51 protein-coding genes (2 of these 51 running past the window's edge) are annotated in these 56,987 nt (G+C 71.0%); 14 read left to right on the forward strand and 37 right to left on the reverse strand.

Annotated elements, in window-relative coordinates; translation table 11 throughout:
- The 4 genes from EV139_RS05015 to kduI all read left to right on the forward strand — a co-directional run.
- A protein-coding gene (locus EV139_RS05015) for an ABC transporter ATP-binding protein (RefSeq protein ID WP_157992998.1) crosses the window boundary here: on the forward strand, positions 1–133 show its 3' end. Its footprint begins 986 nt before the window's first position; only the last 133 of its 1,119 coding nucleotides appear in the window; its start codon lies beyond the left edge, outside the window; its stop codon occupies positions 131–133.
- Positions 134–157: 24 nt separating this feature from the next.
- Entirely contained in the window at positions 158–1,261 is a 1,104-nt protein-coding gene (locus tag EV139_RS05020) for an extracellular solute-binding protein (protein WP_130453219.1), read from the forward strand.
- 80 nt (positions 1,262–1,341) lie between these two features.
- The gene (locus tag EV139_RS05025; RefSeq protein WP_157992999.1) at positions 1,342–2,313 is read left to right on the forward strand and encodes a 2-hydroxyacid dehydrogenase; all 972 of its coding nucleotides are present in this window, start codon (positions 1,342–1,344) and stop codon (positions 2,311–2,313) included.
- 27 nt (positions 2,314–2,340) lie between these two features.
- Positions 2,341–3,165: a 5-dehydro-4-deoxy-D-glucuronate isomerase gene (gene kduI, locus EV139_RS05030; protein WP_130453221.1), complete on the forward strand. Its 825-nt coding sequence runs from the start codon at positions 2,341–2,343 to the stop codon at positions 3,163–3,165.
- A 79-nt stretch (positions 3,166–3,244) separates the two neighbouring features.
- Here kduI and EV139_RS05035 read toward each other — a convergent pair whose 3' ends face one another.
- Positions 3,245–5,419, reverse strand: a complete 2,175-nt coding sequence (locus tag EV139_RS05035) for a YhgE/Pip domain-containing protein (RefSeq protein ID WP_130453222.1) — start codon at positions 5,417–5,419, stop codon at positions 3,245–3,247.
- Complete coding sequence (locus EV139_RS05040) at positions 5,416–8,286, reverse strand: MMPL family transporter (protein WP_130453223.1); 2,871 nt, start codon at positions 8,284–8,286, stop codon at positions 5,416–5,418. Before EV139_RS05040 ends, EV139_RS05035 begins: the two co-directional genes overlap by 4 nt.
- 188 nt (positions 8,287–8,474) lie before the next feature.
- On the opposite strand from EV139_RS05040, the gene EV139_RS05045 reads away from it, so the two are divergent.
- A complete protein-coding gene (locus EV139_RS05045) occupies positions 8,475–9,125 on the forward strand; it encodes a TetR/AcrR family transcriptional regulator (RefSeq protein WP_130453224.1) in 651 nt (216 codons plus the stop codon).
- 42 nt (positions 9,126–9,167) lie between these two features.
- Entirely contained in the window at positions 9,168–9,773 is a 606-nt protein-coding gene (gene dcd, locus EV139_RS05050; protein WP_130453225.1) for a dCTP deaminase, read from the forward strand.
- Between the two features lie 52 nt (positions 9,774–9,825).
- On the opposite strand, the gene EV139_RS05055 is transcribed toward dcd, so the two are convergent.
- From EV139_RS05055 to rpmB, 5 genes are all read right to left on the reverse strand, one after another.
- On the reverse strand, positions 9,826–11,820 hold the full coding sequence (locus tag EV139_RS05055; protein ID WP_130453226.1) for a bifunctional copper resistance protein CopD/cytochrome c oxidase assembly protein: 1,995 nt from the start codon (positions 11,818–11,820) through the stop codon (positions 9,826–9,828).
- A gap of 105 nt (positions 11,821–11,925) precedes the next feature.
- Entirely contained in the window at positions 11,926–12,204 is a 279-nt protein-coding gene (locus EV139_RS05060) for an HU family DNA-binding protein (protein WP_130453227.1), read from the reverse strand.
- Positions 12,205–12,454: 250 nt separating this feature from the next.
- Positions 12,455–12,760, reverse strand: a complete 306-nt coding sequence (gene rpsN / locus EV139_RS05065; RefSeq protein WP_130453228.1) for a 30S ribosomal protein S14 — start codon at positions 12,758–12,760, stop codon at positions 12,455–12,457.
- A gap of 2 nt (positions 12,761–12,762) precedes the next feature.
- Positions 12,763–12,930 carry a 50S ribosomal protein L33 gene (rpmG, locus tag EV139_RS05070; RefSeq protein WP_087012838.1) on the reverse strand — a complete coding sequence of 56 codons (168 nt, stop codon included), beginning with the start codon at positions 12,928–12,930 and terminating at the stop codon, positions 12,763–12,765.
- A complete protein-coding gene (rpmB, locus tag EV139_RS05075; RefSeq protein WP_130453229.1) occupies positions 12,930–13,166 on the reverse strand; it encodes a 50S ribosomal protein L28 in 237 nt (78 codons plus the stop codon). Before rpmB ends, rpmG begins: the two co-directional genes overlap by 1 nt.
- A 305-nt stretch (positions 13,167–13,471) precedes the next feature.
- On the opposite strand from rpmB, the gene EV139_RS05080 reads away from it, so the two are divergent.
- Both EV139_RS05080 and EV139_RS05085 read left to right on the forward strand, forming a co-directional pair.
- Entirely contained in the window at positions 13,472–14,257 is a 786-nt protein-coding gene (locus EV139_RS05080; protein WP_241988967.1) for an SGNH/GDSL hydrolase family protein, read from the forward strand.
- 254 nt (positions 14,258–14,511) lie between these two features.
- Complete coding sequence (locus tag EV139_RS05085) at positions 14,512–18,354, forward strand: efflux RND transporter permease subunit (RefSeq protein ID WP_130453230.1); 3,843 nt, start codon at positions 14,512–14,514, stop codon at positions 18,352–18,354.
- Between the two features lie 87 nt (positions 18,355–18,441).
- Here EV139_RS05085 and EV139_RS05090 read toward each other — a convergent pair whose 3' ends face one another.
- From EV139_RS05090 to EV139_RS05110, 5 genes are read right to left on the reverse strand one after another with little or no spacing between them, the layout of a single operon-like run.
- Positions 18,442–18,843 carry a Fur family transcriptional regulator gene (locus EV139_RS05090; RefSeq protein ID WP_130453231.1) on the reverse strand — a complete coding sequence of 134 codons (402 nt, stop codon included), beginning with the start codon at positions 18,841–18,843 and terminating at the stop codon, positions 18,442–18,444.
- Position 18,844: 1 nt separating this feature from the next.
- Positions 18,845–19,693: a metal ABC transporter permease gene (locus tag EV139_RS05095; RefSeq protein ID WP_130453232.1), complete on the reverse strand. Its 849-nt coding sequence runs from the start codon at positions 19,691–19,693 to the stop codon at positions 18,845–18,847.
- Complete coding sequence (locus tag EV139_RS05100) at positions 19,690–20,568, reverse strand: metal ABC transporter permease (protein ID WP_241988968.1); 879 nt, start codon at positions 20,566–20,568, stop codon at positions 19,690–19,692. The genes EV139_RS05095 and EV139_RS05100 overlap by 4 nt, the downstream gene beginning before the upstream one ends.
- Entirely contained in the window at positions 20,565–21,350 is a 786-nt protein-coding gene (locus EV139_RS05105) for a metal ABC transporter ATP-binding protein (RefSeq protein WP_130453233.1), read from the reverse strand. The genes EV139_RS05100 and EV139_RS05105 overlap by 4 nt, the downstream gene beginning before the upstream one ends.
- Positions 21,350–22,492, reverse strand: a complete 1,143-nt coding sequence (locus EV139_RS05110) for a metal ABC transporter substrate-binding protein (protein WP_130453234.1) — start codon at positions 22,490–22,492, stop codon at positions 21,350–21,352. Before EV139_RS05110 ends, EV139_RS05105 begins: the two co-directional genes overlap by 1 nt.
- Positions 22,493–22,798: 306 nt before the next feature.
- Between EV139_RS05110 and EV139_RS05115 the strand changes: the two genes are divergently transcribed.
- From EV139_RS05115 to EV139_RS05125, 3 genes are all read left to right on the forward strand, one after another.
- Positions 22,799–23,272, forward strand: a complete 474-nt coding sequence (locus tag EV139_RS05115) for a hypothetical protein (protein WP_130453235.1) — start codon at positions 22,799–22,801, stop codon at positions 23,270–23,272.
- Between the two features lie 93 nt (positions 23,273–23,365).
- A complete protein-coding gene (locus tag EV139_RS05120; RefSeq protein ID WP_130453236.1) occupies positions 23,366–23,857 on the forward strand; it encodes a hypothetical protein in 492 nt (163 codons plus the stop codon).
- A gap of 48 nt (positions 23,858–23,905) precedes the next feature.
- Entirely contained in the window at positions 23,906–25,318 is a 1,413-nt protein-coding gene (locus tag EV139_RS05125) for an amidase (protein WP_130453237.1), read from the forward strand.
- On the opposite strand, the gene EV139_RS05130 is transcribed toward EV139_RS05125, so the two are convergent.
- The 18 genes from EV139_RS05130 to EV139_RS05215 all read right to left on the reverse strand — a co-directional run bounded on the left by EV139_RS05130 (position 25,305) and on the right by EV139_RS05215 (position 45,581).
- Positions 25,305–26,396 (reverse strand): Gfo/Idh/MocA family protein, encoded by a 1,092-nt coding sequence (locus EV139_RS05130; protein WP_130453238.1) that lies wholly within the window; start codon positions 26,394–26,396, stop codon positions 25,305–25,307. The two genes, EV139_RS05125 and EV139_RS05130, sit on opposite strands and share 14 nt — an antisense overlap.
- The gene (locus EV139_RS05135) at positions 26,393–27,391 is read right to left on the reverse strand and encodes a Gfo/Idh/MocA family protein (RefSeq protein WP_130453239.1); all 999 of its coding nucleotides are present in this window, start codon (positions 27,389–27,391) and stop codon (positions 26,393–26,395) included. The genes EV139_RS05130 and EV139_RS05135 overlap by 4 nt, the downstream gene beginning before the upstream one ends.
- Positions 27,392–27,478: 87 nt before the next feature.
- The gene (locus tag EV139_RS05140) at positions 27,479–28,279 is read right to left on the reverse strand and encodes an SDR family oxidoreductase (RefSeq protein ID WP_130453240.1); all 801 of its coding nucleotides are present in this window, start codon (positions 28,277–28,279) and stop codon (positions 27,479–27,481) included.
- 63 nt (positions 28,280–28,342) lie between these two features.
- The gene (locus tag EV139_RS05145) at positions 28,343–29,344 is read right to left on the reverse strand and encodes a Gfo/Idh/MocA family protein (protein ID WP_130453241.1); all 1,002 of its coding nucleotides are present in this window, start codon (positions 29,342–29,344) and stop codon (positions 28,343–28,345) included.
- On the reverse strand, positions 29,341–30,210 hold the full coding sequence (locus tag EV139_RS05150; RefSeq protein ID WP_130453242.1) for a sugar phosphate isomerase/epimerase family protein: 870 nt from the start codon (positions 30,208–30,210) through the stop codon (positions 29,341–29,343). The genes EV139_RS05145 and EV139_RS05150 overlap by 4 nt, the downstream gene beginning before the upstream one ends.
- Before the next feature lie 71 nt (positions 30,211–30,281).
- Positions 30,282–31,505 carry a Gfo/Idh/MocA family protein gene (locus EV139_RS05155; RefSeq protein ID WP_130453243.1) on the reverse strand — a complete coding sequence of 408 codons (1,224 nt, stop codon included), beginning with the start codon at positions 31,503–31,505 and terminating at the stop codon, positions 30,282–30,284.
- Between the two features lie 134 nt (positions 31,506–31,639).
- Positions 31,640–32,902, reverse strand: a complete 1,263-nt coding sequence (locus EV139_RS05160) for an MFS transporter (RefSeq protein ID WP_241988969.1) — start codon at positions 32,900–32,902, stop codon at positions 31,640–31,642.
- Between the two features lie 100 nt (positions 32,903–33,002).
- On the reverse strand, positions 33,003–33,914 hold the full coding sequence (locus EV139_RS05165; protein WP_130453244.1) for an ATP-binding cassette domain-containing protein: 912 nt from the start codon (positions 33,912–33,914) through the stop codon (positions 33,003–33,005).
- Positions 33,911–34,957, reverse strand: a complete 1,047-nt coding sequence (locus tag EV139_RS05170) for an ABC transporter permease (protein WP_130453245.1) — start codon at positions 34,955–34,957, stop codon at positions 33,911–33,913. The genes EV139_RS05165 and EV139_RS05170 overlap by 4 nt, the downstream gene beginning before the upstream one ends.
- 22 nt (positions 34,958–34,979) lie before the next feature.
- On the reverse strand, positions 34,980–35,975 hold the full coding sequence (locus EV139_RS05175; protein ID WP_130453246.1) for a sugar ABC transporter substrate-binding protein: 996 nt from the start codon (positions 35,973–35,975) through the stop codon (positions 34,980–34,982).
- A 79-nt stretch (positions 35,976–36,054) separates the two neighbouring features.
- Positions 36,055–36,996, reverse strand: a complete 942-nt coding sequence (locus EV139_RS05180; protein ID WP_130453247.1) for an NAD(P)-dependent oxidoreductase — start codon at positions 36,994–36,996, stop codon at positions 36,055–36,057.
- Positions 36,993–37,802, reverse strand: a complete 810-nt coding sequence (locus tag EV139_RS05185; RefSeq protein ID WP_130453248.1) for an HpcH/HpaI aldolase family protein — start codon at positions 37,800–37,802, stop codon at positions 36,993–36,995. Before EV139_RS05185 ends, EV139_RS05180 begins: the two co-directional genes overlap by 4 nt.
- Positions 37,799–39,754, reverse strand: coding sequence for a 3D-(3,5/4)-trihydroxycyclohexane-1,2-dione acylhydrolase (decyclizing) (gene iolD / locus EV139_RS05190; protein WP_130453249.1), 1,956 nt, complete (start codon positions 39,752–39,754; stop codon positions 37,799–37,801). The genes EV139_RS05185 and iolD (EV139_RS05190) overlap by 4 nt, the downstream gene beginning before the upstream one ends.
- 60 nt (positions 39,755–39,814) lie before the next feature.
- The gene (locus EV139_RS05195) at positions 39,815–41,245 is read right to left on the reverse strand and encodes an aldehyde dehydrogenase family protein (RefSeq protein WP_130453250.1); all 1,431 of its coding nucleotides are present in this window, start codon (positions 41,243–41,245) and stop codon (positions 39,815–39,817) included.
- Between the two features lie 181 nt (positions 41,246–41,426).
- A complete protein-coding gene (locus EV139_RS05200; RefSeq protein ID WP_130453251.1) occupies positions 41,427–42,467 on the reverse strand; it encodes a LacI family DNA-binding transcriptional regulator in 1,041 nt (346 codons plus the stop codon).
- Positions 42,468–42,509: 42 nt separating this feature from the next.
- Complete coding sequence (locus tag EV139_RS05205; RefSeq protein ID WP_130453252.1) at positions 42,510–43,286, reverse strand: TIM barrel protein; 777 nt, start codon at positions 43,284–43,286, stop codon at positions 42,510–42,512.
- 13 nt (positions 43,287–43,299) lie between these two features.
- Complete coding sequence (gene iolG / locus EV139_RS05210) at positions 43,300–44,307, reverse strand: inositol 2-dehydrogenase (RefSeq protein ID WP_130453253.1); 1,008 nt, start codon at positions 44,305–44,307, stop codon at positions 43,300–43,302.
- Between the two features lie 257 nt (positions 44,308–44,564).
- On the reverse strand, positions 44,565–45,581 hold the full coding sequence (locus EV139_RS05215; protein WP_241988970.1) for a LacI family DNA-binding transcriptional regulator: 1,017 nt from the start codon (positions 45,579–45,581) through the stop codon (positions 44,565–44,567).
- A gap of 100 nt (positions 45,582–45,681) precedes the next feature.
- On the opposite strand from EV139_RS05215, the gene EV139_RS05220 reads away from it, so the two are divergent.
- Both EV139_RS05220 and EV139_RS05225 read left to right on the forward strand, forming a co-directional pair.
- Entirely contained in the window at positions 45,682–46,884 is a 1,203-nt protein-coding gene (locus EV139_RS05220) for a Gfo/Idh/MocA family protein (protein ID WP_130453254.1), read from the forward strand.
- A gap of 3 nt (positions 46,885–46,887) precedes the next feature.
- Complete coding sequence (locus EV139_RS05225) at positions 46,888–47,895, forward strand: sugar phosphate isomerase/epimerase family protein (RefSeq protein WP_130453255.1); 1,008 nt, start codon at positions 46,888–46,890, stop codon at positions 47,893–47,895.
- Positions 47,896–48,028: 133 nt separating this feature from the next.
- On the opposite strand, the gene EV139_RS05230 is transcribed toward EV139_RS05225, so the two are convergent.
- Positions 48,029–49,462 (reverse strand): sugar porter family MFS transporter, encoded by a 1,434-nt coding sequence (locus EV139_RS05230; protein WP_130453256.1) that lies wholly within the window; start codon positions 49,460–49,462, stop codon positions 48,029–48,031.
- 102 nt (positions 49,463–49,564) lie between these two features.
- On the opposite strand from EV139_RS05230, the gene EV139_RS05235 reads away from it, so the two are divergent.
- Positions 49,565–50,350 (forward strand): sulfite exporter TauE/SafE family protein, encoded by a 786-nt coding sequence (locus tag EV139_RS05235; protein WP_130453257.1) that lies wholly within the window; start codon positions 49,565–49,567, stop codon positions 50,348–50,350.
- A gap of 85 nt (positions 50,351–50,435) precedes the next feature.
- Here the strand turns inward: EV139_RS05235 and EV139_RS05240 are convergent, their stop codons facing one another.
- From EV139_RS05240 to EV139_RS05265, 6 genes are all read right to left on the reverse strand, one after another.
- Positions 50,436–51,305 carry a sugar phosphate isomerase/epimerase family protein gene (locus EV139_RS05240; protein WP_130453258.1) on the reverse strand — a complete coding sequence of 290 codons (870 nt, stop codon included), beginning with the start codon at positions 51,303–51,305 and terminating at the stop codon, positions 50,436–50,438.
- A gap of 136 nt (positions 51,306–51,441) precedes the next feature.
- Positions 51,442–52,458 carry a Gfo/Idh/MocA family protein gene (locus EV139_RS05245; protein WP_130453259.1) on the reverse strand — a complete coding sequence of 339 codons (1,017 nt, stop codon included), beginning with the start codon at positions 52,456–52,458 and terminating at the stop codon, positions 51,442–51,444.
- 110 nt (positions 52,459–52,568) lie between these two features.
- Positions 52,569–53,495, reverse strand: coding sequence for a sugar phosphate isomerase/epimerase family protein (locus tag EV139_RS05250; RefSeq protein ID WP_130453260.1), 927 nt, complete (start codon positions 53,493–53,495; stop codon positions 52,569–52,571).
- 153 nt (positions 53,496–53,648) lie between these two features.
- Positions 53,649–55,574 carry a 3D-(3,5/4)-trihydroxycyclohexane-1,2-dione acylhydrolase (decyclizing) gene (gene iolD / locus EV139_RS05255; protein ID WP_130453261.1) on the reverse strand — a complete coding sequence of 642 codons (1,926 nt, stop codon included), beginning with the start codon at positions 55,572–55,574 and terminating at the stop codon, positions 53,649–53,651.
- A complete protein-coding gene (gene iolB / locus EV139_RS05260; protein WP_130453262.1) occupies positions 55,571–56,536 on the reverse strand; it encodes a 5-deoxy-glucuronate isomerase in 966 nt (321 codons plus the stop codon). Before iolB ends, iolD (EV139_RS05255) begins: the two co-directional genes overlap by 4 nt.
- Before the next feature lie 29 nt (positions 56,537–56,565).
- Positions 56,566–56,987 carry the 3' portion of a CoA-acylating methylmalonate-semialdehyde dehydrogenase gene (locus EV139_RS05265; protein WP_130453263.1) on the reverse strand. Its footprint extends 1,093 nt past the window's final position, so 422 of the gene's 1,515 nt are visible here — the last part of the coding sequence; its start codon lies off the right edge, out of view — the gene reads right to left on this strand; its stop codon occupies positions 56,566–56,568.

Here is a 56,987-nt window from a genome sequence, read left to right on the forward strand (position 1 = left end):
GGTGCGCCTCGCCGACGCCCGCGGCTCGTACCTCGTTGACCTCGACTCGTCGGAACCGATCCCCGAGCCCGGATCCCCCGCCGTGATGAGCATTCGCTCCCACAGCGCCGTCATCTTGCCCACCAGTAACTAGTTGCATCCAAGGAAGGACACGCACATGAAAATTCCCCAGGCACGCGCCGTCTCGTTCGGCGCGCTCACTCTCGCCGGAGCGCTGGCGCTCACCGGCTGCAGCGCCGCCGCCTCCGACTCCGGGTCGGACAGCGGGAGCGACTCCGCCGTCTCCGGCGAGGTGCTGTTCTACGACACGAGCGGCGGCGACGTGTGGGAGGGGCTGAACGACACCCTCTTCGCCGACTTCACCGAGGAGACCGGCGTCAAGGTGGTCGACGACTACAACGAGGCGTCCACGAAGTTCTTCGCCGCCGCGCAGAACGGCGCCGTCGACTGGAGCCTCGTGTTCCTCCCCTCGCTCAGCGATGCGCAGCAGGCGGCCGACAACGGCTACCTGGCCAAGATCGACACGAGCGTGGTGCCCGTCGACCAGCTCGCGGACGGCACCTACTCCGACACCGGCATCGAGGTCGGCACCTTCGGCATGGTCCTCGCGTGGAACTCAGACACGTACCCGGCCGACGCCGCCCCCAAGACCTGGGCCGACCTCTACGACACCGAGAAGTTCCCCGGCCAGCGCTGCTTCTTCAACAACCCGCAGTACGGCTGGACGCTCGAGTCGGCGCTGCTCGCCGACGGTGTCGCCGCCGACGACCTCTACCCGCTCGACACCGAGCGCGCGTTCGCCAAGCTCGACACCGTCAAGGACAGCGTCACGTGGTGGTCGAGCGGCGCGCAGTCGATCGAGAGCTTCGAAAACGGCTCCTGCGATCTCGGCATCGTGTGGGCAAACCGCGCGTTCACCGCGAGCCAGAACGGCTTCCCCCTCTCCGTGGGCTGGGACCAGGCCGGCTACGCGAACAGCGTCTGGGCGATCCCCGCTGACGCACCCAACCCGGCAGCGGCGCAGGCGCTGCTGAAGAGCGTCATCGAGAACACCGCCGGACAGATCGAGTTCGCTTCGCGCGTGCCCACGCCGATCCCCGCGGCGAGCACCGGCATCAGCGTGGGCGACTTCCCCGAGGACATTCAGCCGTTCCTCCCCGTGGGCGACAACATCGAGAACGCCATCGTGCTCGACGCCGCCTACTACAAGGAGAACAACGCTGAGCTGACCGACCAGTTCAACCGCTGGGTCGCGAAGTAACGAACCGCGGGAGTGAGGGGCGAACCGTCCAGCGCCCCTCACCCCCGCACCTGCACACCACACACCGAAAGGGACACCCCGTGAGAATTGTTTGCATCGATGGCGAGCCGCAGTACGCCGACATCGTTCGACGCGACGTCATCGAACCGCTGCGCGCGGCCGGCCACGAACTCGACTGGTTCGAGGAGCGCTTCGCCGATGAGGAGGCGACGATCGCGCGCGCGCAGGGCTACGACGCCGTGTACATCATCGCCGACCAGGGCCCGCTTCCCCAGGACTTCCTCGCGGGCGTCCCCGGCCTCAAGCTCGTCAGCTTCGTCGGCACGGGAGCGCACCGCTTCGTCGACGTCGCGGAGGCCGAGCGCCTCGGCATCACCGTGACGAACGTCCCCGACTTCGCGAGCCGCAGCGTCGCAGAACACGCGATCGCGCTCATGTTCGCCGCCGCGCGCAGGATCCCCGAGGGCGACCGGATCGTCCGCGCGGGCGAGTGGGCGAAGCACCAGGGCCTCAAGCTGCGCGGCCGCACGCTCGGCGTGGTGGGCACCGGGGCGATCGGCCGCGAGGTGATCGAGATGGGGCACGCCCTCGGCATGAACGTCGTGTTCTGGAACCGCACGGAGCGGCCCGAGGTCGAGGCTGCCCTGCCCGGCCGACGCGTCACCCTCGAGGAGCTGTTCACCGAGAGCGACGTCGTGTCGCTCCACCTCACCCACACCCCCGAGACCGAGGGCCTCGTATCCGCGGAGCTCCTCGGCCGACTCAAGTCCTCCGCGGTGCTCGTCAACACCGCCCGCGACGAGATCCTCGACCGTGCCGCGCTCTTCGCGCTCCTCGCCGAAAACCGCATTTTCGGCGCCGCGCTCGACGTCTTCGAGAGCGAGCCGCCCGAGCTGAGCAGCCTGCCGCTCGACCAGGAAAACCTGATCCTCACCCCGCACATCGGCTTCCACACGGACGAGGCAGACGAGGTTTTCGCGATCGCGGGCCGCAACATCATCGCGTTCGCGAACGGCACCCCCACCAACGTCGTGCGCAGCGCAGACCACTAAGCAGAAAGAACACCGTTGAAGAATTCTATGGAAGTCCGCCACGCCACGAACCCGGACGAGCTCCGGCACATGAGCGACGAAGAGATCCGAGCGCGGTTCGTGATCAGCGATCTCTTCACGCCCGGCCAGGTGGCCGCGGTCTACAGCCACGAGGACCGCATGGTGCTCGGCGGCGCCCAGCCCACCCCGGGCACCCCCCTCACGCTTGAGAACTACCCGGAGCTCCGCGCCGAGTTCTTCTGCCAGCGCCGCGAGCTGGCCGTGACCGCCCTCAACGGCACCGGCACGGTCGTGGTCGACGGCACCAGCTTCCAGCTGTCCGATAAGGACGCGCTCTACATTGGGCGCGGCGCGCGCGAAATCTCGTTCGAGGCGAGCATCGATGGGACCCGCTTCTTCCTGTCGTCGGCCGTGTCGGATCGCGACTACCCCACCACGCTGATCCCCGCGGCTGAGGCGCTGACCACCGAGACCGGCGAGCAGGAACACGCGAACCGCCGCATCGTGCGCAAGCACATCCACGAGGACGGCGTGGCGAGCAGCCAGCTCGTGCTGGGGATCACCGCCCCCGAGCCCGGCAACGTGTGGAACAGTATGCCGCCGCACACGCACGATCGTCGCACCGAGGTGTACGTGTACTTCGACATCGACGAGCAGGAGCGCGTGTTCCACTTCATGGGGCTGCCCGGGCACACCCGCCACGTGGCGCTCAAGAACGGCGACGTGGTGATCTCCCCGGCCTGGTCGATGCACTTCGGCGTGGGCACCACGAACTACTCGTTCCTGTGGGTCATGGCGGGCGAGAACCAGTCGTTCGCCGACATGGACCACATCGCGGTGCCGCAGATCTAAGCACCGAGACGACAGCGGGGGCGCGCCACACTCGTGGCGCGCCCCCGCTGTCGTCTGTGCCGCGGACAGGCCCGGGGGCCTAGCGCTGGGCCGCCCGCTCCTTGCGCACCGCCAGCGCGGTGAGCACCAGGCCGGCCAGGCCCCAGAGCGTGAGCAGCACCGCGGCCCCGCCGGCGCCGGCCGCGCCGGTGGCGATCGCCTGGAAGCCGCCGAGGGCGGCACCGACCGGGCTGAGCTCGCCCACCGCGGCGAGCGGGCCGGGCACCGTCGACACGATCCCCACCGCGAACGCGACCACGAGAAGCACGAACGCGATGAAGCGACCAAACCCGCCGAGCAGCGCGGAGAGCCCCTGCACGAGCAGCGTGAACGCGATGCCGGCGAGCAGCGCGAGCCCGAAGAAGCCGGCGCCCTGCGCGAAGTCGTAGCCGAGCGCGATGGGGAGCACGACGCCGGCGATCGCGCCCTGCGCGGCGCCGAGCCCGAGCGCCGGCAGCGCGCTGCGCAGCGTGATCTCGCCGACGCCGCGGGCGGCCTCGCGGGTGCGCCGCCACAGCGGGGCGAGCACGAGGAACGCGGCGAGCGCGCCGGCCCACAGCGCGATCCCGGCAAACAGCGGCACGCCGGACGCGTTGAACAGCTCGTCGCTGCCGCCCTCGGCCTTGACCGGAGTCACGGCGGTCTCGGCGAGCTTGTCGCGCTCCGCCTCCGTATAGTTCGGGATCCCGCTCACGGCCTCGCCGAGGCCCTTCGCGAGCTCGGCCGCGCCCGCGGCCGACTGCTCCACCCCGTCCGCGAGCTGCGCGGCGCCGTCGGCAAGCTCCGGCGTGTTCGCCGCGAGCTCTGAGGTACCCGTGGCGAGGCCGGAGGCGCCTGTGGCAAGACCGGAGGCTCCCCCCGCCAATTCCGAAGCTCCGCCGGCAAGCCCGGCGGCACCGCCTGAGAGTTGCGCAGCCCCAACGGCGAGCCCTTCCGCACCCGCGGCGAGCTGAGTTCCAGCCCCGGCGAGCTGCTCGGCGGCGCCGGCAGCTTGTTCGGCGCCTGTCGCGGCGCTGCGCACCCCGCCGGCGAGCGCGACTCCGCTCAGCTTCAACTGTTCAATCTGGGAGCTCGGGTCCGAACTGGCTGCGCCTTGGAGTGTTCCAATGAGGAGGTCAAGGCCGGCAATGGCCTCCTGGGGATTCTCGACGGGGATCAGCTCCGCCTCGATCGCGCCACGCAGTTGCGTGAGCGGGTCGATCGCCGCGCCCGCTCCGCTCTGCAGGCCGGCGAGCGCCTCGTTCACGCCGCCCGTGTACGCTTCAACGCCCGTGGCGAGGCCCGCGAGGCCCGGATTCTCCGCTGTGCCGTTGCCCGTTGCGAGAGTTCGTGCGCCAATCGCGTACTCACTCAGCCCCGCCGAAAAGCCGGCGATGCCGGGGTTTTCCGCGGTGCCGTCTCCGGAAGCGAACAGTCGCGTTCCGTCGGCGAGTGCCCCGGCTCCGCCCGCGAGGTCGCCGGCGCCAGACGCCAGGGTTCCCGCCCCCGCGGCGAGCGACCCCGCGCCCGCGGCAAGCTCGCCAGCACCGCTCGACAGCTGCTGCGTGCCGTCGGCAAGCTGCTGCGTGCCGTCAGCGAGCTGCGTCGCGCCCTCACCCAGCTGCGTGCCGCCGTCGGCGAGCTGCGTCGCGCCGTCCGCGGCAGATCCGATCCCCTTCGAGAGCTCGGTCATGCCCACGAACACGCCGCCAACGAACTGCTCACCCAGCTGCTGGTTGAGCAGCTGGGTGGCGGTCTGGGTCACGATGCCGGAGAGGGCGGTGTCGATGAGCCGGCCGCGGTCGCTCTCGGCGATGTCGATCGTCGCCTGCGTGGCGTCCTTCGGCTCGCCCGAGAGCGAGGTCGCGGCGGCCGAGAAGTCCTCTGGGATGGTCACGACGGTGGCGTAGCGGCCGTCGTCGAGTCCGGCGGCCGCGTCTTCCTCGTCGGTGAGCACCCACGTGAAGTTTGTCTCGGCGTCCGGGTCGTCTTTCGCCCCGGCCTCGCCGATGAGCTCACCCGCGAGCAGCCGGCCCAGCGGCACGAGCTGGCCGTCGACCTCAACCGCCTCGTCGTTGTTTACGACGGCGGCGGTGACGGTGTCGAGGCGCTCAGTCGGGTTCCAGAGGCCCCACAGGAGCACCCCGGCCACCGTGAGCGGCACGAGAATAAGCCCCAGAAGGGTGGTCCAGCGCACGGGCTTGCGGCCCGAGAGGCGGGTCAGTGCGGCGCTCATCGGGCGCCTCCTTCGACGATCGGTGCGGCACCGAAGAGTTCCGGCGCGGGTGATGGATCCGGATCGTGGCCGCCAGCCGGTGCGGCGGTCGCGGTGTCCGGGGTGACAAAACGGGTGTCTGCTGGGAGCAGTCGAGCCGCGAGCTCGCGGTCCCCGAGCACGACGAGCGTGAGGCGCGGGGCGGCGCCGCGTTCGCCGTCGACCGCGCTGGCGGCGAGGCCGGAGCGCATTGCGTCGACCAGGGCGAGCGGGAGCGGGCGCTCGGCCGCGGCACGCAGATCGACGAGGAGCACCTCGGGCCGATCCTGCAGCGCCTCGCGCAGCGACTCGGGCTCGGCCCAGCCGGCGCGCGAGCGGAGCGACGCGGCCCGCTCGGGGAGCAGCAACCCAGCGATCTTGGCGGTGCCGAGCATGATGGGGGCGCGGCCAACGACCGCCTCCGCGAGCGGCAGGCTCAGCGGGTCGCGGGGGTCGAGCAGCAGCACTTCACCGGGTGAGACGCGGAGGTCGGGCAGCGTGATCCCACCGGCGAGACGGGCCCGCTCGGACGCGATCACCGCGTCGGGCCGGTCGCTAGGCCAGTCCCGGTGCGCGATCTCGCGGGCGAGGCCCTCGCCCTCCACGTCGAACGACGGCAGGATGCGGCTGAGCCAGCGCGGCATCCACCAGGCCCGGTCGCCGAGCAGCGCGAGGATGGCGGGCACGAGCGTCATGCGCACGATGAAGGCGTCGACGAACACGCCCACGGCGAGCCCGAGCGCGATCACCTTGATGCTCGGGTCACCCTCCGGCACGAACGCCGCGAACACGGCAAACATGATGAGCGCGGCGGCGGTGACCACCTTCGCGCTGCCAACAAAGCCGCGTCTGATCGCCTGCTGCGCGTTCGCGCCGTGCACATATTCCTCCCTGATGCGCGCGACCAGGAACACCTCGTAGTCCATCGCGAGGCCGAACAAGACGCCCATCAGGATGATCGGCATGAAGCTGAGCACGGGACCCGCGTGGTGCACGTTGAGCAGGTCGCCCAGCCAGCCCCACTGGAACACGGCAACGACCGCGCCGAACGCGGCCCCCACCGAGAGCAGGTAGCCGAGCGTCGCCTTGATGGGCACCCACACCGAGCGGAACACCATCGCGAGCAGGATCAGGGAGAGCCCCACCACGAGCACGCCGAACGGCAGCAGCGCCTCGCCGAGCAGGTGGGAGACGTCGATGCCAACGGCGGTGAAGCCGGTCACCGCGAGGCTCACGCCGTACTTCTCTTGCCACTCGTCGTGGTGCGCGCGGAGCTCGGCCACGAGCTGCTCGGTACTCTCGGACTGCGGCCCCTCCTCGGGGACCACCTGAATAATGCCGGTGTCGGCGTTCTGGTTGGGGGTGGCGAGCGGCACGTCGGCGACGCCGGGAAGCGCGCGCACCTCGTCGGCGAGATCCTCCATGAGCCCCAGCGGGTCGGTGCTCGTGATGATCGAGCCGGTGAGGATCAGCGGGCCGTTGGCGCCCTCACCGAAGTGCTCGCCCGTGAGCTCGTAGGTCACGCGGGCGGGATCGGTCTCCTCGAGCGTCTCGGCGCCCGGCAGCGCGAGGCGCAGGTCGAGGGCGGGGAGCGCCGCGGCGCCGAGCCCCACGAGCACCACGAGGATCGTGATGATCGGCTTTGCGACCGCCACGCGCACCCAGCCGCTGAAGAAGCGGTCGGCGCGGCTCTGCCCATTCGCGGCAGGACGCGACGGTGCCGGCTGCCCCGGCGCTGCGGGGTCGGCCGCGCTGTGCTCGCCATCCGCGGTGGTTGCTCCCGCTGCGCCGCCCGTCGACTGCGCGGCAAGCGCGGCGCGCTGCTTCTTCGGCAGGATCTTGAGGCCCGCCATCGCGAGCACGGCGGGGGTCAGCGTAACGCCGATGAGCACCGCGACCGCGACCCCCGCGGCGGCGGCGACGCCGAGCGCGGTGAGGAACGGGATCCCCGCCACCGCGAGGCCGAGCAGCGCAATGATGACGGTGAGGCCGGCGAACACCACGGCCGAACCGCTCGTCGCGGTGGCCCGTGCGATCGATTCAGTGACGCCGAGCCCGGAGCGCAGTTGCTCCTGGTGCCGGCTTACGATGAAGAGCGTGTAGTCAATACCGACGGCGAGCCCGAGCATGAGGGCGAGCATCGGGGTGGTGGAGGTCATCTCGGCGAACGCGGTGGTGACAAAGAGCCCGGCGATCGTCACGCCCACGCCGAGGATCGCGATCAGCAGCGGCATTCCGGCCGCGACCAGCGAGCCGAGCGTGAACAGCAGCACAATGAACGCGATCGCGACGCCGAGCGCCTCGGTGATCGTGAAGCCAGGGATCGCCACGGAGAAGAGGTCGCCGCCGTAGGACACCTCGGAGCCCGCCGGAAGCGCTTCCCGGAGCTCGGAGGTGGCGGCAACGATGCCGTCGCTCGTCGCCTCCGGTGCGTCGCTCTGGGTGGCGTCGATCTGCACCGTGATGAGCGCGGCTCGCCCGTCGTCGCTCAGGCCGCTGGCTCCGAGTTCGGCGAACGGGTGTGAGACCGCGTTGACCTGCGGCAGGTCCGCGAGCTCGTCGGCGACCGCCACGATCTCGCTCTTGAACTGGCCGTCCTCGACGCTCTCACCCTCGGGCGCAACCACCACGATGGTGGCGCTCGTGCCGCTCACCTCCGGGAAAGTGCGGCCGAGCGTGTCGATCGCCGCCTGCGACTCAGTGCCGGGGATCGTGATCGGCGCGTTCGCGCCCTGCGAGAACAGCCCGGCGCCCACGCCGAGGAGCGCGAGCAGTGCGATCCACAGGATGAGGACGAGCGACTTCGCGCGCGTGGCCCACAGGCCAAGCGAGTACAAAAGTGACGACATGCGGGGCGGGCCTTCCGGTCGCGAACGGGTCTCTGAGCGAGCGGGACGGCAACACGCAGACACGGATCGCCGAGCCCCCGCGCACAGTGTCGATACACTAGTGTATCCGATTCGATACACTAGTGTATTCAGCGGATGCTCAGTGAACGCGCACGCCGCACCACATCACGCGCGACGGGAGGCCACGTATGACACTCGCACCAGATCCGACCCCGAGTGCGCGCCGCCAGGAGACGCGCACTCGCCTGATGGACGCCGCCGTCGAGGTCTTCGCGGAGGACGGACTGCAGGGCGCAGCGGTCGAGACGATCAGCGCGCGCGCCGGCTTCACCCGCGGCGCCTTCTACTCGAACTTCGAGAGCAAGGAACAGCTCTTCCTGGAGCTGCTCACCCGGGAGTTCGAGCGCCGGGCGGCCGACCTCGACGAGAAGGCCCGGATGCTCGAGCCCACGCTCCGCGAGCGCGCCGGCTGCGTCGACCCCGCGGAGGCCGCCGACTACATCGTGCAGTTCTTCACCCCGTCGCAAGACGCGACCGCCTGGTTCGTGCTGGAGGCGGAGTTCCTGCTGCTCGCCATGCGCGACCCGTCGCTCGCGCCGGGGCACCACGACTTCATGGACAACTTCTACGCGAGCATCTCCGGTGTGGTCGAGCGCGTGCTCCAGGCGGCAGGCCGCCGCTTCGTGATCCCCGTGGAACGAGCGATCCTCGTGCTCAGCGGGGTGTACGAGCACGCGCTACGCACGGCGGCGCTCGCCGGGACCGACCCGTCTGGCGCGTTCACCGAGCTGGGCGACCGCCTCGCCGAGCTCCTCTTCGCCCTCACCGAGGAGGAGTAGGGGACGCGCGTGAATGCGCATCCGCTCGCCTAGGATAGAACCGTGCTGCTTTCAGACCGCGATATCAACGCCGAACTCGAATCGGGCCGGATCCAGCTGTCCCCCAGCGACGCTTCGATGGTGCAACCGTCGAGTGTCGATGTGCGGCTCGACCGCTACTTCCGCCTGTTCGACAACCACAAGTACGCGGTGATCGACCCGGCCGAGGAGCAGCCGGAGCTCACCCGCCTCATCGAGGTGGATCCCGCCGAGGGGTTCATCCTCCACCCCGGCGAGTTCGTACTCGGTTCAACGTTCGAGCAGGTGGGGCTCCCCGACGACATCGCGGCGCGCTTGGAGGGCAAGAGCTCGCTGGGCCGGCTCGGCCTGCTCACGCACTCGACCGCGGGGTTCATCGACCCCGGTTTCGAGGGCCACGTCACGCTGGAGCTGTCGAACGTCGCCACGCTCCCCATCCGTCTCTGGCCGGGAATGAAGATCGGGCAGCTCTGCTTCTTCCGGCTCACGTCGCCGTCTGATCGCCCCTACGGCTCGGGCGCCACGTACTCGCGCTACCTGGGGCAGCGCGGGCCCACTGCCTCGCGCTCGCACCTCAACTTCCACCGCGCCGACGTGACCGGCACGGACGCGGGCGCACCGGGCGCGTAGTGCGTCCGGGCGACCCGGCCCCGGCTCGCCGCCCGGCCGCCCTCGAACACCCTCAGCTTCGCGTGGTGCGCGCGTCGCGCTTCGCCTGCGCGGCGAGCATCTCGTTGTACGCGTGCAGCTCCGCCTCGCCCGAGCGATCGGCAAAGCGGTCCTTGCGCTTCTGCTCCTTCGTGTCGCTGCGCGACCACTGCACGGCGACCACGAGCGCGAGCGCGAGCGTGGGCAGCTCGCCGATTCCCCACGCGATCCCGCCGCCGGTCGATTGGTCCTCGAGCGGGGTTGCGCCCCAGGTGCGCCCCATCGCCCCGTACCAGTCCGCGAGCATGAGCCCGTTGCCGGTCATGATGGTCACGCCGAAGAACGCGTGCGAGGCCATCGTTGCGAACAGGGTGACGAGCCGCAGCGGGTACGGGAAGCGGTAGGGCACCGGGTCGATGCCGATCATTGACAGGCTGAACAGGTAGCCGGCGATGAGGAAGTGGATGATCATCCACTGGTGGCCGAGGTGCTCGGACGCCGCCCAGCGCGCGATCGGCGTGAAGTAGAAGATCCAGAGCGAACCGGCAAACACCACGGCGGTGACGGCCGGGTGCGTGATGAACTTCGAGTACGGGGTTTGCACGGCCCACATGATCCACTCGCGGCCGCCCCAGGAGCCGTCGGTGCGCTTCTCGACGGCACGCAGCGTGAGCGTCACCGGCGCGCCAAGCACGAGCAGCAGCGGGATCAGCATGGTGAGCATCATGTGCGCGAGCATGTGCACGCTGAAGAGGTACTGCTCGTACGCGTTGAGTGCACCGTTGGTCGTGTAGAACAGCCCCGCGATACCGAGCGCCCAGGGGATCGTGCGCCCGATCGGCCAGCGGTCGCCGCGGCGGCGCAGGCGGATCACGGCGGCGAAGTAGAACAGGAGGCCGAAGACGCACACGAGCGCCCAGGCGAGATCGAACTTCCACTCCGTGAAATAGCTCGACGGCGTGAGCTCAGGCGGGAGCGGATCGCCCGTGAGCCACTCGGCCGGGCTGATCTTGCCGCCCTGGTCGCGGGCCGGCTCAAGCGCAACGGGGGTGGCCGTGCGGCCGAGCGCGCCCGCCACACCGCTCGCGATCCCCATGACGGCGAGCTCGGCGGTGATGAACCAGATGAACGCGCGCTGGCCGCGCACGCTGTCCGCGATGCGCGGGATCAGCCAGGTGCGCTGCACCGCACCGAACGTGCCGAGTGCGAGGAGCGCGACGGTCTTGAGCACCACGAGGATGCCGTACCCGGTGCCGAACAGGGCGTCGATGGAGCCGACGCGCAGCCACGCGCTCACGACACCCGACGCTGCCACGCCGATGAACGCGAGCAGCGCGAGGCTTGAGTAGCGGCCCGAAAGCACCGCGAGCCGCTTGCGGTCGACGGTGAACGCCACAAACACCAGCGTCAGCAGCCCCCCAAGCCACACTGCGGCGCCGATCAGGTGCACCAGGAGGGAGTTGACCGCCTGGCTGTGCCCGGAGGCTCCTGCGGCGTGCCCCTGCTGCGCGAGCGGCAGCGTCGTGGCGAGCGCCGCGATCAGCACGAGAAGCGTGAGCCGGCGCTCGCGCACCGCAAACGCGAGCACCGTGGTGGTCGCCGCCAACAGCAGCTCGATGAACCAGAGCTGGCCGAGCTCGATCTCGGTGACGAACTGGGCGAGGCCGGCGCCGAAGCTTGCGTCGCCGGAGAACGGGAGGCCCGAGACGTCGACGTAGGTGAAGATCAGGGTTGCCGCGCTTGCGACGGTGAGCACGGCGGCGGAGCCGGCGGCCACATCGAGCGCGACGCGCATCTCGGGCCGATCGCTCGCGAGCGCCCAGACCGCCATGACGACGGATCCGATCAGGCCGGCCATTGCCACGTTGACGATGGTGCGGGCGATGGGCACGCCGTAGCGCACAATCGTGCCCGGGTCCGCGAGGGTCCGCTCGGCTGCTGCGCCGCCGATGCTGAGCCCGACCACCAGGAATGCGAGCGTCGCCGCGAGCAGCAGGGCGGGAGCGAGAACACGCAGAGAACGAGGCACACACCTAGCCTACGGCCTGCCCGATGTGCGAAGGATCAGTCCGGTCCCGGAAAACACGACACCCCCCGAGCGAATCGCCCGAGGGGTGGAGTGCGGTGGGTGAAGTTACTTCACGGCAGCCTTGAGCTTCGAGCCGACCGACACCTTGACGCGCTTGCCAGCGGGGATGTTGATGGTCTCGCCCGTGCGGGGGTTGCGGCCGGTGCGAGCGGCCGTGGTTGCGGTCTCGAACGAGATCCAGCCCGGGATCGAAACCTTCTCGCCCGCGGCGACGGTCTCGGAGACAGCGGCGAACAGCCCGTCGATCACGTTGGAAACGGCGGCCTGGCTCTGGCCGGTCTCAGCGGCGATCTTAGCGACAAGCTCGGTCTTGTTGAGTGCCATGTTGTGTCCTTCCAGGGCGACGACATGCAATGGCCGAGCCCCTGATCTGGTTCAGGTGTCCCCACCGGTATGGAGGGTCCGATCGGTTGATCGCTACGAATCTACCTCAGTTTGGCGGTTTTCCGCGGATCCACCTGCGATAATTCCGCGCGGCGTGTCGCGGGGACACGAAAAAACGGGCGCGAACCCCGAAGGGTTCGCGCCCGTTTTCAGAAGTCGAACGACTCCCGGATCCGCGAGTGCGGAGCTGTTACCAGCTCGACTTGGTGATGCCGGGGAGCTCGCCGCGGTGAGCCATGTCGCGGAAGCGCACACGGGACACGCCGAACTTCGTCAGCACGCCACGGGGGCGGCCGTCGATGACGTCGCGGCTGCGCACGCGCACCGGCGAAGCGTTGCGGGGCAGCTTCTGCAGGCCGATACGAGCGGCCTCGCGGCTCTCGTCGGTCCCGTTGGGGTCAACGAGGGCCTTCTTCAGCTCGAGGCGCTTCGCGGCGTAACGCTCAACGATGGCCTGACGCTGCTTGTTCTTTGCAATCATGCTCTTCTTAGCCATGTTTAGCGCTCCTCTCGGAAATCAACGTGCTTGCGGACCACCGGGTCGTACTTCTTGAGCACGAGGCGGTCGGGGGTGTTGCGACGGTTCTTCTTGGTCACGTAGGTGTAACCGGTTCCGGCCGTCGAGCGGAGCTTGATGATCGGACGTACGTCCTTATCCTTAGCCATTAGAGCTTCACCCCACGCTTCTGCAGATCAGCAACAACTGACTCGATGCCACGAGCATCGATCACCTTGATGCCCTTAGCCGACAGGGTGAGCGTCACCTTGCGGCCGAGTGAGGGCACGAAGTAGGTCTTCTTCTGGATGTTCGGATCGAACCGACGCTTGGTGCGACGGTGCGAGTGCGAAATGTTGTGACCAAAGCCGGGAACGGCGCCGGTCACCTGGCACACTGCTGCCATGGTGTTTCCTCTCATACCGTGAGACCGGACGGCCTCACCCAAGATTTCTTGTCTGCGCTGACTCACGCGCTTCCGGAGGGTTCCGGCGACGCGGGACGAGCCCTCGCGGTCTGCGCACTGGGACGGCGCACAGCCAAGGAGCAAGCTTACGCGGCCAGGGCACGGCGCGCAAGCCGGGCGTGTCGCCCGCGCCGGGGCAGGCCCCGAGCCGCCGGGGGCCGCGGCCCCCGGGGCGTGGCCGGGCGATGTTACGCGCCTGGCCCCGGCCGCCACCGTTCGTCGGCACTGAGGCGTAGTGTGGGAGGGTGACTCAGGATCATGGACCCGCGCTCATCCGGTACGTCGCCATCGGCGACAGCTTCACGGAGGGGGTTGGCGATGAGCAGCCCGACGGGTCGGTGCGCGGCTGGGCCGACCTCGTGGCACAGGGCCTGGCCGACGCGCACGGGGCGCCGATCCAGTACGCGAACCTCGCGATCCGGGGCCGGCTCCTCGCCCCGATCATCGCTGAGCAGCTTGAGCCTGCGCTCGCGCTCGCGCCCACGCTCGTGAGCTTCAACGGCGGCGGAAACGACATGCTCCGCCCCGGGACCGATCTCGCCTGGATCGCTGCGGAGACCGAGACCGCGCTGCGCCGCATTCAGGCGGCCGGGGCCGAACCGCTCCTGCTGGCCGGGGCAAACCCGACGGGCGGCTTGCCGGGCGGCGGCCGGGTGCGGGCAAAGGGTGACGAGCTCACCCGAGTCGCCGGCGGGATCGCCGCCCGACTCGGCGTCCGCTTTGCCGATAACTGGAGCGACGCCGAGCTGACCGGCCGCCAGTACTGGTCGCACGACCGCCTGCACCTGGCCCCGGTGGGCCACCACCGGGTCGCCGCGAACGTGCTGCGCGCGCTCGACGTCGCGCCGCCCGCGGACTGGGTGCTCGATGCACCGCCGGCCCCCGCGCCGAGCGCGCGCGAGCAGCTCCGGTACACCCGCGAGCACGTGGTGCCCTGGGTGCAGCGCCGGCTCACGGGACGGTCGAGCGGTGATGGCCGCACCGCGAAGTACGGCGAGTGGACCTGGGTGACGCCGCGCACCGCAGCGTAACGCACACGCAGGCACGGGTCCGGGCACACACCGGCGCACGGAAACCGGCGCGCACGGACAGTCTGACGCGGCGCGGGCGCACATCTCATCCCCTGGGATGAGGAAGGTCGTACCTGGGGACGATGCGGGAGCGGCGCGCATCGGCGAGGCTGAAAACCTCGTCCGTGCTGCCCCGCACGGAGAGCCACGGCTGAGCTGCGTTTGCGGCGCGATCAGTCGCGCCACCCGCCGGGGTCGTCCCACCGAAAGGCACCATGTCCTTCCTTACCCGCACCAGCCTCACGAATCGGCTCATCGTCGGGCTCATCACGCTCACGGTTGCCGCACTCGGCCTGTTCTCGATGAGTTCGCTCAAACAGGAGCTGATGCCCTCGCTGCAGGTGCCGATGGCCTACGTCTCGGTGCAGTCGCCGGGCCTCGCCCCAGAAGAGCTCTCGACGGCCGTGACCGAGCCCGCTGAGCAGGCGCTCAGCGCGGTGCCGGGGATCACGCGGGTCACCTCGACGACCTCGAGCGGCTCGGCCGACATCATGGTGGAGTGGCCGTTCGACGGCGACGAAGACACGCTCTCGAAGATCCGGGCGGCGGCCGAGTCGCTCAAGCCGGTGTTCCCGCAGGGCTCCGAGGTCACCGTCTTTTCCGGCGGGGCGGAAGATATGCCCGCGATGATGCTGAGCGCGGGATCGAGCGACGACTCCGCGGCGTTCGGCGACGCGCTCGCGCAGACCGTCGTGCCCGCCCTGCAGGGTGTCAGCGGCGTGCAGAAGGTCACGCTCTCGGGGCGCGAGGAACAGCGGATCTTGATCGATCTGCGCCCAGCCGACGTGACCCGCCTCAAGGTTGACCCCGCGCAGATCGAGGGCGTGCTGCGTGCACACGGGGCCGCGATTCCGGCCGGTCAGGCGGAGTCGGACGAGGGGCCGCTCGCGGTGACCGTCGGCGGCGCGCTCACCTCGGTGAAGGCCGTCGCAGCGCTCCCGATCGCCGTCGAGTCGGGCGTCACGAAGATCTCCGACTTCGCGGACGTGCACTCGGAGGTGGTGCCCGCCGACTCGATCTCGCGGGTCAACGGCAAGCCCGCGCTGACGCTCCAGGTGATGCCGGGGCAGGGCGCGAACGTGGTCGACATCTCGCACGGCGTGAACGCCGAGCTCGACCGCCTCGCTCCCGGCCTCAAAGCCGACTTCGTCACGATCTTCGACCAGGCCCCGTACATCGAGCAGTCGATCCACGATCTCTCCGTCGAGGGCGGCCTCGGCCTCCTGTTCGCGGTGCTCGTGATCCTCGCGTTCCTCGGTTCGTGGCGCTCGACCATCATCGCGGCGGTGTCGATCCCGCTGTCGCTGCTCATCACGCTCATCGGCCTCTGGTGGAGCGGCAACACGCTCAACATCCTGACCCTCGGCGCGCTCACCATCGCAATCGGCCGCGTGGTCGACGACTCGATCGTGGTCATCGAGAACATCTCGCGGCGCCGCGGCACCGGGCATCTCACGGTCGCCGGAATCGTCGCGTCGGTGAAGCAGGTCGCCGGCGCCATCACCGCGTCGACGCTCACCACCGTCGCAGTGTTCCTGCCGATCGCGTTCGTGTCCGGCATGGCCGGGCAGCTGTTCAGGCCGTTCGCAATCACGGTCACGATCGCACTGCTCGCCTCGCTCGTCGTGGCGCTCACCATCGTGCCGGTGCTTGCCTACTGGTTTATTCGCGGCACGGAGCGCCGTACCGCGGCGAGCGGTGCGGCCACCGCCGCCGACGCAGACGGCGAGGGCGAGGGCGACGACCGCGACGGGGGTGACGGGGGTGACGAAATCGGCGCCGCGGCCGCGGCCGACGACACGATCGAACTTGCGCGTCCGGTATCCGTGGGCCACGCCGTGACCGGCGGCGCGACCACCGAGACCGGGGCCCAGCCCGCCGCCGTCATCGAGGCTGGCGGCGCCCACTCGGATCTCGATGAGATCCACACGGCCCCGGACCGTCTGCAGCGCGCAATCATGCCCGCGCTCAACGCAACGCGCAGGCACCCCGTCATCACCCTGGTGTCGTCGGTACTGATCCTCGTCGGCACCCTGGCCATGAGCACACTGATCCCGACCGACTTCCTCGGCTCCTCCGGGAACGAAAGCCTGCAGCTCAGTCAGACCCCGCCCGAGGGCAGCGACTCCGATCTGGTCGCGGTCGCCGAGCCCGTCGAAGCCGCGCTCGGCGAGATCTCCGGCGTGCGCGACGTGATCACCAACATCCCCGTGAGCGTCGCCGGCGCCCCCACCGCAATCTCCTACGACGTCCAGTTGCAGGACGACGCGGACACCGAGGCAGTCAGCGACCGCGTGCAGCGCGCGATCGACGGTCTCGACGATGCGGGCGAGATCGAGCTGCTCACGCAGGACGCGTTCGTGGGCGGCGACTCGGGGATCGCGCTGCAGATCCGCGGCAACGACCCTGCCGCGCTCCGCGAGGCGAGCGACCTGCTCGAAGAGCAGCTCGCAGACCAGCCCGGCGTGCAGTCGGTGCGCAGTGAGCTCGCCGGGGAGCAGCCCGTGGTGCGGGTGAAGCTCAACAACGTCCAGGCCACGAACATTGGCTTCGACCCGACCACCGTGGCGCTCGCCGTGCAGGAGGCGCTGGAGGGCAAGCAGGTGGGCTCGATCATGCTTGAGGGGCGCGACCGCGATATCGTCGTGCGCACCCCGGGCACCGAGCGCACCGCCGAGGCCCTCGGCGAGATCATGCTGCCGGTCACCCCGGTGCAGACCTCGCAGGCGCAGAAGATCGCCGCTGACGCGCTCAAGGAGAAGGCCGACGCCGAGGCGGAGGATGCCAGGGCGAAGAGCGCCAACGAGCTGTCGAACCAGATCAGCGAAGCCTCCGGGCAGCGCAGCGAACTGGTGGCCCAGCTCGGCGGGCTCAACGCGCAGCTCGCGCAGCTGAGCGCCGCCCCCGTGGTGCCGGGCGCCCCGCGCACGCCCGAGGAGGACGCGATGCAGCGCGCGATGGAGGAGCGCGCCGAGCAGCTCGGGGCTCTCCAGGGCGCGATCGGCGCCGCGCAGGGCGGCATCGAGGGCATCGACGAACAGCTCACCATGCTGCGCGAGAGCCAGGAGCAGGCGGCGACGCAGCAGGCTGAGATGGAGGCCGCCGAGGTCACCGGCACCGCGATCCCGCTCAGCGCGATCGCCGAGGTGACGGAGGAGCTCACCGCGCCCGTCATCACCCGCGCCGACGGCGAGCGCCAGGTCGCGCTCTCCGTGACCCCCAAGAAGGGGCAGCTCGACCTGGCGAACGCGGCGATCACCACCGCGATCGACACCGCAGAGCTTCCCGCCGGCGTGAGCTTTGAGCTCGGTGGGGTGAGCGCCGAGCAGGACGACGCGTTCGCGCAGCTCGGGCTCGCGATGCTCGGGGCGATCATGCTCGTGATGCTCGTGATGGTGGCGACGTTCCGCAGCTTCCGCGGCCCGTTCGTACTGCTCGTGTCGATCCCGTTCGCCGCGACCGGTGCCATCCTCGGGCTCTTCATCACGAACACCCCGCTCGGCCTGCCGGCGCTGATCGGCCTGCTCATGCTCATCGGCATCGTCGTGACCAACGCGATCGTGCTGATGGACCTCGTGAACCGGCTCCGCGCCGCGGGTGCCGACCTCGACGAGGCGGTCGAGCACGGCACGCGCCTCCGGCTCCGCCCGATCCTCATGACCGCGGCGGCGACGATCTTCGCGCTCGTCCCGATGTCCCTCGGGCTCACCGGCGGCGGCGTCTTTATCTCGAAGCCGCTCGCGATCGTGGTGATCGGCGGGCTCATCTCCTCCACGCTGCTCACGCTCGTGCTCGTCCCGCTCCTCTACACGCTCGTTGAGCGCCGGCGCGACAAGAAGCTCGCAAAGCGCGAGCTGCGCCGCGAGCATCGGGCAGAACGGCAAGCCGAGCGTCAGGCCGAGCGCGCGGAGACGCGAGAGACGCAGCGGCAGTTGGCGGGGCGGGGCACGGCGCGTGCGGCGAAGCCCAAGCGCGAGCGGAAGCCCAAGCGTGGCCGCAAGAAGCGGGGCGGCGCCGAGGACCCCGAGGAGCCGACCGAGTTCACGGAGCTCGCGTAGCGAGACGGCGCTGGCGCTGCTCCCACACAGTGTGGGGGCAGCGCCAGCGCCGTTCCGTGCGAGCTAGGCGCGCGGCCGCGCCGCCGGTCACTCGCGCCCGGCGGCGCGGCAGCGCTCGCAGAGCCCGAAGAGGTCGACGACGTGCTCGATCTCGGTAAACCCGTACTCGGCTCCCACGCGCTGCGTCCACTCCTCGACGACCGTCGCCGAGAGCTCCTTCGTGTCCCCGCAGCTGCGGCAGATCAGGTGGTGGTGGTGCCCCTGCGTGGCGCACGACCGGAACAGGTTCTCCCCCTCGGGGGACTGCAGCGAGTCTGCCTCACCCGTGTCGGCGAGGCTGGCGAGGTTGCGGTACACGGTGGCGAGGCCGATCGTGGATCCGGAGTCGCGGAGCACCTGGTGCAGCTGCTGGGCGCTCACGAACCCGTGCGCCTCTGCCAGCGAGGCGCGTACGGCCTCCCGCTGCCAGGTATTGCGTTTCGGCTGCATGTCAGCCCTCCCGTGCCGGTGTCTTGCCCCCCACCGTAGCGAACTCGCCGCTGCGATGCCCAACCCGATCCGCGATGGCCCGCGCCACGACGGCAAGGATGAAGAGGCCCGCGATGACCAGACCGACGGCGCCGCCCGCCGCAATCGCAAACTCCCGGGAGACCCAGAGGCCGACGAGCCCGCCGAGCACACCGATTCCAGCGGCGAGCGGGGGAATGAGTGCGAGGCGCGAGGTGAGCACGCGGGCGGTCGCGGCGGGGCCGATGATCACGGCGACGCCGAGGATCGCGCCCACCGCGGGCATCGCGACTACCACCGCGGCCGCGATGACCCCCGTCACGATGAGCTCGACCGGCCAGCTCTTGAACCCCGCGGCGGCAAAGCCGACCGGGTCGAAGGTGTGGAACAGAATGCGTCGCCGGGTGAGCGCAAGCACCCCGAGCGCGAGCACGAGCACGGCACCGGTCGCGGCGACATCGCCCCCGGAGACGCTGAGTGGCGACCCGACCAGCAGCGCCTCGACGGGGATCCCGAGCCCCGGGTTGAGGCTCGCGAGCAGGGTGCCGAGCGCGAATCCAAACGAGAGCACCACGCCGCTGGTGACCTGACGGCCTTGGCCGGGAACCTTGCCCAGCAGGGTCATGAGCAGCACGAGCACGAGCGCGAACAGCGCCTGCCCCAGCAGCAGGTTGAGGCCGGCGATCGCGAACACGACTCCGCCCGGGAACGTAGCGTGGCTGAGCGCCACCGCGAAGAACGAGCGGCGCCGCAGCACGATCAGCGTGCCGGCCAGCCCAGCAAGGAGCCCCAGCAGGGAAAGCTCGATTGCGGCGAGGGTGAAGTAGCTCATGCGCGCGCCGCCCGTCGCCGAGGGATCCGCGTCAGCGCCGCGACCGCGTAGCCAGCGACGAGCAGCAACACGACAACCGCGCCGGGCGAGACCGTGGCGCCGGCACCAACCGACCACTCGAACGAGAGCCACAGGCCCGCAACCCCCGCCGCGAGCGGCAACAGGATCGCGATCGGGATCAGCAGCGCAAAGCGCCGCGAAATGAGCCGCGCCGCAGCCATCGGCACCGTGAGGAGCGCGAGCACCATGAGCACGCCGAGCGCCTGCACGCCGGCGACCACGAGCAGCGCGACCGAGATGCCGAGGGCCAGGTCCGCGGCGAGCGGCCGGAACCCGGCGGCCTCCGCGCCGGCGGCGTCGAACGCGCGAAACAGCTGCGCCCGCCAGCTCAGAGCCACCACGAGGATCGCGGCGACCGCCACCACGAGGATCTGCCACAGCTGCGCGTCCGTCACCGTGAGGAGCCGCCCGAACAGCAGCTCCTGCAGCTGAGAGACGTACCCCTCCTGCCGGGACACCAGCACGATCCCGAGGCTGAAGAGGCCCGTCAGCACCACGGCGATGGCCGCGTCGGCACCGACCCCGCCCCGATGCTCGAGCACCGTGAACAGGATCGCAGCGGCGATCGCCGCGACGACCGCGCCGGGAAGCACCCCGGCGGTCCCGCCGAGCGCCGCCCCGATCACGAGGCCGGGAAACACCGCGTGGACGAGCCCGTCGCTCACAAACTCGAGCTCCCGGAAGCTGATGAAGAGCCCCACGACACCGGCGGCGACCGCGAGGATCACCACCGTGAGGAGGGCGCGCCACATAAACGGCAGTGCGAAGACCTCGGCCGGACCGTGCGCGAGCAGCGCGGTGGCGAGCTCGGTCACGCCTCGGTCTCCCGCGTCGTCGTGACCGTGTGGTGGTCGAGTTCGACGGTCGCCTCGTGGAACGCGTGCTGCACGGCGTCGAGCGTGAGCGCCTCGCTGAGCGGCCCGAAGCCAGCAGGGTGCCCGGGCTGATTCGGCTCGTGCCCGCTCGCGAGCAGCAGTACGTGACTGCACGCCTCACGAGCGATCTCCAGGTCGTGCGTGGACACCACGATCGAGCGCCCCTCCGCGCGCAGCTCGGCGACGAGGGCAAGGAGCACCTCGCGGTTCTCGCGGTCGAGCCCGTTGAACGGCTCGTCGAGGAGCAGGAGCTTCGGATCCGACACGAGCGCGCGGGCGAGGATGCCGCGCTGCTGCTGCCCGCCGGACAGCTCGCCGAAGCGCCGCCCAGCAAAGCCTGCGAGGCCCACACGGTCGAGCGCGGACGCCACCGCCGCGCGCCCGGCGCTTCCGATCGGCCGCAGCGCGCCGCGCGAGCGGTACAGTCCCATGGTCACGACCTGGCGCAGCGTCACCGGGAGGCTCGCGTCCCGGGTGTCGGCCTGCGGCAGCGATCCCACCCTGCGACGGGCGCGATCCGGCGTCGTCCCCAGCACGCTGATGGTGCCGGCAGTGCGGTCTGCGAGGCCGAGGATCCCCCGCAGCAGGGTGGACTTCCCCGAACCGTTGGGCCCGATCAGCGCGAGCGCCGCCCCCTCGGGGAGCTCCAGGCTGAGCCCCTCGACCCGAGTGACCCCCGCGTATCCAAAGGCGGCCTGGTCAAGCGCGAGTACTGCAGTCATTACTTGAGCGTAGCGGGGAGCGGGGCCGCGGTCTCACCCCACGCCTCAAGAATCAGGCGCGTGTTGTGGATCGTCGCGTCGATGTACGTGTCGGCGCCGCTGTCCTCGGTTCCGAGCGAATCGGCGTAGATCGACTCAGCGTCGACGACGGTCACGCCGGCCTCGGCGGCGATCGTGCGCGCGAGCTTGGGGCTCATCGAGGACTCGACGAACACCGCGGTGACCCCGCGCTCCCGGATCTCGGCGACGAGCGCGTCAATGTCTGCCGCGCTCGGCTCGGCGTTGTCCTCGAAGCTGGGCAGGATCGCCCCGGCAAACGCGATGTCGTAGTCGTGCAGGAAGTAGCGCAGCGAGTCGTGCCCGCTCACGAGCACGCGCTTCGCCTCGGGAACCGCGGCGAACTGCTCACCCACCCAGGCGTCGAGCGCCTCGAGCTTCGCGGTATACGCGGCGGTGCGCTCCTCGTAGCCGGCGGCGTGATCAGGATCGATGCGCGCGAGCTCGGCGCCGAGGTGGGAGACCATGCCCTCCGCGTACCTCGGCGAGGTCCACAGGTGCGGATTCGTGGCGCCGTGATCGTGGTCGTGCTCGTCCTCGCCCTCCGCGTGGTCGTGCCCGGCCTCTTCTGTCTCATCGGCGTGAACCTCTTCGTCGGCGTGCTCGTCCGTGGCAGCCGCGTGGTCGTGATCCGCGTGCGCGTCGCCGGACTCGCCCGCCTCGCCCTCGGCGGTGATCTCGGTGGCCTCGGCCAGGTCGATCCCGTCGCTCGCGGTCACGATCTCGCCCGCAAAGCCCGACGCGTCGATCGCGTCGTCGATGAAGGTCTCGAGGCCGGCGCCGTTGACCACGAGCACGTCCGCCTCGCTGAGGGCGAGCAGATCCGCCGGGGTCGGATCGAAGTGGTGCGCTGATCCGCCCGGGACGAGGAGCCCGCGGAGCTCGATGTCGTCGCCACCCACCTCTCGGGCGAAGTCAGTGAGCTGCGTGGTGGTGGTCACCACGCTGAGCGCGCCGTCGGGTGCGCCGTCGGCGCTCGCGCCTGGTGCGCAACCGGTGAGTGTGAGCGCCGCGGCTGCGGCGAGCGCGATGCCGCCGACGAGGGCGGACTGCGAGCGGCGGGCGCCGCGAGGAGTGAGTGACATAGTGAACTTTCTAAATGAGAACGAGTATCACTATAGCGGCTCGTGAGAACCATTCGCAACAGCGGGCGAGTGGTGGCCGGGGGCGTCCGAGCTCGCGCAGGAGATCCGAGCTCGCGCAGGAGGAATTCGCCGAATTCGTCCGCCTGAACTCGGATCTCCTGCGCGAGCTCGGATGGGCGCGCGGCGGGGCACACGGTGCGGCCGAAGCTGGGCACACGGCAGGGAGGGGGCGGTGCTGCGCCCACAGCCCACCACAGCGGACAGCGGACACTGGACCTTCCCCGGGACCCCGCCTATGGTGGGGGCATGAGCTCCCGGCGCCGCATTGCCCCGGCGATCGTCATGATCGTCGGAGTCGCCGGGGCGCTCGTCTTTGCCGCGCTCTTCCCCGCATACGCAACTGGCGAGTGGAGCGAGCCGCAGGGCTCGTGGGAGGCCTCTCGCACGCAGCTCCTCGCAGACACTGCCGACCCCGCCTCGGGCGCGGGCGCGGCCCTCGGCTCCCCGCTCGACCCCGAGTCGGTGGTGCTGCTCGAGGAGCTGGCCGACGGCGGCTACCTCTTCGCCGCGCGCACCACGGCGGGCTTCCTTGCCGCCGGGGTGGCACGCCCCGAGGGCCCGACGATCTGCGCCTCCGCCGACCGGTCGCCGAACGCGGAGATCGCGTGCGAGGTGTGGCGCTCGGACGACGAGCGCGGGTACGGAATCTGGGTGCAGCGCTCCGACACCGCACCGAGCGGCTTCCGGTACGAGCTCGAGTACGGCGAGCGCGCACCCTAGCGCCGCACACGGCGCCCCGGTCAGCACGGCCCCCAGCCCGCAGAGCGCCCCGGCGCACAGGGCACCCCGACCGCGCCCGCCTAGGCTGGGGGCATGAGCACAGGACGACGTATCGCGCCAGCCCTGGTAATGATTGCCGCACTCGCCGGAGCACTCACGCTCGCAGCGCTGTTCCCGGCGAACGCCGCGGGCGACTGGTCCCGGGCGGCCGATCCGTGGGAGAACGCGCGGGAGCACATTATCGAGGACAGCTCCTCGGCGGCTCCAGACATGCGCCCGCTGCCGGAGTCGATCACGCTCCTCGAACAGCCCGAGGAGGATCTGTTCTTCTATGCCGCGACCACCGAGGGCGGGGGCGTGTTGCTCGGCGTCGTCGACGCGAGCGGCGGCGGCGTCACCTGCGGGAGCCTCGCCGACTCGACAGAAGTCGAGTGCGGTTTCGGGTTCGCCGAGCCCGAGCTGCACGGCGCGGCCTGGGTGGAGCGCGCCCCCGCGGCCCCGAACGGCTTTCACCACGAACTGCGCTTCTTTGGCTCGGAGGCGGAGTACACCGCGTACTTCGCAGCGCTGCCGGAGTCCGCGTAGCAGAGGCCCGCTCGGAGCGCGCTGATCCCGCCCCCATAGGCTGGCTGAATGATCACCACGGGCGATGCTTCCCAGCTCACCGGCTTCCCGGCCACCGCGCTCGCGCTCCGCGACGCACTCCGGGCGGGCGAGCTCTCTGCGCGCGAGGCGTCCGCGCACTTCCTCGCGCGCATCGCCGCGCGCACCGATCTGGGCGCGTTCGTCACAGTCACCGCCGAGCGGGCCGCGGCCGAGGCCGGGGCGGCCGACGAGCGCTACGCCGCGACGCCGCGGGCCGGGCGCGCAGCGCTCCCCGCCCTGCACGGCGTCCCGCTCGGTCACAAAGACCTCAGCGACGTTGCCGGGGTCCCCACCACCCACGGGAGCGCGGCGTTCCCGCACGCGCCAGCACCCGAGGACGGCCCCGGAGTGCGCGTGCTGCGCGCGGCGGGAACCATCTCGCTCGGCAAGACGCAGGTTCCCGAGTTTGGGCTCACCGGCTACTCCGAGAACCTGATCGCACCACCGGCCCGCAACCCGCGCGACCCCGAGCGCACGGCCGGTGGCTCATCGGGCGGGAGCGCCGCGGCGGTCGCGGCGGGCCTGCTGCCGGTGGCCCCGGGCAGCGACGGGGGCGGCTCGATCCGAATCCCCGCGCTCGCGTGCGGCCTCGTGGGCCTCAAGCCGGGGCTCGGAGCGGTGCCCTCGGACGTGACGCGCGGCCCGCACGACGAGTTCGGCGCCCCGCGGCTCACGGCGAGCGGCCCGCTCGCGCACACCGCGGGGGACGCGGCGCTGCTGTTCGACGCGATGCGTGGCGCACACGACGAGCCGGCGGTCACGGCCGTGGCACGGGCCGACGAACTGCGCGGACTGCGGATCGGGGTTTCGGCGGCCTCCCCGTTCGAGGCAGCGCACCCGGTCCCGCTGGCCCCCGAGGCGCGGGCCGCGCACGAGCGCGCAGCGCAACTGCTGGCGGAGCGCGGGCACCGCGTCGAGGCCGCCGATTTCAGCTACGACCCGGTCTACCCGCGGGCGTTCACGCTCGCGTGGACCGCTGGGCTGTCGCTGCTCGACCTCCCGGCGGGCGCAGCCGAGCGGCTCATGCCCCTCACCCGTCTGTTCCGCGAGCGTGCCATCGCGCGGCCCCGGGAAGCGCACGTGTCGGCCGCGTCCCAGCTGCGCGACTTCGCCACGGAGGCCCGGGCGCAGTGGGGCCGCTACGACATCGTGCTCACCCCGGGCCTCGCGATGCTGCCGCCCCGGATCGGCGCGTTCACGGCGCTCGACCCGGACGACGACTACCGGCTCCAGTGCGAGTGGGCGCCGTACACCTCAATGGTCAACGTGTCGGGGTTGCCCGCCATTGCGGTGCCGATCCTGGAGACGGCGGCAGGCCACGCGTTCGGCGTGCAGCTGATCGGCCGTGCGGGCACCGAGGAGCGGCTGTTGCAGCTCGCGGCGCAGCTCACGGCGCGCTAGCCCGCGTGACCGGATCCCCCATGCGCTCTCGCGCCTCAGCCATGAGCGCGACGGTCGCGAGCGTCTGGTCAAGCGGGCGCAGCGGGGATTCGGTGAGCCCGGCGTCGAGGCAGCGGGCCACCTCGAGCGCTTCCCAGAACAGCTGGGTGTGCGCGAGAGCCGCCCCCTCGGCCCGCAGCTCGGACCCGTCGTGGAAGCGCACGACCACCGGGCCGGGCTGGTAGAACGGGGCCGGGAGCGAGAGCGTCGCCGCGGTGCCCGCGATGTACGCGGTCGTGGGAGTATCGGCGAGCATCGACGCGCTCACCGTCGCGAGCCGGCCGCGCTCGTCGGCGAGCACGGCGGCGAACTGCCCGATCGAGCCGTGCTCCGGGTGACGCTGCCCGTGCGCGGAAACGACCCGGAGCCCCGGGAGTACCTCATTCGCGAACATGATCGTGTAGCTGCCGATGTCGTTCATCGCGCCGCCGCCCTGCACCGGATCCATCGCCCGGTGGTGGTCGACCAGTCGCTCACCGAGGTTCGCGGAGACCGCGACGACCTCGCCGAGCATGCCGCTCGCGAGCACCTGGCGCACGATCGAGTACCGCGGCAGCGCGAGCGTCCACACCGCCTCCATCGCGAAGACGCCGCGCTCGCGCGCAAGCTCGACGAGGGCGCGGGTATCTGCGGGGTGCGGGGTCATCGGCTTCTCAACGAGCACCGGCTTGCCTGCCAGAATCGCGAGCGTCGCGTGAGCGAGGTGGTCGAGGTGCCCGGTCGCGATGTAGACCACGTCGACGTCTCCGTCGGCGACGAGCTCTTCGTAGCTGCCGTGTGCGCGCGCGATGCCGTGCTCCGCCGCGAACTCAGCCGCGCGCCCGAGGCTGCGCGACCCCACGGCGACCACCGGCTGGGAGGTGCTCGCCTGGAGCGCCTCGACGAACCTGGCGGCGATCCAGCCGGTCCCAAGAATCGCCCAGCGTTTCGCGGGCACCGCACGCGGATCCGGCACGACTGGATCGGGGAGCCGCTCGGGGCGCGCGCCGCCCGGGCCGGGCCCGGCGGCCGCCGGAGTGGGCCCCGTCGCGGGGCTCATCGCGCCACCGCCACGGGCACGAAGCCGCCCCCGGCCCGCATGGACGCCACGGCGGCAGCGGCGACGCGGGTGGCCTGCGCGCCGTCGGCGACGGTCGCGAGGTGCGGTGCGCGGCCGGCGCCGAGCGCCGTGACCCACTCCTGCAGTTCGAGTCGGTACGCGTCGGCGAAGCGGGGGCGAAAGTCGCCTGGGACGCCGGTGCTCGCGGCGAGCCCGGCCACCGTCACCGTACGGTGGGGCTCAGTGATCGCGACCGTGCCGGTCTCGCACACCACCTCGCAGCGCATGTCGTAGCCCGCCCGCGAGTTCAGAAATGTCTCGACGGTCGAGAGTCCGCCGTCGGCGGTGCGCAGCAGCAGGAGGAACGGGTCGCGGAGCCCGCCGGCCGTGCCACTCGGCGCCGCCGGGGCGTGCCACGCGACCTCGGTGACGGGGGCGCCAACGAGCCAGGGAACCAGGTCGAGGTCGTGGATCGCCGAGTTGAAGATCACCGACTCGTCGGTGGCGCCGGGCCCGGAGGCCACGCCGCGACCAATCGAGTGCACCATGAGCGGCCGCCCGTGCGCACCCGAGGCGACGATCCGGCGCTGCTCTACGTAGCCCGGGTCGAAACGCCGCATAAACCCCTGGTGCACGAGCGGGATCCCGGCACCGACCGCCGCGCGATGCGCCGCGAGCACCCGCTCGGCCTCGTCGACCGAGTACGAGAGCGGCTTCTCGCAGAGGGTCGGCTTGCCCGCCGCAATACAGGCGAGCGTCTGCTCCGCGTGCAGCGCATCGGGCGAGGCGATGAGCACCGCGTCGACGGCGTCGTTGGCGATGAGCGCGGCCGGGTCGGTGAACGCGACCGCGCCGGGAATCGCGGCGGCCGCGGCACCGGCCCGCTCAGGATCGAGGTCCGCGACCGCGGTAACGGTGGCGCCCGAGACTTCGCGGTGCAGCACCCCCGCGTGGAAGGCGCCCATCACGCCGGTGCCGATGATGCCGATTCGCATGTGCGTTCTCTCCTCTTCATGGGTGGCGGCGCGCCCCGTGCGGGGCGGCCCGCGCGGCGGTGTGCGCCCCGCGCGAGGGGGTGCGCGCTACTGGTCGTAGGCGCCGGGGACGTTCTGGTCCCAGTCGATGATTGATCCGGTGACCACGCCGCTGCGATCGCTGAGCAGGAACACCACGGCGTCAGCGATCTCGTCCGGCTGCCCTAGTTTGCCCATCGGCTGCGCGGCCTCCGCGGCGGCGAGCCAGTCGTCAGCGGCCCCGTGGAACGTCTTCTGTGTTGCCGTTTCACCCGGGGTCGCGGTCCAGCCGATGTTGAGCCCGTTGATTCGGATCCGGTCGAAGCGGTGGGCGAACGCCGCGTTCTTTGTGAGGCCGGCGAGGCCGGCCTTCGAGGCGGTGTAGGGCGCAAGATATGGCTGACCGCCGTGCATCGACATGCTGATGATGTTGAGGATCGTGCCGGGCGCCCCGCGGTCGCGCATGTCAGCCACCGCGCCCTGCATCGTCATGAACGGCACAACGAGGTTGAGGGTGAGGTGCTCCTGCAGCAGTTCCCGGCTCGTATCGAGCAGGGTGCCGCGGCTCGTGGCGCCGGCGGCGTTCACGAGACTGTCGATGCGACCGAAGCGGGCCACGGTTTCGGCGACGGCGCGCTCTGCCTCGCCCGGCTCGGACAGGTCGGCGATGATCGCCGCGGCCTCGAATCCCGGCGTCGCCGCACCCGCGGCGCGGATCGCGGCGAGCGCCGCCTCCGCCTTGGCCGCGCTCCGGCCAACGATCGCCACCCCGACGGCCCCCTCTCTGGCCGCCGCCTCGGCGATCGCCAGGCCGAGGCCCTGCGTCCCGCCGGTCACGAGAAGTGTCTTCTGGTTCAGCAGTTGCTGCATTGCGGTGCTCCTTTGCGTCGGGGATGGGGTGCGGCCGCGCGTGCCCGCGGCCTGGGTCTGGGCCTAGGCCAGGCGGCCCGGGCGCAGCGGAAATCCGCTCTGCACGAGGATGGCGTCGATCAGCGCCATGGTGCGGCGTGAGCGCTCGAGCTCGGTGGCGGATCGCTCACCCGAGCGCAGCGCCGCGCGGATGCGACGGAGCTGGTACGCGTACGAGGATTCGGTGCCCGTGCGCTCCTCGCGCGCGACCCCGTCGGCAGTGACGAGCAGGCGATCATCCTCCTGCGGCTTCACGAAGTTGGGGGCGTACACGTCGCCGCGGTCGCCGATCACCCGGAGGCTGAAGTCCCACTCGGGGCTCTCCATGCTCACGCTGAGCGACGCGGGCGCGGCGCCGACGCTGAGCGACGCGGTCACCGCGGCGTCCAGCCGCGGATCCGGGCCGTAGCCCACTCCCGCTGCTGTCGCGAGCGTCACGGGCAGCCCGAGCGCGTCGCCGAGCGTGAGCAGCGCGTGGACCGCGTAGCACCCGAGGTCCATCATTGCGCCGCCGGCGAGGTCGAAGCTCCAGCGCGGGTCAGCCGCGTCGGGGGACGGCATCAGCATTGCCACGCGCACCTCGCGCAGCTCGCCGATCTCCCCCGAGCGCACGATGTCGAGGAGCCGGGCCGTGAGCGGGTGATCGGCGTAGTGGAACGCCTCCCAGGCCCAACCCGGCGCCCGCTGGAGCTCGGCGGCGACCGCATCGAACTCGACGAGGTTCGCCGCGAACGGCTTCTCAACGAGCACCGAGCGCCCGGCGCGCAGCGCGCGCACGGTCCACTCGGCGTGCAGCCCGTTCGGCAGACCGATATAGAGCAGGTCGAGAGAGTCGTCGGCGATCAGCGCCTCGTAGTCGTCGCGGATCCCGTCGAAACCGTGCTCGGCCGCGTACGCGCGGGCGCGCTCCGGGTCGCGCGCCGCGACGGCCGCGCGGGTGTCTCCCGTGTCGCGGCTCGCCGCGGTGATCGCGAGCTCCGCGATCCGCGAGGCGCCGAGGAGCCCGATCCGCAGCGGGGCGCTCACGCCGAGACCGCCGCGCGGATGAAATCGATGCTGCGCCTGGCGTTCTCAAGCGCCCGCGCCGCGTCGGCCTCCGACTCGATCACCGTGTCCTGCTCGATCACGTACCAGCCGTCGTAGCCCGCGTCGCGGAGGGCCGCCACGATCTCGGGGATGCGCGCGTCCCCCTCGCCGAGCGCGCAGTACATCCCCTGCTGCACCCCGTCGCGGTAGCTGAGTTCGCCCGCTCGGACCCGGGCGGCGACCGCGAGGCTCACGTCCTTGAGGTGCGCGTGGACAATGCGGTCGGCGTGATCGGCCACGAGCTGCAGGGGATCGCCTCCGCCGAGGGTGAAGTGCCCCGCATCGAGGCAGAGACCGATCCGTGACCCGGCGATGACCCGCTCGACGGCGGCGGGGGCCTCAACCACCGTGCCAAGGTGCGGGTGGAGCGTCGCCACCACACCCACGGCGGCCGCGGCGTCGAGCGCGCGATCGAGGTTGGCGAGCAGTGTGCCCCACTCGGCCTCGCTGAGCTCGCCCACCCCGTCGTACCCGTCGCGGCCGGTCACCGCCGAGAGCACGAGGGTGTCGGCACCGGCGGCGACGTACGCCTCGAGCTCGCGCTCGATCGCGGGCAGCGGGTCCTGCGCCGCGTCGTGCAGCACGATGGGGAAGAAGCCGCCGACGGCCCGCAGCCCGGCGCTGGCGAGCACGCGCGCCCGCTCTGCCGGTGCGTCGGGGAGAAATCCCTCCGGCCCAAACTCGGTGGCACTGACTCCCAGCCCGGTCATCTCAGAGAGAACGCGCTCACGGTCGAGCTGCACCCCCCAGTTCGGAACCTCGATGACGCCCCAGCTGATGGGTGCGGCGGCGATTCGTGCGGTCATGGTGGCTCCTTCTGAGTGCTGGTGCGTCGTGGCTGAAGTGCTGGTGATCGGGGTGGGGATCCGGAGTGCGGCTAGTTGCGCGTCGCAGCGGTGGTGCCCGGCAGCGGGGCGCTGGGCTCCCAGCCGCGGCCGGCTGCGGAGCGCTCAGCGGCGGAGATGACCTGCGCCGCCGAGAGCGCGTCCTGGATGTTTGAGTTGCGCAGCTCGCGGCCGAGCACCGCCTGCACAAACTTCTTCGCCTCGATGACCTTGAGGTCGTCGTAGCCCATCGAGGTCCCGGCACCAGGCTGGAACCGGCCGAAGTCGCCCATTCCGGGGTGCGCCATGACCCGGGTGTAGCCGGGGTACTCGGTGTCGAGGCCGCCGGCGACGTGCAGCTCGTTGAGGCGCTCGAAGTCCCAGCGCGCCGAACCAGCCGTGCCGTAGACCTCGATCCCATAGCTCGCGCGGGGCCCCACGGCCACCCGTGATGCCTCGAGGGTGCCAACCGCGCCCGCCGCGGCCGCGCCGTCGGCGAGCCGCACGAGCATGCCGGCGTAGTCCTCGTTTTCGACGGGCTTCATCTCGCCGTCCTCGATCACCGCGAAGTGCGTTCCCGTGCCCATCGGCAGCTCCGGGCGTTCCGTGTAGACCGTGGAGGTGACCGCGTTCACCTCGGCGATGGGGCCGAGGGTGTACTGCACGAGATCGACCAGGTGGCCCATCAGGTCGCCAAGCACGCCGGACCCCGCGAGGCCGCGCACGAAGCGCCAGGAGAGCGCACCGCGCGGGTCGGCCGAGTAGTCGGCGAACATCTGGCCGCGCACGTTGGTGATGCGGCCCAGCTTGCCGTCGGCGACCAGCTCGCGCAAGTACTCAATGGCGGGAGCGTGGCGGTAGTTGAACCCGATCGATGAGACGACGCCGGCCTCGGCTGCGGCCTCAGCCACGGCGCGGGTCTCGGCCTCGCCGCGGCCGACCGGCTTCTCAATCCAGAAGTGCTTGCCGGCCTTCGCGGCGGCGATCCCGATCTCGGCGTGCAAAAAGTTCGGGGCGCAGATCGAGACGACGTCGACCTCCGGGTCGTCGAGCACCGCCTGGTAGTCGGCTGAGGCACGCTCGTACCCGAGCACGGACACCGCTTCCTCCGCGCGCGCCTGAGCCGGGTCGGCGGCGTGCACCAGCCTGGGGCGCACGCGGAGGTCCGGGTAGGCGTAGCGCAGGTTCGCGTAGGCGCGGCTGTGGAGCTGCCCCATCCAGCCGACGCTGATGAGCCCGACGCCGATCTCTACGGTGCCGTCTTCGGTGGTCTGCATGCTGCTTCGCTTTCGCTCGGGGTGCCTGGCACCGTGCCACGCCGGCGATGGTCGCGCGACGCTGAATATGGACCGGTCCAAAGTGTATGAACCCTGGCCCGCAACTGTCAACCTCGGGGCTCGATTCTCGGCGTTCACGCGGCCCCCGCCCGGCCGCGCGGGCCGCCGCGCCCCCGGCCCGGGCCGCGCCACGAGCCGGGACCACGCAGCGCGATGAAGCACACGGCCCCGACCGCGACGAGCACGAGCGCGGAAGCCGGCACCGCGGCGGCACCGCTGAGCGCGAGCGCTGCGCCGCCGATGAGCGAACCGAGGAAACTCCCGAGGTTCGCTGCCCCGGAGGGCAGCGCGGCGGCGAGGCGCGGCCACCGCGGGAGCTCGCGAAGGAACAGGACCTGGGCGGCGGGGCTCCCGCCGCCCAGCATCGCCCCAACACACGCCACGCCCAGCGCGGCGCCCACAGCCCCGAGTCCGGGCACGAGCATGAGGCCGGCCCCGAGCGCGCCGGTTGCGGCCGCCCCGATGAACGCGGCGCGCGGCCAGCGGTCCGCGCCCCAGCCGGCGGCGAGGTTGCCGGCGTTCATCCCCACACCGAACGCGAGCATCGCGAGCGGTGGCGTAAGCCAGCCACCCGCCCCCTGCGTCCACGCCGTGACCGGGGCCACGAAGGTCACGATCGCGAAGCCGCCACCCGCCACCGCGATCGCCGCGAGGGCGAGCGCGATGAGCCGCCCGGTGAGGCTCGCTCCCCCGGGCGCAACGGTACCGGTCGGGGCCGGCGGCGGCTGGCACAGCAGCAGCGCCAGCAGTGGCACCGCAAAGAACACCGCGCACCCGGCGAGCGCGAGCCGCCAGTCGAGCGCGGCGCCGAGGGCCGTCAACGCCGGCACACCCAGCAGGTTCGCTGCAGCGAGTCCGCCGTGGATGAGCGCCGAGCCGCGCCCGTAGCTGCGACCACCCAGCAGATGCGCTGCGGCGAGCGCCGCGACCCCGATGAAGCTTGCGTGGGTGAGCGCCGCAAGGAAGCGCAGCACGAGGGCGCTGCCGAGCGTGGGCGCGAGGGCGGTGGCGATCGTCCACACGAGCATGCTGCTCGCGCACGCGATCAACGTGCCCCGCTCGCTCAGGCGGCGCAGCAGCGCCGGCGTGACGACCATGCCCACCACCACGCCGAGCGCGTACGCCGAGGCGAGCCCGCCGCTCGCCGCGAGCGCCGCGTCTGGGCGCGTCGCCAACAGCCCGGGGAGGAGATCCTGCGCGATCTGCGGGAGGAGCCCCATCACGAGAAACTCGCTGACCCCGATTCCGAAGCCGCCGCAGGCGAGGGCGGCGATGAGCACCCACGGTCGCGGTGCGCGCGGGAGCCGCTGCCCGCGGTGGTGTTCCTGCTCGTGCACTGCGGCCCCTCTCCCCGCTGACGCGGCCGATTGTGGTGGGAGCGGGACACGCAACAGGGGGCGTCCCGCACTGCGGCGACGCCCCCTCTCGCGGGTGTGCCTAGAGCTCTTCTGGCGGCACGACGCGCACCGCCTCGGTGACGGACACCCGCCCCACACCGGCGGCTGAGTCGTCCTGGATCTCGTCGCGGATCGCGCGCACGGTGTCAGTGCTCGTGCCCACCTGGCGCAGCTCGTGCACCAGCTGTTCGAGCTCGGCACCGCCCGCCATCAGGCCGGTCAGCTCCTCGAGCGTGATGTCCTCCTTCTCGTGGTAGCCGATGCTCTGGCCGCGTTTGAGCAGGAGAAAGCGGTCGCCAACCGGATAGGCGTGGTGCGGGTTGTGGGTGATGAAGACCACGCCGAGCCCCCGATCCCGCGCCTGGATGATGTAGCGGAGCACCACGCCAGACTGCTTCACGCCGAGCGCCGCGGTCGGCTCGTCGAGGATGAGCACCTTCGCACCGAAGTACACGGCGCGCGCGATCGCCACACACTGCCGCTCACCACCGGAGAGGGTGCCGATCGGCTGGTCGACGTCGCGCAGGTCGATGCCCATGTCGAGCAGCTCCTTTTTCGCCGTCGCCCGCATGAACTCGATGTCCAGGCGCTTGAACGGCCCCCAGCCCTTCGTCTGCTCGGAGCCGAGGAAGAAGTTGCGCCACACCGGCATGAGCGGTGCCACCGCGAGATCCTGGTAGACCGTGGCGATTCCGCGGTTGAGCGCCTCGCGCGGCGATCCGAGCTTGACCGGCTCGCCCTCGATCAGAAATTCCCCGCCGGTGTGCTGGTGCAGCCCGGCGATGATCTTGATGAGCGTCGATTTCCCGGCGCCGTTGTCGCCGAGCACGCACATCACCTCGCCCGCGCTGACCTTGAGGCTCACGTCGCGCAGCGCGATGATGTTGCCGTAGCGCTTCTCGGCCTCGCGCAGCTCGACGAGCGGCGTGACCGGTGCTGTTGTGGCGTTCACTTTTTCCCTCCCTGCGCTGCGCGTCGCTGCAGCGTGAAGTTGAGCACGGTCGCCCCCAGGAGCATTGCCCCGAGGAAGAACTTGAGCCAGTCCGGGTTCCACTCTGCGTACACGACGCCCTTGAGTGCCATCCCGTAGATCAGTGCGCCGATCGCGCCGCCGATCGCGCTGCCGTAGCCACCGGTCATGAGGCAGCCACCCACGACGGCCGCGATGATGTAGAGGAACTCGTTGCCGATGCCCTCACCCGACTGCACCGTCTTGAATGCAAACAGCTGGTGCATGCCGAGCAGCCAGGCGCAGAAGCTCACGCCCATGTAGAGCCCGATCTTGGTGCGCACCACGGGCACACCCACCGCGCGCGCCGCGTCGGGGGCGCCGCCGCTCGCAAAGATCCAGTTGCCGATGCGGGTGCGCTTGAGCACCCAGGTCGCGATTGCCACGAGCAGGATCCAGTAGAAGACCGTGATCTTCACCTTCACCCCAAAGATCGGGATGTCCGAGGCGAACACGGCGGCGGCTGATTCGAAGCCGGGCCAGTTCGCGACGGACGGCGCTGCGACCCCGCCCGTGATCAATCGCGTCACACCCAGGTTGAGGCCGGTCAACATAAAGAAGGTGGCCAGGGTGATGATGAAGCTTGAGAGTTTGGTTTTCGTCAACAGCCAGCCGTTGAGCAGGCCGACCAGGAGCGAGAACACCAGGCCGATGATCGCCCCCACCCAGACGTTGCCTCCGAACCAGTACATGAACAGGGACGATGACAGCGCCGCCGAGATGACGCCGACGCCGGCCGACAGGTCGACCTCGCCGCCGATCATCAGCAGGGATACGCCCACCGCCATGATCCCGACGGTGGAGGCACCGTAGAGGATCGTGGCGATCGAATCGGGCTGGGTGAACTGCGGCGCGACCACCGCGAACATGATCGCGAGGGCGAGTGCCGCCGTGCTGGCTCCGGCTTCCGGCTTCGAGAAGAAGCGCGTGAAGAAGTTGCCGGTGGCGATGCGCTCGTCGAACTTCGGCGCTGTGGCTGTAGACATAGGTTTCAACTCTCTTGCAGCATTACTTGAACTGCGCGGCAACGCTCTCGGCGTTGGCGGCGTTCACCACTGCGGGTCCGGTAAGCACTGCCTGGCCGCCGCCGAGGACGTAGCCGCCCTCAGAGAAGAGGCGAACCGCCTCGACCGACTGGTAGCCCTGCATGAACGGCTGCTGGTCGATGCCGAAGAGCATCGTGCCGTCCTTGATCGCCGCGTACACATCCGGGTTCAGGTCGGTCGTGGCGAGCGTCGCGCTGCTGCCGGCGTCGGTGATGGCGTCGACCGCGGTCATTGCGAACGGGGCGCCGAGCGTCAGCACCGCGTCGATGTCCTTGTTGGTCTGGAGCTTCGACGTGATGGTGGACGCAACGTTGGTCATGTCCGTGCCCTGCACGTACAGCACCTCCGAGCTGCCCTCGAACGTGTCGGCGAGACCCTCGCAGCGCGCCTCGAGGCCCACGTGACCCTGCTCCTGGATCACGCAGATGGCCTTCGTCTTCCCGGCCTCGTTGAACTGCTCGCCCGCGGCCTGGCCGGCGATGAACTCGTTCTGGCCGAAGTGCGCGAGCACGCCCATGTCCTTGAAGTCGTTCTCACCGGCGTTGATGCTGAACACCGGGATGCCCGCCTCGGTGGCCTTCTTGACCTCACCGGACATCGCGTCTGCCTTCGCCAGCGTGACCACGATGCCGTCAACGCCCTGGTCCACGGCCTGCTGCACCAGCTGAGCCTGGCGGGCGCCGTCCGGGTCAGAGGTGTAGAGCAGGTTGATGTTGTTCAGTTCCGCCGCGTTCTCAGCGCCGGCGCGGATCGTGTCCCAGAACGTGTCGCCCGGTGCCGCGTGAGTGATCAGCGCGACCTTGAGCTCCTCGGTCGTGGCGCCGCCGGACTCGCCGTCGCCGCTCGCTGCGCCGCCGGCTCCCGCCGGGCTGCCACAGGCGGCGAGCAGCAGTGCGCCCGTCGCCGCGAGGCCCGCAAGCCCAAACTTCGCCATACGGCTCTTCCGTGATTTCAACATAGTTTCACTCCATCGTGTTATTGAACTAATGTCGTTACAAAGCTGTTCGCTTGGTGTAACAGTACCGCAACTTCCCCCGTCAGGCATCCATTCGGGTAAAAGTTGGATAACGACCGCCGAGCGCCTCGGCCACAGCCACCGCCGCCATGCGGAACGTCTCGCGCATCGCGCCCTCCGAGAGCCCACTCGTGTGCGGGCTCAGCAGCACCCGCGGGTCGGCTGCGAGCGGATGGCTCGCGACGGGCTCGTGCGCAAACACGTCGAGCCCAACGCCCGCGAGCACCCCGGCGGCGAGCGCGGCGCTCAGCGTCTCCGTCGACACGAGGTCGGCGCGCGCGCAATTGACGAGCACCAGCCCCGGTCGGGCCTCGCGGAGCAGCTCGATCGGGAGCAGCTCCCCGCCGCCACCCGGCAGGTGGAGCGTGATCGCGTCAGCGCGACGCACCGCAGCATCGAGCGCAACGTTCTCGTACTCGTCCGCCCGCACAAACGGATCGTGCACCAGCACCCGCATCCCGAACGCGGCTCCAAAGCCCGCAACGATACGGCCGATCCGGCCGAAGCCCAGCACCGCGAGCGTGCGGCCGAACAGGTCGCCAGGCGTGGGGACCGGATCCCGCCCCCAGCCGCCGCCCCCCACGAACGCGTGCGACTCTGGCACGCGCTTCACGAGCGCCGCGAGCAGCGCGAACGCCCCCTCGGCGACCGCCCGGCTGTTGCTCCCGGGCGTGACCGCAACCTCGATCCCGCGCTTGGCGGCCGCGGCGACGTCCACGCGCTCCACCCCGACGCCCGTGCGCGCCACGATCCGCAACCGCGGCATGCGGTCGAGGAGCTGCGCGTCGACATCGAACGCCGCGCGCACGATCGCGCCCTCAGCGACGGCGAGGTCCCCGGCCGCGGGGTGCGCCACAAACACGGTCCCCGGAGGCAGGTGGGGCGTCACGAGCGCCGGGTCCACGGGCCCGAGCCCGACGACGACCGGCGGGTGGACCCGGGCGGCATCTCCCGCGGCGCTCACCGACGCACCCCGAGCCCGTCCGGAATCGCCCCGCGGACCGTTGCCGCGAGCAGGGTCGCGTCCGAGCCGACCGCGAGGAAGCCGAAGCCACGCTCGCGGTAGCGCTCAACGCCGGCCCGGTCGTTCGCGAGGATCCCGGCAACCTTGCCAGTGGCGCGGCACGCGGCCAGCACCGCGTCAAGCGCCGCCTCGAAGCGCGGGTGATCAAACTGACGCGGCACGCCGAGCGCGTAGCTGAGGTCCTGGGGTCCCACGAAGAGCACGTCAACGCCCGGGGTCGCCGCGATCGCCGCCACGTCGTCGACCGCGCCGCGCGTCTCGATCTGCACGATCCCAACCGCCTGCTCGTTCGAGCGGTCCAGGGCCCCGGTGTCGAGCGTCCAGCGCGCGGCGCGGTTGTAGCTCGCAACGCCGCGGTCGCCCGCCGGCGGGTAGAGCTGGTGACGGCGCGCCTCGGCGGCCTCCGCCGCGCTTGAGATGCGCGGGAACATCACACCGGCGGCCCCAGCGTCGAGGGCGCGGCCGATCCTGATTCGCTCGGGCTGCTCCACGCGCACGAGGGTCGCGGTGCCGTAGGCCCCGGCCGCCGCCACGATCGCGCCGATCTGCCCCTCGCTGCCACCCCCGTGCTCCAGGTCGACGAGCACCCAGTCGAGGCCGGCCGCCGCGCACACCTCCGCCGCCGCGACGGAGCCCAGGCTGATGAACGTGCCGATCGTCGCCTCACCCGCAAGGAACCGTTCGCGCAGCGCGCGCCCGGGAGCGAGCGGGCCGGGCGCTGGGGTGGCCGAGGGCGCGGCGCTCATCCGTGCCACCGCTGCTGAGCGCGCCCGGCGCCGTACTCCACAAGCTTCTCGGAGGTATCAACGCGTGCGGACACCTCGGCCGGCGAGACGTCCCACCAGACCTCCGACGACGGCAGGTCGGCGTGCGGGATCGTGGGTACCACGATCACCACGGGGCCGCCCACGTCGCGCGTCTCCTCGAGTGCGGCGCGCACCTCCGCGGCGCTGGTCGGTCGCCGCACCAGCGCGCCGAGCCCCGCGGCGATCTGCCCGAGATCGATCCGCAGGTAGTCGCCGCCCAGACCGCCCGCGCCCCCGGCGACGAGCCCGGTTGGCACCTCGCCGTCGCGGTAGCGGAACTCGTTGCCGAAGTGCTCGCCCGTGCGCCACATCTGTAGGCGCCGAATCACCTGATAGCCGTGATTCTCCGAAATCACCACTGTGAACGGGATGCCCTCCTGCGCGGCGGTGACGATCTCGGTCGGCATCATCACGAACGTCCCGTCGCCAATGAACGCGGTCACCCGGTGGCTCGGTTCCGGATCCGCGAGCCGCACCCCCATCGCCGCGGGCAGCTCGTAGCCCATGCACGAGAACCCGAACTCCAAGTGCGCCGTCCGGCCACCCGTCGCATCCCACACCTTCTGCAGATCGCCGGGCGGCCCGCCCGCGGCGGCGACGATGGTGTCGCCCGGGCGCGCGTGCTCCTGCATGAGCCCGATCAGCTGGCCCTGCGTCAGCACGGCGTCGGTAACCGGCAGCTCCGGGTGCGCCTCGCGCGGGAACCGGGTGTCGGGATCGAGCGCTGCGGCGCGCACCGGCAGCCAGGCGGCGCGGGCGGCCACCACCTCCCCGGCCCACTCGGCCGGCACGCGGTAGTCACCGAGCTCGGCGGCGAGCGCCGTGAGCGCGAGCCGCGCGTCCGCGACCACCGCGGTGGCCCCCTGCTTCACCGCGTCATGTTCAACCACGTTGATCGACGCGAAGCGCACCGCGGGGTTCGCGAAGAGCGACTGGGAGGCGGTGGCGAAGTCGGTGAGCCGGGTACCGATGTGCACGATCAGGTCTGCGCGCTCGGCGAGCCGATTCGTGGTCGGCGCGCCCTCGAGGCCCACGCCGAACACGCTCCACGGCCCGTCCGCCGTCACCGCCCCCTTCCCGGCGAACGTCTCGCTAATCGGGATCAGCGTCTGCCGCCCGAGCGCGGTGAGCTGCTCCTGCGCGTCGGCATAGATCACGCCGCCGCCAGCGATCACCAGCGGCCGCTCCGCCGCCCGGATCAGGGCGGCGACCCCCGCGAGCTCGTCGGCGGCCGGCACGCGGCGCCGGATTAGCCAGTCCCGGGGCTCGAAGAACTCGGCGGGGAAGTCGTGGGCGTGCGATTGCACGTCCTGGGGCAGCGCGAGCACGACCGCTCCGGTCTCCTCCGGGTTCGCGAGCACCCGGAACGCCTGCGGCAGCGCCGTCAGCAGCTGCTCCGGGCGGGTGATCCGGTCGAAGAACCGAGAAACCGGCCTGAACGCATCGTTCGCGGTGACGTCGGGGGTGCCAGGCAGGTCGAGCTGCTGCAGCACGGGGCCCTGGCGGCGCGTGGCGTAGGTATCGCCGAGCAGCAGCAGCAGGGGGAGCCGGTTCACCGTTGCCAGCGCCGCTGCGGTCACGAGGTTCGTCGCGCCGGGGCCCACCGAGGCGGTCACCGCGAGGGTGCGGCGGCGGCGCGAGGCCTTCGCGAAGCCGGTCGCCATGTGCCCGAGGGCTTGCTCGTTGCGGCCCTGCACGAATGGCAGGGCGTCGGCGTACTCGGCGAGCGCCTGCCCGAGCCCGGCGACGTTGCCGTGGCCAAAGATGCCGAGTGCCGCCGGCACGAATCTTTCCCGCGTCGCGTCCGCGACGGAGTACTGCGCGGCGATGTTCCGCACGATCGCCTGCCCAACGGTGAGCCTGACGGTATTGCCTGAGGTTCCCAGAACCATGATCGATACGCTCCCTTGCGTGTTCGTTGATATCTCGCGGGTGAGGCGCGGTGCGCGGCCTCAGCTGTGCAGCACGACGGTCTTGACCTCGGTCATCTCCTCGACCGTTGAGCGCACGCCCTCCTTGCCGTAGCCGCTCGCCTTCACGCCGCCGTAGGGCATCAGGTCGGCGCGCCAGAGCGGGGTCCACCCCAGGTGGATGCTGCCGGCGTCGATCTCGCGCATGGCGCGGATCCCCTCGGCGAGCGTGCCGCCGAACACCCCGGCCGCCAGGCCGTACGGCGTGCCGTTCGCGGCCGCGAGCGCCGCATCGAAATCGGCCACCCGCGTCACGGCCACGGCTGGGCCGAACAGTTCGTCCTGCGCGATCGCCTGCCGGGTATCGACCCCGGTCACAATGGCGGGCGACACGAACGCCCCGTCGCGCTCACCGCCCGTGAGCAGGTGTGCCCCCTCCGCGACGGCCCGCGCGATACTCGCGGCAACGCGCTCGGCCTCGCGCTCGGAGATGAGCGGACCGAGCGTGGTGCCCTCGGCCAGTGGATCCCCCATGCGGATCGCCTCGACCCGCGGGCGCAGCGCGGCGAGGAAGTCGGCCTCGACGTCGCGGTGCACAATCACGCGCTGCACCGAGATGCACACCTGCCCGCCGTTTGCGTAGCCGCCGGCGGCCACGGCGGCCGCGGCCTGCTCGATGTCAGCGCCGGGCAGCACGAGCGTCGGCGACGAGGCGCCAAGCTCGAGCGAGAGCTTCGTGATCCCGGCGCGTGCCGCGATGCGCTCCCCCACCGCGGTGGAGCCGGTGAACGAGACCTTCCGCACGCGCGGGTCGGCCACGAGCGCATCGCCGAGCGCGCCGCCCGGGCCGGTGATAACCGAGAGCACCCCCTCGGGGATGCCGGCCTCCACGCAGAGCGCTGCGAGCGCGAGCGCGGTGAGCGGGGTCGCGCTCGCGGGCTTCAGAATGACCGCGTTGCCGGCGGCCAGGGCCGGGCCAACCTTGTGGAGCACCAGCAACGCGGGGTAGTTGAACGGAGTGATGGCGACCACGATGCCCACGGGCTGGCGCAGCGTGAAGCCAATCTTGTCGTGCCCGGTTCCCGGGTTCGCGTCGAGCGGCAGGCTGTCGCCGTACAGCTGCGTGCCCTCGTGCGCTGCGAGCCGCAGGATCGCGCCAGAGCGGCGCGCCTCACCCAGCGCCTCGGCGAGCGGCTTGCCGTTCTCGGCCGAGATGAGCGCGGCGAGCTCCTCCGCACGGGCATCGGCGAGCGCCGCGGCGCGATTGAGGATTGCCGCGCGCTCGTGCCCGGGGGTGCGACGCCAGCGCGCGGCGCCGCGCTCGGCCGCCGCGATGGCGAGTTCCACGTCAGCGACGGTGGCCACGGCGACGTCGCCGACCACGCTGCCGTCAAACGGGGAGCGAATCTGGCCGCGGGCCCCGCCGGCGCTCTCGCGCCACTCGCCGCCGATCATTAGGTCGAACCTCTTCATTCGACGCCTCCATTTCACAAAATTGGACCGGTCCAAATCATAGGCACAGGCGCACACGGAGGTCAACCCCGGGCCGGGCGGGGCCGGTGAGGGTCAGGGCGACGAAGGGCGGGGCGGCGAGGGCCGGGGCCGGGCGGATCCGGTGGGGCCGCCGGGCCGGGCCGGCGAGGGCGGCGGGATCCTAGGCGGCGGGCGCGGACGACGCCCGCACCACGAGCCGCGGCGGAATCAGCACCTCGCCGGCAGGCCGCGGCCGGCCGGCAAGCAGCGCCTCGGCCGCCTCGCGTCCGATCCGCCGGTTGTCGGGGTCGACACTCGTCAGCGAGATCCGCGGGATCGCGGCGAGGCTCGTGTCGTCGTACCCGGTCACCCGGCAGTCGCCCGGCACGAGCACTCCGGCCGCCTCAAGCGCCGTGATCACGCCGACCGCGGTGAGGTCGTTCACCGCGACGATTGCCTCGGGGAGCCGCTGCTCGGTGAGCATCCGCTCGACCGCGCGGCGCGCGCCAGCCTCCGTGAAGTCGGCGCGCTCAACCCAGCCGCTGCCGAGGCCGTGACGCACCAGCGCCGCCCGGAACGCGGCCTCGCGAGACGCCGACACGGTGCCGCCGTCGCCGCCGATGAACGCGATCCGCCGCAGCCCCTGCTCGGCGAGGTGCGCGACGACGAGGTCGATGCCGGCGTCGTCGTCGCTGCGCACGGTCGCGATCACATCATCCGTCGCGTCGATCGCGCTCGCAACCACCGTGGGGATGGTCGCGGTGAGCTCGGCGAGCTCGGCGAAGCCGGGCATCGTGCCGACGGTGATGAGCCCGGACGGCCGTAGATCGCGCAGCACCGCGAGATTGTCCCGGTCCAGCACGGTGGCACCGCTGCCGTCGTCGACCTGGGCGCTCACGATCATCGTGCGCTGCCCGGCCTCGGCGAGCCGCGCCTTCGCCGCTCCAACGATCTCCGCGAAGAGCGGGTTGTGCAGGTTGGACACAAAGATCGCCACGAGATCGCGGCGCCCGGCCGAGAGCGACTGCGCAACGAGGTTTGGGCGGTAGCCGAGCTGCGCGGCCGCGGCCTCGACGCGCCGCCGCCGCTCCTCGCTCACGTTCTCGCCGCCGTTGAACACGAGCGACACGAGCGACTTCGACACCCCGGCGACGCGCGCGACGTCCCGAATCGTTGGCGGGCGGGAGGTCGCACTCGGCGTGGCTGCAGCCTGATCCGACATTGCTCCTCCTTACGCCCGTCTCATCTTACGGTGCGCGGGAGCTCAGCCGGCGAAGGCCGCCGCGAACGCGTCGAGCGCTGCCTCCGGCTCACCACTCGCCCACGCCTCCATCCCGATCACGCCCGCGTACCCGAGCTCGCGCAGTGCCGCGGCGACGGCCTCGTAGCGGATCTCCCCGGTGCCGGGCTCGCACCGCCCCGGCACGTCGGCGACCTGAATCTCACCGATCCACGGCAGCGCCTCGCGCACCAGGGCGATCAGGTTTCCCTCCCCGATTTGCGCGTGGTACAGATCGAGGTTGAGCCGCAGGTTCGGGTGGTCCACCCCGCGCACAAGCGCGAGCGTGTCGGCCGCCCGCGCGAACGGGGTTCCCGGGTGATCCACCGCCAGGTTGAGGTTCTCGAGCACGAAGGTGCGCCCGGCCGCCGCGCCGAGCTCGGCGAGCTCCCGCAGCGTTGCCGCGGCGCGGATCCAGTCCTCACCGCCCACGGATTCGCGCGGGACCACCGGGATCCCACCCTCCCCCAAGCCGGTGCCGTGCAGGTTGAGGCGCGGCACGTCGATGATCTCGGCGGCGCGCAGCGACTCTCGCGCCGTCGCCAGCAGCTCGGCCCGCCCGGCGTCGCTCGTGAAATCACCGCGCAGGTAGCCCGTCATCGACGAGAACTCGGCCCCGGTCGCCGCGAGCGCTGCGAGGTCCTTGGTGCTCCAGTCCCAGATCTCGACCAGGAAGCCGCGCTCGTGAATGCGGCGCACACGCTCCGCAATTGGCAGATCGGTGAACAGCATCTCCGCGCAGGCGGCGAGTCGGTACCCCATGAGCGGCGCCCGCCTACAGCTCAACCTGGACGACGACGCCCTCGGTGGCGGAGCGCTGCGCCGCGTCGGCAAGAACCAGGGCGGCGCGGCCGTCCTCGAACGTCGGGCTGGTCGATGCTTCGCCCCGCACGAGCTTCACGAACTCGCGCAATTCGGCCGAGTACGCCTCGGCGTAGCGCTCGAGGAAGAACTCGGGGTAGGCCGGACGCGCCTCCACCGCGGCGGCCGTGGACAGGGTGACCGTGTTGGTCTGCACGTTTCCCACCTGCAGCAGGCCGTGCGTGCCGAACGCCTCGATGCGCTGGTCGTAGCCGACCGCGCTGTGCCGGGAGTTGACAATCGTGATCACCCCGCCGGACGCCGTGGTGAGGGTCGTCACCGCGGTGTCGAAGTCGCCGTGCTCGCGGGCACCGGGGTCGAACGCGCGCGTTCCAGTCGCGCTCACCGAGACGATGTCGGGGGCGAAAAACCGCGCCATATCGAAATCGTGGATGGTCATGTCGCGGAAGATCCCGCCCGAGACACCGATGTACGCGGCCGGCGGGGCCGCCGGGTCGCGGCTGATGATGATGAGCTGCTCGAGCGCGCCGATCTCGCCGGCGGCGACGCGCGCCTGGGCGGCGGCGTGGTTTGGGTCAAACCGGCGATTGAAGCCGAGGGCCACGGGCACGCCGCGCTCGGCGACCAGCGGGCGCAGCGCGTCCACGCGCGCGATGTCGAGGTCGATCGGCTTTTCGCAGAGCACGGGCAGCCCGGCCCGGATCGAGGCCTCGATCAGGTCAACGTGGGTCGGGGTGGGCGAGGCGATGAGCACGGCGTCGATCTGCCCCGAGGCGATGAGCTCCTCGGGGTTCGCGGTCACGGTGCCCCCAAAGCGCTCCGCGACGCCGCGGGCGCCGTCAATGAACGGGTCGGCCACCCAGGCGAGTTCTGCCTCCGGTGCGGCGGCGATGCTGGCGGCGTGGACCTGGCCGATGCGGCCGGTTCCGATCAGTCCGAAGCGAACAGGGTTCTGCGTCATTGCGGGTCCTCGTGATCTCTGGGTCGACGGTTCGCGCCCCGACAGCGATGCGGGCGACGAACGCGACGGGCGCATCGCCTGCGATCTTTGTCAGGACATTAAGCTCTAAAGTACACGAGAATCAGCCGCGCGCCGAGCCCCCGGTCGAGTTTCTGGACCGGTTCAGGGGACGGCGGGGCAGCGCGGGGAACCTCGGGCTGGGCGAGCGGGCGAGCGGGCGAAGGTCGGGGCGGGCGCCGCCCGCTCGCCCCGCGGGCTCAGCGCCGAGCGGTCGACCGGCGCTGTACGAGGCGGGGCGGCATGAGCGTTGCCGGCGCGGCCTGCCCGCCGCCGAGGAGGGCGAGCAGCTCGCGCCCCGCAACCTCGCCGAGCTCGCGGGGGTCCCCGCTCACCGACGTCAGCGAGACGAGTTCGTACGCCGCGAGCGGGGAGTCGTCGTAGCCGACCACCGAGAGGTCGCGCGGCACAGCAAGCCCGCACTGCGCTGCGGCCCCGATCACGCCCAGCGCCATCGGGTCATTGACGGCGAATACCGCGCTGGGGCGGCGCGCTTCGCCGAGCAGCGCTGCCGCGGCGTGGCCGGCGGCGGCCTCGCTCGTGTGCGCGGCGTGGGCGATTCGCGGCGTCAGCCCGCGCTCGCGCATCTCCGCCGCGTACCCGGCCTCGCGCGCCGCCGCGGAGGCGCCGGGCGCGCTCACGCAGGCGATATCGGAGTGCCCCAGCTCAGCGAGGTGCGCGGTGGCGAGGCGGCCACCAGCGAGCTCATCGCTGGCGACCGTGGGGATGCCCGGCACCTCGACCGCGCGGGTGCCGAGCACCACGACCGGGACGCCGAGCCGCGCGAGCGCCGCGGCGGACGCCTCGCCCGCGAGGATCACCCCGTCAACGCGCAGCGCGCGGAACGCCTCGAGCGGGTCGAGGTCGAGGTGCGAGTTGAGCTCGGCGTCGGCGACACTGAGGCTGTAGCGCTCGGCCGCGAGCGCGACCCGAAGCCCGGCGAGCACCGGCGCGAACCACAGGTTTTCAAACTCGTCGATCACGACGCCCACACTGCGGGTGCGCGATCCGGCGAGACCCGCTGCGAGGCGACTCGGGGTATATCCGAGCGCCTCGACCGCGCTCAGCACCGCCTCCCGCTTGTCGGGGCTCACCCGCGGCGAGTCCTGCAGCACGAGCGAGACGAGTGACTTCGAGACGCCAGCGCGCGCTGCAACGTCGTAGATGGTCGGTCGCTTGCCCATCGCTTCCTCCGCTCGGTCTCGTGCCGCGCTCACGCGCTGCCGCCATATTGACAGATCAATGTTTCGTCATTAACTTTACCCGTATTGGAGCGCTCCAACACCGGCGCGCTTCACCCATCGCAAAGGAGCTCCCGTGTCATCTTCGCTCGGCGTTGCCGTCATCGGCGCAGGAATGGCTGGCAAGGCGCACGCCGCCGCCTACCGCGCGGCCACCACGCTGTACCGCCCCGTTCTGCCCGAGATCCGCCTCGTCTCAATCGCCGACGCGTACGAGCCGCTCGCCCGGGAGACCGCGGCTCGCTACGGGTTCTCGCGCTTCGACACCGACTGGCGCGCGGTCGCCGCAGACCCCGAGATCGACATCGTCAGCGTCGTCGTCGCGAACTCGCTGCACCGCGAGATCGTCGAGGGCCTCCTCGCTGCGGGCAAGCACGTGCTGTGCGAGAAGCCCCTCAGCGACTCGCTCGAGGACGCGCGCGCGATGGCCACAGCGGCGGGCGCCGCGGCCGAGCGCGGCCTCATCGCCCGGGTCGGCTTCAGCTACCTCCGCGCCCCGGGTATCGAGTTCATCCGCACGCTCATCGACGACGGCCGCCTCGGCGAGCTGCTCCACTTCTCGGGGCGCTACTGGACCGACTACGGCTGCCGGCCGGACGCGCCGATCAGTTGGCGCTACCAGGGCCCCGCGGGCTCCGGCGCGCTGGGCGACGTTGGCAGCCACCTGAGCTACCTCGCCGAGTACCTGTGCGGCCCGGTCGCCGAGGTGTCGGGCGGGCGCTTCCACACCTCGATCACCGAGCGGCCCAAGCCGCTCGGGCAGGTCGTGGGCCACACCCGCGGCAACGTCAGCGAGGAGCGCGCACCCGTCACAAACGACGACTACGCCACGTTCAACGCGAGCTTTGCCCGCTGCGTCGGCACCCTCCAGGTGTCGCGCGTCGCGGCCGGGCACCCGAACGACCTCACGCTCGAGGTGTTCGGCTCACGCGGCGCAGCCCGGTGGTCGCAGACGAACCCGGGCCAGGTGCAGGTCATGCTCCACGACGAGCAGGGCGATGTGGCGGGGTACCGCACGGTCGCGCTCGGCCCGGCACACCCGCACTACGTCGGCGGCTGGGCAATGGACGCCCCCGGCGTGGGGATCGGCCAGAACGACCTGTTCGTGCACCAGGCGCGCGCGTTCATCGAGGAGGTCGCCGGGATCCCCACCGCGGAGTCGCTGCCGCGCTGCCGCAGCTTCGCCGACGGCGTGCACAACATCGAGTTCCTCGCCGCCGTCGCCGAGTCCGCCGCCCTGGGCGGCGCCACCGTCCCCGTCACCGCACAGGAGCACTGAACCATGAAACTTGGTGTCTACAACGCGATCCTGCACGACCGCACACTCCCCGAAGCAATCGAGGTCGTCGCTCAGCTCGGCCTCACGGGCATCGAGCTGAACACGGGGGGCTTCCTCCCCGCCACGCACCTCCCAACGCTCGACGAGGTGCTCACCTCGGACACCGCGCGCGACGACTTCCTCGGCCAATTCGAGGGGACCGGGGTGCAGATCGCCGGGCTCAACTGCAACGGGAATCCGCTCCACCCGAAGCCGGCGATCGGCGACGCGCACGCCGCCGACGTGCGGCGCTCGATCCGTCTCGCGGAGCGCCTGGGGCAGGACCGGGTGGTCACCATGTCCGGGCTCCCGGGCGGGGAGCCCGGCGCGACCGTGGTCAACTGGGTGGTCAACGCCTGGAACTCCGCGGCGCTCGACGTGCTCGACTACCAGTGGGACGTCGCGGCGCGGTTCTGGCGCGAGACCGATCGCTTCGCCGCAGAGCACGGCGTAAAGGTGGCACTCGAGCTGCACCCGCAGAACCTCGTGTTCAACTCCGCCGACGTGCACCAGCTGATCGAGCGCACCGGGGCCACCCACGTCGGCGTCGAGCTCGACGCGTCCCACCTGTTCTGGCAGCAGATGGACCCCGTCGCGGTTGTGCGCCACCTCGGCGACCTCGTGTTGCACGCCGCGGCGAAGGACGTGCGCATCAATCCCGAGTGGGCGCGCCTGAACGGGGTGCTCGACAACTCGTTCCGCCGCCTCGACCCCGCCGAACCCCGCACCAACCTCGGCGGCGACGAGTGGGCGAACGAGTGGCCCAAGAACTCTGCCTGGGACTTCGTCGCCCTCGGCCGCGGGCACGACACCGCGTTCTGGACGGAGTTTCTCAGCGCCCTGCGCGACGTCGACCCGAACATGTGGGTGAACATCGAGCACGAGGACGTGTCGCTCGGCAGGATCGAGGGGCTCGAAGTCGCCGCAGACGTGCTCACGCGGGCGAACGCCGCGCTGACGAGCCCCGCGTAGGCGCGCACGCGCCTCGCTCGCGCAGGAGATCCGAACTCGCGCAGGAGATCCGAACTCAGGCGGAGAGATTCTCTCGAATCCACCCGCCTGAGTTCGGATCTCCTGCGCGAGCTGCGCTCCGCCGGACCGCGGGCTATCGCGTGTAAATCGCCCCGGTGGTCACGTCCTCCTCGAGCGCCTCGAGCGTGCGCCCGCGCGTCTCGGGGACGAAGCGCCACACGAAGAACAGCGCGAGCGCCCCGACGGCTGCGAACAGGAAGAACGTCCCCGTGATCCCCACTGCGTCGACGAGCGACAGGAAGTAGAGGGAAAGGAAGCCGTTCGTGACCCAGAGCATAAACACCGAGACCCCCATGCCGAAGCCGCGCATGTGCAGCGGGAAGATCTCGGAGAGGTAGACCCAGACGGCGACGTTGAGGAAGGTCTGCATCGATCCCACGAACACCACAACGAGCAGCAGGATCACCCACGGCCGCGCGGGCGAGCCGACGGGGAGCAGCGTTGACGCGAGCCCGATGAGCAGGTGGCTCAGCGTGGTGAGCGTGAAGCCGATGATGAACGTCTTGCGGCGGTCCACCCGGTCCATCATCGACAGGGCGATGAGCGCTCCGATGACGGCGATGACGCCGGGGGCGACGTTTGCGATGAGCGCGGCGCTCTCGTCGAAGCCCGACTCGATGAGCACGGTCTGTCCGAAGTACATGATCGAGTTGATGCCGGTGAGCTGCTGGGCGATGCCCACGCCGATGCCGATGAGCAGGATGCGCACGAGGTTCTTGTTGGTGAGCACCGCCCGCCAGCCGAGCACGCGCTGGTGCTGCTCGCTGTCGGTGTTCGTCGCGAGCTCGGCGAGCTCGGCGTCCGCGCGCTCCTCGCTGCGGATCGTCGCGAGCACCCGCCGCGCCTCCGCGGTGCGCCCGCGCTGCACAAGCCAGCGGGGGGACTCCGGCATTCGCAGCATGCCGAAGAAGAGCGCGATCGCCGGCAACGCCGAGATCGCGAACATGATGCGCCACACCCCGTCGAGGTGGCCGAGCGTGTTTCCGATGATGGCGTTGACGATGAAGGCTGCGAGCTGTCCCACAACGATCATGAGCTCGTTGCGGCCGGCGATCGAGCCGCGGATCTCGTACGGCGCGAGCTCCGCGAGGAAGACCGGAACGACCGTGGAGGCGCCGCCGACCGCGAGCCCAAGGAGCACGCGACCGCAGACGAGCAGCGCGAGGCCCGGTGCCGCGACCACGGCTGCCGTGCCGACGAAGAACAGGCTCGCGAGCAGGATGATCGTCTTGCGCCGCCCCCAGCCGTCGGAGAGCCGGCCGCCCACCATCGCCCCGAACGCGGCGGCGAACACGAGGGAGCTGGTGACCACGCCCTCGGTGAGCGGAGTGAGCCCGAGCTCCGCGGCCATGGGCCGCAGCGCGCCGTTGATGACACCGGTGTCGTAGCCGAAGAGCAGCCCGCCGAACGTCGCGATGAGCGCGACGAGCCCCAGACGTCTCCGGTGCGGCCCGTCAGTCAGCGGCGGTAGCGCCGCGCGTCCGGCTTGGGCGGTGCCTGTCGGCATGTGGACTCCCTCGTCACGCAAGCCCCGCGTCTACGGAGCGCTCCAACGAGTCTACTATGTCGTGACATTTGTACAAATCGAGTGATCCGCTAGGGTGACCCCATGACGCTCCCCGATCTCGCTCCGGCCGCGTGGCTGCTGCTGGCCGCCGCCGCCGCGCTCGTCGGCCTCTCGAAAACGGCGATCCCCGGGATCAACACGCTCTCGATTGCAGCGTTCGCCGCCGTGCTCCCCGCCCGGAACTCGACCGGGGCGCTGCTGCTCCTGCTGCTGCTCGGCGACGCGTTCGCGCTGTTGAGCTACCGCAAGTACGCCCACTGGCCCACGCTGCTGCGGCTCATCCCAGCGGTGCTCGCCGGGCTGGCACTCGGCGCCCTGTTTCTCGCCGTCGCCGACGACGCCTGGGTGCGCCGCGTGATCGGCGTGATCCTGCTCATGGTGGTCGCGGTCACCCTGTGGCAGCGGGGCCGCAGCGCCGCCGCCCGCGCGACCGGGGCAGCCGCAGCGCCGGACGCCTCAACTGCGCCGGGTGCCGGGCGCCTCGCGTCCGCGAGCTACGGCACGCTCGGCGGCTTCACCACGATGGTCGCGAACGCCGGCGGGCCAGTGATGTCGATGTACTTCCTCGCCGCGCGCTTCCCCGTGCACGCGTTCCTTGGCACCGCGGCCTGGTTCTTCGCCGTGATCAACCTCACCAAGCTGCCGATTTCGATCGGCCTCGGCCTGATCACGCCGGAGCTGCTCATGCTCGATCTCGTGCTCGCGCCCGGCGTCGTGCTCGGGGCGCTGCTCGGGCGGTGGATCGCGTCGCGCATCAAGCAGCGGGCCTTCGACTGGGCGGTCATCGGCTGCACCGTCCTGGGCGCCGCCTACCTCCTGGTGTCGTAGCCCGCCGCACCGGCGGGCTACCGCACCGCGAGCCGCCGCACCGGCGGGCCACCACACCGCGCGGCCGGCAGCGCACTCCTCCCAGTTAGCCGGCGACCAGTTCCCGGATCCGGGCCAGCTGGAACCGCGAGATCTCGTCGGCGCGCTCGTCCTCGGCAAACACGTTCGACACGATGAGCGCGTCCTCACGGTCGAGGTAGCCGGTCGCCCGCAGGGTGCCAAACAGCTCATCCCAGTTCACGTCGCCGTCGCCGATCGCGAGGTGCTGGTGCACGCGCACCGCGTTGCCGGGCGGGTTGGTGATGTAGCGGAGCGCGTTCGAGCGCGTGTGATCAAGTGTGTCGGAGGCGTACACCGCGCCGAGCCGGTCGCCGATCTCCGGGAGCAGCGTCGCGGCGCGATCCCCCATATGGAAGCTGTGCGCGGCGACGTACACGAAGCCGACCCGCGCGGTGTTGAGCCCGCGAATGACGCGCCACGCTTCGAGCCCGTCCTCGACGAAGTCGTCGGGGTGCGGATCGATGTTGAGGGTGACGCCCTCGCGCTCGAGCACGGGGATCAGCTCGGCCATGGAGCGGTAGAAGCCCGCCTCCGAGTCCTCCTCGCGCTCGGGACGCCCCGAAAACTCGGTGTTGACCACGGGCACGCCGAGCTCGGCCGCGAGCTCGATGTAGCGCGTCATGTTGCGCACCGCGGCCGCGCGCTGCGGCTCCTCCGGCCAAGAGAAGCGCTGCACCGGCAGCAGCGAGGTGATCGTCACGCCCGCGTCGCGTGCCCGCCGCTTCAGCGTCGCCACGAGCGCATCGTCGAGCTTCGGGTAGTGGAAGTGACGGCCGAAATCGGGGTTCGGCGTGAGCTGCAGGTACTCGTAACCGAGTCGGGCGGCGAGGTCTGGAAAGTCAGTCAGCGCGACCGTGTCGTTGTACGGCGTCGGGTCGAGGGCGATGCGGACCATGGGGCTCCTGAGCGGTCTTGCCGCCGCGCGTGGCGGCTGCGGCGGGCGATGGGCAGTGGGGCGGTACAGCGGTGTCGGGGGCCGGGACGGCGGCCGCCGACGGGCGGCGAGCGGCGGCTGAGCCGGGCAGCCGAGTCTACGCGTAGAACGCGGGGCGCTCGACGGCAGTGACCGGCTGCGCACCGGGTGTGGTGAGCGCACGCACCCCCGCCTCGCACGACAGCGCGACGAGGTAGCCATCGAAGGCGTTCGGGCCGTCAACGAGGTCGCCGCGACGCACCGCGTCAACCCAGCGCTGGATCTGCGCGTCGTAGGCGGCAGCGAAGCGCGTGGTGAACGATTCGTGCTCCTTTACGAGGAACTGACCGGCCTCCCAGCGCTGCATCCCCGACGGCTGACCGATGCGGGCGACGCCGCGCTCGAGCACCGCCTCCGTGCTCACCTGGTACCCGAACTGCACGCTCACGTTCATCTCGACGTCGACGAGCACGCCGTTCTCAAGCTCCATGATCACGAGGATCGGCTCGCGCAGGCGCTCGGGCGCGAGCGAGTTGCGGCGCGGGAATTTCACCTCGACGCTGACAACGCGCGATCCGGCGAGCCACGGCACCACGTCGAACTCGTGCACCACCGAGTCGGTGATCAGCATCTGCTGCGTGTAGCTCTCCGGGACCGAGGGGTTGCGGTGCACGGCGCGCACCATGAGCAGCTCACCGGAATCGCCCGACGCGATCACCTCGCGGAGCTGCTGGTACTCGGCATCGAATCGGCGCATGAACCCCACCTGGATGTGGGGCCGGTCGAGCCGCTGCTCAAGCTCAAGAATCTCAAGCGACGACGCCGAGTCCTGCGTGAGCGGCTTCTCGCACAGGATCGGCAGGCCCGCCTCGAGCGCGGGGCGCAGCACCGGCGCGTGGAATTGACCGGGAGTCGCGATGAGCACCGCGTCGATGGCGTCGGCCGCGATCGCCTCCTCGAGTCCCGCGAACGCGAGCGCTCCGGGAGCGCGTTCGGCCGCGGCGGCGGCCCGCCCGGCGTCGGGCTCGACAATCGCCGCGACGCGGGCGCCGCTGATCCGCTCGGTGATGCGACGAATGTGGTCGGCGCCCATCATGCCGGCGCCGACGACGGCGACGCGAAGTTCTTCAGTCATGTGCGTGTCCTTCAATCAGTGTCTGGGCCGGCGGCTACGGCGCCGCGGCCGGTGAGAGGGTCTTGGTAGCGCGGCGTCCGCGCGGATGCGCGACCGTGTGGCGCGCTCGGCTAGGAGATCCGCGCGAGGTGCGTGCAGCTGAAAATGTGTTCGCGCGTGCGCTGCGCGATCGGGAACGGGGCGTCCACACCGCAGCCGTACATATCCTGCTCCACGATGGCGAAGATGCTCGGGTCGATCCCCGCAACCGCCTCGATGATCGGGGCGAGATCCGGGATCCCGTGCGGCGGCTCGATCATGATCCCATCGGCGACGGCCTCCGCGAACGGTTGATCGTTCTTCAGCACGTCGAAGAGCAGCGTCGGATCGACCTGCTTGAGGTGCAGGTAACCGATCCGGTCGGGGCGCTCGGCGATGAGCTTGAGGTTGTCGCCGCCGTAGTAGGCGAAGTGGCCCGTGTCGAGGCACAGGTTCGTGTAGCGCGGGTCGGTCTCGTCGAGGAAGCGGAGCACTTCCCGGGTGGTTCCGACGTGGCTGTCGGCGTGCGAGTGAAACTGCTGCCGCATCCCGAATTCCTCGAACAGCGCCTTGCCGAGCCGGTCGTGTCCCGCCCCGAGCTTGCCCCACTGTGCGTCCGTGAGGGTGCGCGCCTCAAGCTGCTCGCTCGTCGCGTCACTGCGCCACAGGTCGGGGATCACCACGAGGTGCTCGGCGCCCAGCTGAGACGCGAGACCCGCGACGTTGAGCGCCTGATCCCAGGCGCGCTTCCACTCATCCTCACCCTTGTGGAACCCGGTGAACACGGTACCCGCTGAGAGCTTCAGGCCGCGCGACCCGAGCTCGTCCGCGAGCTGCGCGGGGTCTGTGGGCAGGTAGCCGTACGGCCCCAGCTCGATCCACTCGTACCCCGCCTGCACCACCTCGTCGAGGAAGCGCTGCCAGGGCACCTGCGCCGGATCGTCTGGAAACCACACGCCCCACGAGTCCGGAGCGGTGCCGATGCGGAGGCCGGTGGGCTCGGCGGCTGGTGTGTTCACGGCGTCAACTCCATTGGTTCGGGGCGTGCGGGGCGGGGCGAACGGCGGCGTGCGCGTGGTTGCCACACTAGCGCACTTTGATAGGACATTATGGCATTAATCGTGGCTCGGTCACCACCACCCCGGAGGGGGCCGAGCGGGCGGGCGGACGCCCTACCCGAGCAGTGGGCGCTGTGCGGCGCGCTGCTCCTCGTACTCGGTGCGCGCGCGCTGCGTCGAGTCAAGTGTCGAGACCTCCGCGACGGGCACGTCCCACCACCCCGAGCCGTCGGGCGCATAGCGCAGCGGGTCGCTGTTGATGTGGATGAACGTGGCCCGGTCCGACGCCTTCGCCGTGGCCAGAGCCGCCTCGAGCTTGGCGATCGCGTCCGGGCCCGGCGCCACCTCGATGACGTCCATGCCGTAGCTGCGGGCGTTCATCGCGAGATCGACGGGGAGTACCTGCTCCCCCTGGAAGTTGCGCGCCTCGGGGTCGTACTCTCGGTACCACGTGCCAAAGCGCTCGGAGCCGACGGTCTCGGAGAGGTGCCCGATCGAGGCGTAGCCGTGGTTCTGAATCAGCACGACGATCAGCTTGATGCCCTCGGCGACGGCGGTGACGAGCTCGGTGTTGAGCATCAGGTACGAACCGTCGCCCACCATCACGATCACGTCGCGGTCGTCGCCGGCGGCCAGCAGCCCGCGCTTCGCGCCGAGCCCGCCCGCGATCTCGTACCCCATGCACGAGTAGGCGTACTCGACGTGATACCCGAGCGGATCCCGCACCCGCCACAGCTTGTGCAGGTCGCCCGGCAGCGATCCGGCCGCCTGGACGATCACGTCGGCGGGCTCGGATGAGCGCTGCACAGCGCCGATAATCTCGGTCTGCCCGGGCAACGGGAGGCCGGTGGGGGCGAGCGCCGCGTCGACGGTCGCGTCCCACTCCGCCTTCTCGCGGCCGATGCGCTCGGCGTACGCGGCCTCGACGCGCAGCTCGCCGGCGACCTCGAGCAGCTCGGTAAGCGCCTCGCGCGCGTCGGCCACCACGGGGAGCTGCGTACCGTGCTTGAACGCGTCGAACGCAGCGACGTTGATGTTCACGAAGCGCACCCCTGAGTGCTGGAACACGGTGCGCGACGCGGTGGTGAAGTCACTGTAGCGGGTACCGATCCCGATCACGAGGTCGGCCTCCGCGGCGATGCGGTTCGCCGCGAGCGTGCCGGTCGCCCCGATCCCGCCAAGGTTCTGCGGGTGGTCCCAGTCGAGCACGCCGCCGCCGGCCTGCGAGGTGCCGACGGGGATGCCGGTCGCCTCCACGAACGCGCGCAGCTGCGTCTCGGCCTCGGAGTAGAGCACGCCGCCGCCGGCGACGATGAGCGGGCGCTTCGCGGCGCGGATGGCGTTGAGCGCCGCGGCGAACGCGTCACGCTCGGGCCGGGGGCGGCGGATCCGCCACTCGCGCGGCTGCAGGAATTCGGCGGGAACGTCGAGCGCCTCGGCCTGCACATCCTCGGGCAGCGCGATCGTCACGGCGCCCGTCTCGGCCGGATCCGTGAGCACCCGCATCGCGGCGAGCGCGATCGAGAACAGCTGCTCGGGGCGCTGCACGCGGTCGAAGAACTTCGAAACTGGGCGGAACGCGTCGTTGACGGTGAGCCCGATGTCGTGCGGCTGCTCCAGCTGCTGCAGCACCGGGTCGGCGACCCGGGTCGCGAACGTGTCGCTGGGGAGCAGCAGCGCGGGGAGTCGGTTCGTCGTGGCGAGCGCGGCGCCGGTGAGCAGGTTCGTCGCGCCGGGGCCCACCGACGCGGCAGCCGCGTAGGTGCCGCGACGGCGGTGCATGCGGGCGTAGCCGACCGCCTGGTGCACCATCGCCTGCTCGTTGCGCGCCTGGTAGTAAGGCATCAGCTCGGGATCGTGCGCGTTGAGCTGCTTGAGCGCCTGGCCGATCCCGGCGACGTTGCCGTGCCCAAAGATCCCGAAGGTGCCGGGCACGGTGCGTTCGCGGATCTCGGCGCCGGCACCGTCGCGGTCAACAGTCCACTGGTTCGCGAGGAACTCGATCAGCGCCTGGCTGACGGTCATACGGCGGGTGGTCATCGGGGGTCCTCCGAGTCTGCGGCGGGAGCGGCGGGCGAGGTGGGAGCGGTAAACGGGAGCCGCGGGTCGAGCTCTTGCCCGTCCCACGTCTCGCGCACCCAGCCGTGCGCGGGGTCGTCGCTGATGAGCCAGCTGCGCTCCGGATCCGGCCCCGCCATCACATTGAGGTAGTACATGTCGTAGCCGGGTGCCGCCACCGCCGGGCCGTGGTAGCCGTGCGGCACGAGCGCCACGTCGCCCGTGAACACGCGGGCGTCGATGTCGATCTGACCGGCGGGCGAGGAGTACGTGCTGAACATGCCGAACGCGTGCTCGGGGCTGACCCCGGCGGGGGCGTCGCGGGTGGGCGCGACCTCGAAGTAGTAGATCTCTTCAAGCTCCGACTCGTGGCCGGGGAGGTGCTCGTCGTGCTTGTGCGGCGGATACGACGACCAGTTCTCGGACGGGGTGATCACCTCGACGACGATGAACCGCGCGGCGTCGAGCGACTCCTGCCGGCCGAAGTTGTGCACCTGGCGGCTCGAAGCGCCGGCGCCGCGCAGTTCGACGGGCACCTCGCTCACCGGCATGTGCCGGCTGGGCCGCACCGTGTCGGTGGGCGAGGTGGCGACGAGGAAGCGGCTCTCGCCGGCCGAGCGGGCGGTGACGGTGCCCGTGGCATCTGCCCCGAGATAGAGCACGTCACTGGGACCGTCGAACACCGACGCCCGGCCGGCGAGCTCGGTGACCGTCTCGGCCGCCTCGCCCGCGCTCGCGTGCCGCACGGTGAACGCGCCGGCGAGCGGCACGATCAGACGCTCAACGCCGGTGTCCGCGAGCGTGAGCGACTCGCCCGCTGCGAGCCGGCCCACGCGGAGCCCGGTGTGCGCCCAGCCTGGCGTGCGCTCGTCGACCACGGTCTCCCACCCGCCGGCGGCGAGCTCGCCGCGGCGGTGAAACCAGCGCTCGGCCTGATCCGTCATGTGCCCGTCCTCTTTCGTTCGGTGTCGTACTAGTCGTTCTGCGGGAAGCCGAGGTTGATCCCGCCGTGCGTTGCGGGGTCGAGCCAGCGGCTGGTGATCGCCTTCTCGCGGGTGAAGAAGTCGAAGCCGTGCACGCCGTACGCCTTCGCGTCGCCGAACAGCGAGGCCTTCCACCCGCCGAAGGAGTGGTAAGCGACGGGGACCGGGATCGGCACGTTGATGCCAATCATGCCGACCTGGATCTCGTGCTGGAAGCGCCGCGCCGCGCCGCCGTCGTTCGTGAAGATCGCGGTGCCGTTGCCGAACTCGCCGGAGTTGATAAGGGCGACGCCCTCGTCAAAGGAGGCGACGCGCACGATTTCGAGCACGGGCCCGAAGATCTCCTCCGTGTAGGCGCGCGAGGTGGTGGGGATCCGGTCGATCAGCGTGGGGCCGAAGAAGAAGCCGTCCT

It is taken from the genome of Leucobacter luti (assembly GCF_004217175.1).
Taxonomy (GTDB): Bacteria; Actinomycetota; Actinomycetes; order Actinomycetales; family Microbacteriaceae; genus Leucobacter; species Leucobacter luti.

Coding starts and splice junctions, on each gene's coding strand:
- EV139_RS05195 (WP_130453250.1), bottom strand. CDS start 41,245: ATGAAGAGGTTCGACCTAATGATCGGCGGCGAGTGGCGCGAGAGCGCC.
- EV139_RS05020 (WP_130453219.1), top strand. CDS start 158: ATGAAAATTCCCCAGGCACGCGCCGTCTCGTTCGGCGCGCTCACTCTC.
- rpmG (WP_087012838.1), bottom strand. CDS start 12,930: ATGGCTAAGGATAAGGACGTACGTCCGATCATCAAGCTCCGCTCGACG.
- rpsN (WP_130453228.1), bottom strand. CDS start 12,760: ATGGCTAAGAAGAGCATGATTGCAAAGAACAAGCAGCGTCAGGCCATC.
- EV139_RS05130 (WP_130453238.1), bottom strand. CDS start 26,396: ATGAGCCCCGCGACGGGGCCCACTCCGGCGGCCGCCGGGCCCGGCCCG.
- EV139_RS05105 (WP_130453233.1), bottom strand. CDS start 21,350: ATGACTGCAGTACTCGCGCTTGACCAGGCCGCCTTTGGATACGCGGGG.
- iolB (WP_130453262.1), bottom strand. CDS start 56,536: ATGACGGATCAGGCCGAGCGCTGGTTTCACCGCCGCGGCGAGCTCGCC.
- EV139_RS05085 (WP_130453230.1), top strand. CDS start 14,512: ATGTCCTTCCTTACCCGCACCAGCCTCACGAATCGGCTCATCGTCGGG.
- EV139_RS05150 (WP_130453242.1), bottom strand. CDS start 30,210: ATGACCGCACGAATCGCCGCCGCACCCATCAGCTGGGGCGTCATCGAG.
- EV139_RS05060 (WP_130453227.1), bottom strand. CDS start 12,204: ATGGCACTCAACAAGACCGAGCTTGTCGCTAAGATCGCCGCTGAGACC.
- EV139_RS05140 (WP_130453240.1), bottom strand. CDS start 28,279: ATGCAGCAACTGCTGAACCAGAAGACACTTCTCGTGACCGGCGGGACG.
- EV139_RS05230 (WP_130453256.1), bottom strand. CDS start 49,462: ATGCCGACAGGCACCGCCCAAGCCGGACGCGCGGCGCTACCGCCGCTG.
- EV139_RS05125 (WP_130453237.1), top strand. CDS start 23,906: ATGATCACCACGGGCGATGCTTCCCAGCTCACCGGCTTCCCGGCCACC.
- EV139_RS05170 (WP_130453245.1), bottom strand. CDS start 34,957: ATGTCTACAGCCACAGCGCCGAAGTTCGACGAGCGCATCGCCACCGGC.
- EV139_RS05095 (WP_130453232.1), bottom strand. CDS start 19,693: ATGAGCTACTTCACCCTCGCCGCAATCGAGCTTTCCCTGCTGGGGCTC.
- EV139_RS05115 (WP_130453235.1), top strand. CDS start 22,799: ATGAGCTCCCGGCGCCGCATTGCCCCGGCGATCGTCATGATCGTCGGA.
- EV139_RS05155 (WP_130453243.1), bottom strand. CDS start 31,505: ATGCAGACCACCGAAGACGGCACCGTAGAGATCGGCGTCGGGCTCATC.
- EV139_RS05035 (WP_130453222.1), bottom strand. CDS start 5,419: ATGAGCGCCGCACTGACCCGCCTCTCGGGCCGCAAGCCCGTGCGCTGG.
- EV139_RS05120 (WP_130453236.1), top strand. CDS start 23,366: ATGAGCACAGGACGACGTATCGCGCCAGCCCTGGTAATGATTGCCGCA.
- EV139_RS05040 (WP_130453223.1), bottom strand. CDS start 8,286: ATGTCGTCACTTTTGTACTCGCTTGGCCTGTGGGCCACGCGCGCGAAG.
- EV139_RS05240 (WP_130453258.1), bottom strand. CDS start 51,305: ATGGTCCGCATCGCCCTCGACCCGACGCCGTACAACGACACGGTCGCG.
- kduI (WP_130453221.1), top strand. CDS start 2,341: ATGGAAGTCCGCCACGCCACGAACCCGGACGAGCTCCGGCACATGAGC.
- EV139_RS05175 (WP_130453246.1), bottom strand. CDS start 35,975: ATGTTGAAATCACGGAAGAGCCGTATGGCGAAGTTTGGGCTTGCGGGC.
- rpmB (WP_130453229.1), bottom strand. CDS start 13,166: ATGGCAGCAGTGTGCCAGGTGACCGGCGCCGTTCCCGGCTTTGGTCAC.
- iolD (WP_130453249.1), bottom strand. CDS start 39,754: ATGGTTCTGGGAACCTCAGGCAATACCGTCAGGCTCACCGTTGGGCAG.
- EV139_RS05200 (WP_130453251.1), bottom strand. CDS start 42,467: ATGTCGGATCAGGCTGCAGCCACGCCGAGTGCGACCTCCCGCCCGCCA.
- EV139_RS05235 (WP_130453257.1), top strand. CDS start 49,565: ATGACGCTCCCCGATCTCGCTCCGGCCGCGTGGCTGCTGCTGGCCGCC.
- EV139_RS05225 (WP_130453255.1), top strand. CDS start 46,888: ATGAAACTTGGTGTCTACAACGCGATCCTGCACGACCGCACACTCCCC.
- EV139_RS05110 (WP_130453234.1), bottom strand. CDS start 22,492: ATGTCACTCACTCCTCGCGGCGCCCGCCGCTCGCAGTCCGCCCTCGTC.
- EV139_RS05185 (WP_130453248.1), bottom strand. CDS start 37,802: ATGAGCGCCGCGCCCTCGGCCACCCCAGCGCCCGGCCCGCTCGCTCCC.
- iolD (WP_130453261.1), bottom strand. CDS start 55,574: ATGACCACCCGCCGTATGACCGTCAGCCAGGCGCTGATCGAGTTCCTC.
- EV139_RS05090 (WP_130453231.1), bottom strand. CDS start 18,843: ATGCAGCCGAAACGCAATACCTGGCAGCGGGAGGCCGTACGCGCCTCG.
- EV139_RS05205 (WP_130453252.1), bottom strand. CDS start 43,286: ATGGGGTACCGACTCGCCGCCTGCGCGGAGATGCTGTTCACCGATCTG.
- EV139_RS05045 (WP_130453224.1), top strand. CDS start 8,475: ATGACACTCGCACCAGATCCGACCCCGAGTGCGCGCCGCCAGGAGACG.
- EV139_RS05135 (WP_130453239.1), bottom strand. CDS start 27,391: ATGCGAATCGGCATCATCGGCACCGGCGTGATGGGCGCCTTCCACGCG.
- EV139_RS05245 (WP_130453259.1), bottom strand. CDS start 52,458: ATGACTGAAGAACTTCGCGTCGCCGTCGTCGGCGCCGGCATGATGGGC.
- iolG (WP_130453253.1), bottom strand. CDS start 44,307: ATGACGCAGAACCCTGTTCGCTTCGGACTGATCGGAACCGGCCGCATC.